We start from the raw sequence: 55482 nt of genomic DNA, 5'->3' as shown, positions 1-55482 counted from the left end.
CATCTTCGTTATCGGACAAAGGGGAAATCCGGTCAGTTTTACTCGGGAATCATATAGCCCATCGGGGGTCTGATAACCACCCCAGCGCGGTCCCGGCAAGCCGTTTTTCCCTTCGTTTTTTCATGCACTTACCAGCCGCATTGCAGACTTGCCGCGGGCCAGCTTCGCGCCGCGATCGCAGGCTGGCCAGGACCGGATGGAACCGGCCTCGCGACGCCCTCAATCGCCCAATCAGTGGCCGAAAATCACGGCGTGCATGATCCGCCCAGGCATCAAGGTGAACAGCCCGGCAATGACCAGCGCGCCGAAGAAAATGCCGATCATCGTGAACTTGTGGCTGCGGGCATTGTGGCTCCGCGCAGCCGTCACGCCGAGCACCAGCATGGCCAGCGAGAAGATTGACAGCAGGTGGATCGGGCTCCACGGCCCGACCAAGCGGATCTGATGGATCCAGAACGAGCTCCCGGCGACCACCAGCATCAGGATCACCCAGATCCAGCCCAGCGTCCGGTGCGGCAGCGTGCCCTTGGGTGCGGCGAGTTGGATGGAGCCGAGCACGAAGGCGGCCATCGCGGCGAAGGCGTGGAGCGGGATCGCAGGCGCGGCGTCGAGCAGTGGCGCGAGGCTCATGGTGGCGGCCCTCGGGTGAAGCGCGCGGCCAGTCATCACCCGCCGCAGGCCAATGTAAATATCATTTACATCAGCCTGTGTCAAAGTCAGGGGAACTTGCGTCAGCCGGCCCCAGAAATTGAATACTGGACAACCAACTCTGCAGTTATCCTCATAATCCACATCAGGATCATGCCACCGTGCATCACACCGCCGCCCCCGGAAATGAATCTTCACGGAGCGACAGCATGAGCTCGGTCAAGCGACCTTCGATCAGAACGGGATATCGTCGTCCATGTCGCTGTTACGGCTGCCGCCGCCGGCGGCCACCGCGCGCCGCGGCGCCGAGCTGACCGGACCGGACGAGCCGAAGTCGCTGCCGCCGTCATCGGAGAAGCTGCCGCCTCCACCGCCCCGCCCGTCGAGCATGGTCAGGTTGGAGTTGAAGCCCTGCAGCACGACCTCGGTCGAGTACTTCTCGACGCCGGACTGGTCGGTCCATTTGCGGGTCTGCAGCTGACCCTCGATGTACACCTTGGCGCCCTTCTTCAGATACTGCTCGGCGACCTTGCAGAGGCCCTCGTTGAAGATCACGACGCGGTGCCACTCGGTCTTTTCCTTGCGCTCGCCGGTGCCCTTGTCGCGCCAGGTCTCCGAGGTGGCGATGGACAGGTTTGCGATCGGACGGCCGTCCTGCGTCCGCCGGATTTCCGGATCCTTGCCGAGGTTTCCCACCAGGATCACCTTGTTCACGCTTCCTGCCATCGCATCATCTCCACTCAAAAACCGGGCGTCCGGACATCGGCCGCCACTCTCAACCTTCGCCACTTACATCGCAGGCGTCGTGGATGACCCTATACGCCGGTGCCGGCTCGCCGCCTTTGCCCTCGCGCGGTTATCCACGATATTCGAGATATAGCATCGCAGCCGATCATGTTCCAGTTTTGTTCGCCACAACCTGCCGTAGCAGCGGCGAATGGTGATGGAACGGCGGCCGATTTCGATCCCGGCCGCTCGCGGGTTCGATCGCTCGTTAAAAATACAAGATAAATCAATCGCTTGCCTCAACTCCACTTCTTCCGCGAGTGTGGCTTTTGGGAGACGGCGCTTCCGGTTGAATCAGCGTATAGCTACCACCCATGACGCGGGCGCTCGCGTCTGAGATCGGCTTCGGGACAAGTTGGAAGCCGATCGGGGAGCTGGGAGATTGATGATGAAGAAGTTTTTGCTCGGTACGGTTGCCCTGATTGCGTTCGCCGCGCCTGCCGCTGCCGCCGACCTCGCGGCGCGCCCCTACACCAAGGCGCCGCCGATGATCGCCGCCGTCTATGACTGGAGCGGCTTCTACATCGGCGCCAACGGCGGCTGGGGCTCGAGCCACAATTGCTGGGACCAGGTCCCGGGCGGCCTCTTCATCGGATCGGATGGTTGCCATGACGCGACCGGCGGCGTCGCCGGTGGCCAGATCGGCTATCGCTGGCAGGCCGGCGCCTGGGTATTCGGCCTCGAAGCGCAGGGCGACTGGGCTGACCTGAAGGGCAGCAACGGCAGCCTGGTGTTCCCTGGCCTCTTCACCAACCAGAGCAAGATCGACGCCTTCGGCCTGTTCACCGGCCAGGTCGGCTACGCCATCAACAACGTGCTGCTCTACGCCAAGGGCGGTGCGGCGCTGACCGACAACCGCTTCAACACCTACTTCACGCCGACCGGCGTGCTCGCCGGCAGCGCCAGCGACACCCGTTGGGGCGGCACCATCGGCGCCGGCATCGAAGTCGGCTTCGCGCCGAACTGGACCGCCGGTGTCGAGTACGACCACCTGTTCATGCAGGACAAGACCTACAACCTCACCACCCCCGCCGGCGCGCTGTTCAGCAGCATCCGCGACCGCCAGGACGTCGACCTCGTCACCGTCCGCGTGAACTACAAGTGGGGTGGCCCGGTGGTTGCGCGGTACTGATCGCGCGATCCGGTTTGATCCAGACCAAAGGCCGGCCTCGCGCCGGCCTTTTTGTTTGCCTCGCCTTGTTTGCCTCGCCTTGTTTGCCTCGTCGGGTTTGAATTGCCGGGCCGGCCTGCGTGCAGCCGGCGGATCAATTACCACTTCAACTCGCCAAGCCCGGTGGTGTCAGCGAGATACTGAACTACCTGCGGCCGCGCGCCGCACCTGTGCAGCGAACACAGGAGCCGGCCGTGTGTCGGCGCTTTCGTTGCGGGCAAGCGCACGGCTCGCATGGGCCGTTTTCCGTGCATTGTGGTTTCACGGATACACAACTTCCAAGATTTCTATGTAGAAACACGTGAGCGTCGCACGACACTGCTGTGACGTTCCCTTCAATGTTTGAAGGGACAACAAGAAAATGGGACTGGGACTTTGAAAATCAGGAATGTTTTGCTGGCCTCGGCCGGCATGTTTGCTCTGAGCGCTCTTGCACCGGCCATGGCCGCTGATATGGCGGCACGCGCGCCCTACGTGAAGGCTCCGCCGCCAGTCGCGATCTACAACTGGACCGGCTTCTACATCGGCGGCTTCGGCGGCTACGCCAGCGAAGATTCCGGCAATCCGAAGATGGAAGGCGGCTTCGCCGGCGGCACCATCGGCTACAACTGGCAGGCCGGCAACATCGTGTACGGCATCGAGGCCGACGGCGGCTGGGCTGACGTCAACGCCTCCGCCTCAGCGTTCGGCATCACTGCGACGAGCAAGATCGACGCGCTCGGCACCGCCCGCGGCCGCATCGGCTTCGCGGTCGACAAGGTGCTGTTCTACGGCACCGGCGGCTACGCCTGGGTCGACAACAAGCTCACCCTCAGCGCGGGCGGCGTGAGCGCCTCGCAGAGCAACTTCCACTCCGGCTGGACCGTCGGCGCCGGCATCGAGGCGTTCATCGCGCCGCAGTGGTCGATCAAGGGCGAGTACCTGTATCGCAGCCTCGGCGGCGAGACCTACTTCGGCGTTCCGTCGGCCGACATCAACCTGCACAGCGTCCAGTTCGGCGTGAACTATCACTTCGGCGGCCCGATCGTCGCGAAGTACTAAGAGAAAGACAGACCACAAAGTCTCGGAAAGGCCGGCCTCGCGCCGGCCTTTTTGCGTCAAAGCGTTTTCGAGCGAAGCCTGTCCCGGATTTGATGCCGGATGGATCCCGGTTCGCGTCAGGAAAACGCGTCAAAACAGAAATCCGGAACCTGCCCTGCTGACGGCTGCTGCCATCAGGCAAACTATCCGTTGATGGACGCCATTCAGCACTGGAAATTGTCGACCGTTCTTCCTACGTTCCAGTCTTCACACCCCATCGGCGCAAGCTCCCGGCATCACCGGCGATGCGCGCCCAAAAGGCGCCCAAGCATGCGCCCGGAACCGTCGCAATGGATGAAGTGCTCAAGGCGAAGCGCCAAAACAACGCCGGCTCCTCATCGCGCGCCATCACGATCCGCGGCGCGCGCGAACACAATCTGAAGAACATCGACGTCGAGATTCCGCGCGACAAGCTCGTGGTGTTCACCGGCCTGTCCGGCTCCGGCAAGTCCTCGCTCGCATTCGACACCATCTATGCCGAGGGCCAGCGCCGCTACGTCGAGTCGCTGTCGGCCTATGCGCGGCAATTTCTGGAGATGATGCAGAAGCCCGACGTCGACCAGATCGACGGGCTGTCGCCGGCGATCTCGATCGAGCAGAAGACGACGTCGAAGAATCCGCGCTCCACCGTCGGCACCGTCACCGAGATCTACGACTACATGCGCCTGTTGTGGGCGCGGGTCGGCGTGCCCTATTCGCCGGCGACCGGCCTGCCGATCGAGAGCCAGATCGTCTCGCAGATGGTCGACCGCGTGCTGGCGCTGCCCGAAGGCACCCGCCTCTATCTGCTGGCGCCGGTCGTGCGCGGCCGCAAGGGCGAGTACAAGAAGGAGCTCGCCGAATACCTCAAGAAGGGCTTTCAGCGCGTCAAGATCGACGGCACCTTCCATGAGCTGTCGGAGGCCCCCAGCCTCGACAAGAAATTCCCGCACGACATCGACGTCGTGGTCGACCGCATCGTGGTGCGCCCCGACCTCGCCCAGCGCCTCGCCGAAAGCTTCGAGACCGCGCTGAAGCTCGCCGAGGGCCTCGCGGTGATCGAGTATGCGGACGCGCCCGCCGCGGCCGCGACCGAGGACAAGAAGAAGACGGCAAAGATCCACGACAAGAGCGGCCCCGAGCGCATCCTGTTCTCGGAGAAGTTCGCCTGCCCCGTGTCCGGCTTCACGATCCCGGAGATCGAGCCGCGCCTGTTCTCGTTCAACAATCCCTATGGCGCGTGCCCGGCCTGCGGCGGCCTCGGCGTCGAGCAGCATATCGACGAGGACCTGGTCATCCCCGACAAGGAGCTGACCCTGCGCAAGGGCGCGATCGCTCCCTGGGCGAAGTCGTCCTCGCCCTATTACATCCAGACCCTGACCGCGCTCGGCAAGCACTACAAGTTCACGCTCGACACCAAGTGGAAGGACCTGACCAAGAAGGTCCAGAACGCGCTGCTGCACGGCTCCGGCGACGACGAGATCAAGTTCTCCTATGAGGACGGCGTCCGCTCCTACGACACCAAGAAGCCGTTCGAGGGCGTCATCACCAACATCAACCGCCGCTACCGCGAGACCGAGAGCGAGTGGGCGCGCGAGGAGCTCGGCAAGTATTTCTCCGACGTACCCTGCGAAGGCTGCCACGGCCACCGGCTGAAGCCGGAGGCGCTGTGCGTCAAGATCGGCGGCAAGCATATCGGCGAGATCTCGGAGCTCTCGGTGAAGCGCGCCGGCGAGTGGTTCGAGACGGTGCCGGAGGCGCTGAATGCGCAGCAGAACGAGATCGCGGCGCGCATCCTCAAGGAGATCCGCGAGCGCCTGACCTTCCTGCTCGACGTCGGCCTGAACTATCTGACGCTGTCGCGCTCCTCGGGCACGCTGTCCGGCGGCGAGAGCCAGCGCATCCGCCTCGCCTCGCAGATCGGCTCCGGACTGACCGGCGTGCTTTATGTGCTGGACGAGCCGTCGATCGGCCTGCATCAGCGCGACAATGCCCGCCTGCTCGACACGCTGAAGCGTCTCCGCGACCTCGGCAACACCGTAGTCGTGGTCGAGCATGACGAGGACGCCATCCGCCTTGCCGACTATGTGCTCGACATCGGGCCCGGCGCCGGCATGCATGGCGGCCACATCGTCGCCGAAGGCACGCCCGACCAGATCATGCGCAACCCGAAATCGCTGACCGGCAAATACCTCACCGGCGAGCTTTCGGTGCCCGTGCCCGACCGGCGGCCGCCGAACCATCGGCGCACCATCAAGGTCATCAACGCCCGCGGCAACAATCTGAAGAACGTCTCGGCCGAGATCCCGCTCGGCTTGTTCACCTGCGTCACCGGCGTCTCCGGCGGCGGCAAGTCGACCTTGCTGATCGACACACTCTACAAGTCGATCGCGCGCAAGCTGAACAACGCCAGCGAAGGCGCCGCGCCGCACGACCGCATCGAGGGCCTCGAGCACATCGACAAGATCATCGACATCGACCAGTCGCCGATCGGCCGCACCCCGCGCTCCAACCCGGCGACCTACACCGGCGCCTTCACGCCGATCCGCGAATGGTTCGCCGGCCTGCCGGAAGCCAAGGCACGCGGCTACGAGCCCGGGCGCTTCTCCTTCAACGTCAAGGGCGGCCGCTGCGAGGCCTGTCAGGGCGACGGCGTCATCAAGATCGAGATGCACTTCCTGCCCGACGTCTACGTCACCTGCGACACCTGCAAGGGCAAGCGCTACAACCGCGAGACGCTGGAGGTGCTGTTCAAGGGCAAGAGCATCGCCGACGTGCTCGACATGACCGTCGAGGAAGCCGCCGAGTTCTTCAAGGCGGTGCCGCGCGTGCGCGAGACCTTCCAGACCCTGCACCGGGTCGGCCTCGACTACATCCATGTCGGCCAGCAGGCCACCACGCTGTCCGGTGGCGAAGCCCAGCGCGTCAAACTGGCGAAGGAGCTATCCAAGCGCGCCACCGGCCGCACGCTGTACATCCTGGACGAGCCGACCACCGGCCTGCACTTCCACGACGTCGCCAAGCTGCTCGAGGTGCTGCATGAGCTGGTCGCCCAGGGCAACACGGTTGTGGTGATCGAGCACAATCTCGAAGTCATCAAGACCGCCGACTGGGTGATCGACCTCGGCCCCGAAGGCGGCGACGGCGGCGGCGAGATCGTCGCCTGGGGACCGCCGGAGGACATCGTCAAGGCGCCGAGGAGCTATACCGGCAAGTTTTTGGCACCGGTGCTGAAGAAGGCGAACAGCAAGCCGCGGAAGAGCTCAGCGAGCGAGGCGGCGGAGTAGTCGTGGCAATTGAAATAACTTCGATCTCAACTGCACAGTTCGCTGATCTGTTGGATCGTGGTGAAGGGCATTTCCTTGACTTTAAGGCGAAAGAGGTCTCTCCGGCAAAACTGACGAAATCTCTCTCAGCTTTTGCGAATGCGGACGGTGGCGAACTCTTCATTGGGGTGCTGAATAGCGGGGCATTCGCGGCAAAACGCTGGTCGGGATTTTCAGATGCGGAGGCCGCCAACGGGCACATCCAAGCCTTCGAACAGTTCTTCCCACTTGGGACTTACTTCAAGTACCAATTTCTGAAATGCGAAGGCCTACCCGGACTCGTACTCCACTGTGAAGTTCTGAAAACGCCCGACATTCGCGCCGCGAGTGACGGCGTCATGTATCTTCGGAGAGGCGCACAAAATCTGCCACAGACTACTGAGGGGCAGATACCGAGGCTCAAATTCAATAAGGGGATAAGCGAAGCGACATCCAGGACTGTCGGCGGGACACGTTGGCCGCTCCCGCATGGTGGGTGCTCAGCACGCCGCCGGTCTTGATGATGGGCGTACGCCACCGCTCCTTGTGTTTGGCAAATAGTATACGCCGGTCATTCCGAAGAGCCAACGAAGCAAGTAGCCCGGATGAGCGAAGCGACATCTGGGGAGCAAAATGCGATGGACCGCCAACGAGCGGCAATCCTTGATTACGCTCAATCTAAGGTTACTCTTCCTATAGTTTGGCGCCACCTAGGGCGTCGCTTTGAGACGAGATGCGAAGATGAGTGGACCACGTGTTCCACCTCTCGATCCGAGAGTGGTCCCGCCAGAAATCGACCGCTGGAATTGGGGCGCATTCTTGCTCTCTTGGATATGGGGTGTTGGAAATAACACCTTTATTGCATTCCTAACGTTCGTTCCTTTTGTGGGCGTGGTCATGAGCTTCATGCTCGGGTTCAAAGGGAGCCAATGGGCGTGGCGCAACAAACGATGGGATAGCGTCGAGCATTTCAAGCGCGTGCAACGTTCGTGGGCAAGGTGGGGCGCAGTTCTCTGGATTGGCTCAATAGTGCTAGTCGGCAGTGCCTTGGGCTGGAGCCTCTATTCCCTCGGGCATTCTAAACCTTACGAGCTGGGCGCATTCGAACTACGGTTAAGCGCTAGAGCAGTCGATATCCTCGGCCAACCGATATCCACCGGCTTCCCTGTCGGTTCAATCTCGATCCCTAGTGCAGAGGGTCGCGCTATTCTCAGCTTCTCAGCGACGGGACCAAAGGCCAATGGGCGTGTTTTTCTCGAGGCACTCCAAAAAAGCGGAGTGTGGTCCTTGAGTCGACTCACACTTAAGGTCAACGGACGTGACGGCGTATTAGATCTCCTGGTCGTGCCAATGAGCGGTAAAAATGCGTTGGACCGCGCTCGGCCGGGGGCAGGTGTAAAGTGCGGAGGGTCCTTCTTCCCCGGAGGGCTTGGGGCCGTTCCAGGGATCAATTGCGACAAATAGCAACTAGCCCGCATGAGCGAAGCGATATGCGGGGTTTATCAGCCGGACACGCCGACTGGTCCCGCATGTCGCGAAGCACGCCATCGGGCGCGCGTTCGCCCAACCCGTTGGCTTTTACGGGCGACAACGATCGCTCCTTCACGTGCCCCGGTAGGTGGCGATTTGCCAGATGTTTGCCCAGGCATCCCGGACCATCGCGCGTCTGTCGCCATAGGGCGTATCCGCAGGAGTTTCGATCGATTCAGCGCCTGCAGCGATCGCACGCCGATAGGTCTCGTCCGTGTTCTCAACATAGACGTAGAGGAAGGCCGGCATGGCGTCACGCACGCTTCCGCCGTCGCTGATCAGGATGATCGAGTCTCCGATGCGGACTTCTGTTGGCGCGCCGGACCGGACTTCGCCTTCGGCACCGAAAACATCTCGCAGGAATCCAGCGAGCCCGATGAGGTCACGCGTGACAATTCTCGGGATGACGGAAGGCCAGCCGACGGGTTTGTATTGGGTCATGTGCCTGACTTTGACTCAGTAGGTAGCCCGCATGAGCGAAGCGATATGCGGGTCTATCGGCCGGACAGCTTCACTGCTCCCGCATGTCGCTTCGCTCATGCGGGCTACAACACCGCCCTCGCCTCCGCGCTACACCGCCCAATAGTTCGGGTGCGTATACGACTGCGAGCGGTCGCCCCAGTCGAATTCGTCGCCGTCGAATTCGGACGGCCCTGCGCGCAGATCCTCCAGCGTCACCTCGGCCTCGAACGCCTGCCGCGCCGGATCGAAGTGCAGTGCGGTCCATCTGACGGGATAGTGGTGGTGGCTGCTCAGCACGCCGCCGGTCTTGATGATGGCGTAGGCCACCGTTCCGCTCACCTTGTCGAGCATCAGCCGCTCGATCGAACCGAGTTTTGAACCGTCGCGCCCGAAGACGCAGACATGCTCGACCCGGTCACTGGGCACCAAGGTATGATGCATGGCATCCTCCCTGTTTTCCTCGTATTTGCCGCGGATCATACGCCCCTCGGCCTGTTGAGCCAACCGGCAAACCCCACCGCGGTGACCGGCTCGGGCGCATTCAGGCAGTGCTTTGCGTGAACCATCGAGCAGATTCGGGCTGCGCCTTGATCCAGCGCAAAGTTCGCGACGGTCTTTTCGTCTATTGATTAATCTAGTCTCCTGCCTGGATCAGCGCCATGATCATCGACATTCTGTCCCGGGAACACCGCAACATCGAGCGACTGCTCAACGTTCTCGAGCATGAGCTGGATATTTTCGATCACGCCGGCCGGCCGGACTACGAAGTGATCGGCAGCATCATCGCCTATTTCGAGGTCTACACCGAGCTCTACCATCATCGCCAGGAAGATCTGATCTTCGCCAAGCTCAGGCTTCGCGATCCCGCGGCCGCGGCGAAAATGGGCGATCTCGCGCGCGAGCATCAGAAGGGCTCCGATCGCCTGCACCGCGTCGCCCATGCGGTGGCCAATGTGCGCGCGGGCGGCGAGATTCCGCGCGAGAACGTCGACGCGGTCATCCGCGATTTCCTGGCGCACGAGCGGCGGCACATCATGATGGAAGACCGCGATTTCTTCCCCGCCGCGGTCAAGGCATTGACGCCGCAGGATTGGGCCGACATCGGAGCCACCCTCTCACCGCACAAGGACCCGTTGTTCAGCGATGCGACCGAGGCGCGGTTCGATGTGCTGCGCGCCCATATCATGGAGCTCGAGAAGGAGGCTGAAGCCGAGCGGCATTAGAGAGAACCGGAAAAGTCGAAATCGGTTCTCCCGCGCGACAAACGCGGAACGCGTTCGCGCGAAGATCAATGCTCAAACCGGGAAGTTGGATCGACCCGACATCCCGCCACCCGACATCCCACCAATTGCAATCCAAACTGTTTCCGGAGAAATTCATCATGGGGACGAAATTCGCCGTGGCCTGCGCCGTCGGCAGCATGACCCTCGCCACCGCCCTGCTCGCGACATCGGCTGCACCCGCCTGGGCGCTCGATGGTGACCCGATCGCGGGCCAGGCCATCTTCCAGCGCATTTGCCAGAACTGCCATTCGATCGACGTCGGCGTGAACAAGGTCGGCCCGAGCCTGTGGCACGTCGTCGGCCGCCAGCCGGCGTCGGTCCAGGGGTTTGACTATTCAGACGCGATGCGCGGCAACAAGACGCCTTGGGACGTGACGGCGCTGGATTCCTATCTCGCCGACCCCCGCGGCGACGTCCACGGCGTGAAGATGTTCTTCAAGGGGCTCGGCGACGCCCGCGACCGCGCCGACGTCATCGCCTATCTGCAAACCAAGCAGTGAGTCTCGATATCGGGAGGCGGCTGGCAACTCGCCCGGATGCGCGAAGCGATATCCGGGCTGGTCGATCGGACGGATTGACCGCTCCCGCTTGTCGCGAAGCCCTTCCGGCGGGGCGCGCTCGCGTTATTTCGGAATAATAGAAACGTATCGCTGATTTGCCCGACGTGTCAAGCCGCTTGTTGTCCGACTGCCGGCGGCAACCTGCTCCTTTGCATGGGGTTGTTTTCGATATTTTCGGGATGCGTAGCTTTGCCCTACTCCGTCCTCCTCAGGAACGCCCCGAAAGCCCTTGGGCCATCGCCGACCTTGATTTCGCCCGTGACCTTCATCTCGGCGGCATCGATCACGCTGAGCGTGTTGCTCTCCCAGTTCGCGACCACGATGTGCTTGCCGTCGGCGGTCGCCTCGATGCCCTCGGGGTAGTCGCCGACAGTGATCCGCTTCACCGGCTGCAAGGTCGCGAGATCGAACACGCTGACCTTGCCGTCATACTGGTCGGTGACGAAGCCGCGGCCCTGCGCCAGCGCCACCGCATAGGGGCGCAGGCCGACATGGACACGGCCGATTTCGTGCGCGGTCGCGATGTCGATCACCGAGACGTCGTTGGAGCCGACATTGGCGGTGTAGGCGCGCTTGCCCTCGGCATCGACGGTGATGCCGAACGGACGGGTGCCGACCTTCACGATCCCCCGCCGCTCATGCGTTGATGTGTCTGTTATGGAGACGCTGTCGTCGTCGCGGTCGGCCGAGAGCAGCAGCCGCCCGTCCGGCGTCAACGCAAGCCCTGACGGCGATGCGCCGACTGCGAGGCTGGCGACGACCCGCTGCTCCTTCGCGTCGATCACCCGCACCGCCGCCGCGTACCAGTCGGCGACATAGACGGTCGCGCCGTCGGGTGCGACCGCGATGCCGAGCGGCCCGCCGCCGACATCGACCCGGCCGACCACCTTTCGCGCCGACGCGTCGACCACCGTGACCGCCTTGGCGTCCGGGCTCGTCACATAGGCGAAGCAGCCGTCATGGCTGACGGCCACGCCCGCGGGCTTGCCGCCGATCGCGATCGTCGCGAGCGGCTTTGCGGTCGCGAGATCGACCACCGTGAGATCGTCGCTGAGCTGGTTGGTGACGAAGGCCTCTTCGGCGCGCGCACCGCCGAGCCCGGCGAGCAGCGCCAGCAGCGCGACCGCGCGCATGCTCAGCTTCCGCTCTCGATCTTCTTCTTCAGCGCTTCCAGGCCACCCTTGTAGAGCCCGCTCACCGCCTTGACCGCGGCCTCGTCGTTCAGCTCCGGCGGCGGGTCGTTGTTCGGAAAGCCGCGGTAGAACGCGCCGGCCCATTCCAGCTTCGCCTTGCCGCCAGGCGCTGGCGACACCGACAGCGTCGAGGAATAATTGGTGACCGGCAGCACCTTCACGTCGACGGCCGTGATCCGGTACGAATAGCTCATCATCTCGGGCTCGTATTTGTAGAGCTCCTCGTCGATGGTGATGCCGGGCGCCAACGTCAGCCGCCGCGTCGCGCCGATCTCGTTGCCCTTCTCGCCCTCGGTCTTGCTGACGCCGGCGAGCCAGCTCATGTCCTGGAAATTGCCGATCACCGCCCATACCTTCGCCTGCGGCGCGTCGATCTCGATGGATTCCCGCACCTTCTGGCGGGTCGGCCCATGCGCCCACGCGGCCCCCAACACGGCCATCGCCGCCACCACGACGCCAGCCCTTGTGATCGTCCGCCTCATCCTTGTCTCCCCATTTTCCGGTCATCACGCCAGGCGCGTGCCGAAGCTTGTTTCGGTATTCTGGACCATATGGAAAGCGGCTTCTTGCACCAGAGCGAAGTCTGAACTTCGCCGTGGGACAAGCCTCTCCGCCTTACTCCTCGATCGCCGCCTCGACGAACCCCTTCGGGTCGTCGCAGAACTCCCGCATGACCTTGAAGTGATCCGTGTCCTTCAGGCTCACCGGTTCGAGGCCATACTTCGCCAGCCGCAGCAGTGTCGCGTCCGGATAGGCCATCAGGACCGGCGAATGCGTGGCCATGATCACCTGGCAGTGGCCGGTGCCGTTCATCCGGTGCAACAGCTTGAGGAATTCGATCTGCCGCGAGGGCGACAGCGCGGATTCCGGCTCGTCGAAGATGAAGATGCCCTGCCGCTGGCAGCGCTCCTCGAAGAAGCGCAGGAAGCCCTCCCCGTGCGAATGCGACAGGAAGTCCGGCGGCGGCCCGCCGGCGTCCCGCGCTGCTTCGTCCAGATACCTCGCGACCGAGAAGAAGCTCTCGGCGCGGAAGAACCAGCCGTTGGTGATCTTTGGCAGCCAGCTCGCGCGCAGCGCCGACGCAAGCGAGCCGCCCATTTTCTCCAGCGCACGGCCATGGTCGACCGCGCGATACCCCTTGCCGCCGCCGGCATCGTCATAGCCGGCCATCACGGCGATGCCCTCCAGCAGCGTCGACTTGCCGGTGCCGTTCTCGCCGACGATGATGGTGATCGCCTTGTCGAAGCCGAGCTCGAATTCGTCACGCAGCAGCGGCAGCACGAACGGATAGGCATCACGATCGGGAATGCGCTCGGGATCGAGCCAGACGCGCTTCAGATACGGCGCGGGCATGTTGATCGGGCGGTTTCGTCTGGCCATGTGCACGGATCCGGGGAAACAACGGCGGGGCGCCCAGTTTATGATAGGAGCCCTCGGCAATCCTAGATGGTTCGATGTCCCAGTGCCCAGCAAGGCCTACGTCCTCCTCCGCGAGGCAATCCTCACCGAGCAACAGGTCGCCTGCACCTATGACGGCCGGCCGCGCGAGCTGTGCCCGCACATCATCGGCCACAACAAGAGCGGTGAAGAGGTCGTGCTGGCCTGGCAGTTCGCCGGCGCGAGCTCCGGCAAACTGCCGCAATGGCGCTGCCTGCGGCTCGCTCATGTCAGCGACATCAGTCTGCGCGAGGGCCGCTGGCACGAGGGTGGCTCGCATCGCTCCGAACAGACCTGCGTGAGCACGATCGACCTCGACATCAACATCCATGTTCGCAAACGGCGGTGATATCCCCTGCCGCCACGTCGCGAGAATGCGGACCTGTGTCTCACAAGCGACGCCACACCCTCAGTGTCGTCCCGGCGAAGGCCGGGACCCATAACCACAGGGGCGAGATGTCGAAAACAGCTGGTGCCCCAGCGTCGCGCAACCACCACCATTTGGGGTATTGGGTCCCGGCCTTCGCCGGGACGACAGCGGAGGACGCGGCGCGATATCGGCTCCAGCAAATGCCGCAATCGAGGCGACACGCTACGGCCGCTCTGCCTCCTCCAGCACTTCGAGCACGAGCTCCATCGTCATCAGCACCGGATTGTCGCCGCGCACCAGCCGGCCCTCGGCGATGCCGCCGAGATAGTCGACCAGCGCGATGTCGAGCTCGGCGTGCAGCAGGCCGTCTTCGTCGGCCGCGATCTGCCCGGCAGTCACCGCGAGTTCGGTCGCGAACGGCACCACGTTGTGGCCGTCGCTGAAGACCGCGCCGATGGTCGAACCGACCCCGCCATGCAGCCGCGCGCGCAGGATACCGTGGTGGCGGCAGAAGCCTTCCAGGGCGCAGGCGAAATCCTGGTTCGGGCGCAGCCGCAACGCGAAGGCATGGCTGGTGGTCTTCGCACCAGCGGGCGCGCGGGCGACCGGACCGAACAGCTTGAAATTGGTCTCGCTGTCGGGCTCGGCCAGGAAGGTCGCACCGTCGATCCCGAACGCGCTGACCTCGAACGGCTCGGCGACGATGGTCTCGTCGGGGAGCATGTGTCCGCCGTTGAAGCGGCCGTCGGCCTCGGTCCACAATCCGTGGCAATGAAAGAACGGCGCGCCGTCGCGTTCACCGAAGGTCAGCGCCGCGAGCTTGAGCCGCGTCAAGCCGTCAGGGCGAAACGTGTCGCTGTAGAACGCCGCGTTGACGCCGTCCCTGGACAGCGCCGGCATCACATAGGCGAACGGCCCGAGCGCCCCACGCGTCGCGCTCAGCACGCCGCCGGAAAAGCCTTCCGCCGCAAAGCCGCGGCGCACCGCTTCGAGCAAGGGGATGCCGGCCTCGAGCACGAACGAAAAGGCGCGGCCGCGCGCGGCGACCCATTGGATGCGCTCGGGAATGGGAGCGCCGGGCTGGGCTATGCTGCGCATCGCTCTACGCGCCCGGCGATTTGGCGATCACCTCGAGCAGCCCGCGTGCCTCGAGCTCGTCGCGGATCAGCCGCTTCGGCACCTTGCCATAGCCGGATTTCGGCAGCGCCTCCCAGAAGAAGAAGCGCTTCGGCATCTTGTAGCGCGGCACCTTCGGCGCGAGATAGGCGGCAAGCTCCGCCTCGGCGACCGCCTCGGTGCCCTCGCGCGCGACGCAGACCGCGATGCCGACCTCGCCCCAGAACGGATCGGGCACGCCGAGCACCGCGACCTCGCCGACCGCGGGATGGGTCAACAGCTTCTCCTCGATCTCGCGCGGATAGATGTTGGAGCCGCCGGAGATGTACATGTCGGAGGCACGGCCGGTGATGTAGACAAAGCCCTCCTCGTCCATGTGGCCGAGGTCGCCGGTGCGGAACCAGCCGTCGCGGAACGCCTTCGCATTGGCATCCGGATTATCGTAATAGCCCGCGAACACGCCGGGCCCGATCACGCAGATCTCGCCGGTCTCATGCGGCTTCAGCTCACGGCCGTCGTCGCCCTGGATCGAGACCTGCATGCCGGTGCGCTCGAAGCCGCAGGTGCCGATCCGCGCATGCGGGCCGTCCTCGGGATCATGCAGGCCGGGCGGCAGCACGGTGATGTTGCCGGTGACCTCGCCGAGGCCGAAATACTGCACCAGCACGCCGCCGAGCTTGTTTAGCGCGGCCTTCTGGTCCTCGCGATACATCGGCGCGCCGGCATAGATGATGTAGCGCAGCGAGGAATGGTCGTGTTGGTCGGCCGCGGGATGCTCGACCATCATCTTCAGGATGGTCGGCACCGTGAACATGTTGCTGACGCGATGCTTGGCGATCAGCCGGAACGCCTCCGCGATGTCGAATTTCTCCGACGGCAGCAGGATGGTCGGCACGCCGCGCGCGCTCTGCACCAGTTGATGCACGCCGGCGCCATGCGACAGCGGCGCCACCACGAGCGAGGCGTCGTCCTCGGTGGTGCCGGGCATCAGGTCGGCGAGATGGTTGGTGATCACGAACGCCATCTGGCCATGGGTCAGCACCGCGGCCTTGGAGCGGCCCGTGGTGCCGGAGGTGAAGAAGAACCAGCAGGGATCGTCGTACTCGACGGCAACGTTCTCGATTGAGGCGCCGGCGTGCCTGGCGATGACGTCACCGACGGTCGCCTCGCCGAACGTGCGTTGCTCGCCCAAGCTGTTTTGCTCACCGATCCGCCAGACGAATTCGAGCGCCGGATTGGCGGCTGCCCTGGCGTGCTCGGGGAAATCGGCATGGCACAGAAACGCCTTGGCGCCGGAGGCGGTCGCCAGATAGGCGACCTCGTCCGGCATCAGGCGGAAATTTGTCGGTACCCAGACCGCGCCGAGCCGGAACGCTGCGAACATCGACCAGAACATCTCGTCGCAGTTCTTGGAATGCACCAGGATGCGGTCGCCCTTGCCGATACCACGCGCAGCCAGCGCCGCCGCCAGTGCCGAGACGTTCTGGTCGATATGGCGCCAGGACCAGGCCTTCTCGTTCCAGATGAAACCGGGACGATCGCCGTGACGCCGGGCGTTCTGGGTCAGGATGTAGGCGAGGTTCATCACCCGGCGCGACACCCGCGCGATCCCGCCGCGCGGCGCGGCAGCAGCCGTCCCGCTCATTGCAGCCCCGCCGATACGCACAACAGACAGGGCATGGTCAGGACGGTCATCGGGTGTTTCCTTGGTCAGAACCGGGCGTCTTCAAGCGCCGCAAGGGGTTGGTACCACCCGGTTTATCGCCAAGCAGCGCGCCTCGGCAAGGCCCGCCAGGCGCGGCGCGATGATACCGCGCCGGCGGCGGCTAACCCGATCTGTCCAGCTCCAACCGCTACTGCGGATACTTGGCCAGGTCCTGCTCGGTCAGGTTCCAGTCCTGCCAGAGCTGTAGTGCGCCGATCAGCGCGACCAGCGCGCCGAGCAGGATGTGCCAGAGCTGCAGCGTCTGGTCTTCCGAATAGCCGAAGATACTCGGCGACGCCATCAGCCAGAGGCCGAGCAGGATGCTCGCCACCTCCTCCCAGCGATGCAGCGCGACATATTCGAGCTGGGCAAGGCCCAGCACCAGCATCCCGACCACGAAGCTGTTGAGGACGAGGTGGCTGCGCTCGACATCGACGACGTCGCTGACCTGCAGCGGAAACCAGGGCGAGACCATGATCAGCACGCCAAGCAGCATGCCGAGCCAGTCCTCCCAGGGGCGGTGTGTGCCGAAGAAACGATTGTCCGACATGACGAACCTCCTTGCGACAAGGGGCATACGTCAGCGGCCGGCCTCACCACTCCGTACCAGACGACCATCGGGCCGCATCACGGGCGTATGTCTCGCTCAAGCCTAATCGAATTGCATCGGCCCGCAAGGCCCGATCGGCGTGTGTGCGATGCGGCAGGATTGTTGGCCGCCGGAGCCGTGCATCACCGTGCCCCGTCGAGCCGCGCCAGCGCTTCCCTGGCGGTCTTCAGATCGGGCTGCAACTCCAGCGCCTTGCGGAGATCGGCCGCCGCGCCTTTCTTGTCGCCGAGCCGCAGCTTGGCCTGGCCGCGGTTGTTCCAGGAATAGACGTCGGCGGGATCGTATTGCAGCGCTTTGTCGTAGTCGGCGATCCCGCCCTTGTTGTCGCCCTGAAACAGCCGCATCAGGCCACGGTTGCGCCAGCCGCGCGCATCGGTCGGTGCAAGCTTCGTGGCCTCGCCGTAGTCGGCGGCGGCACGATCGAGCTGCTCGGCATCGCGGTAGACATTGCCGCGATTGATGTAAGCAAGCACGTTGGGATCGAGCTTGATCTCGGCGCTGTAGTCGGCGATCGCATGCGCCGCGTCGTGCTTGCGGTAGTAGACGAAGCCGCGATTGCCATAGGCCGTGGAGAGCTGCGGGTTGTATTTGATCGCGAGATCGAGATCGGCCAGCGCGCGGTCGAGATCACCCTTGTTGAGCCAGGCATCGCCGCGATTGTTGTAGGCCATGGCAAAACCCGGATCGATCCGGATCGCCTCGCCGTAGTCGGCGATGGCATGATCGAGATCATTCTTGAAGGCGTAGACACGGCCACGGTTGGTGTAGGCGCAGGCAAATGCCGGATCGAGCTTGATCGCCTCGTTGAGGTCGGCGAGCGCGGCGTCGAACTCGCGCTTCTCGGTCAGTCCATGGCCGCGGTTGCAATAGGCACCGGCCAGATGCCTGCCGGTCTGGGTCTTGCCGTCGATGACAGCCGTGCAGGCGGTCACGCGGTCGCCCGGCGCGGTCGTGGGGCCGATGCAGGTCTGCCAGCTCGGATCATCGGCTGCCGCGGCTTGCGGGGGATTTGGCAGCGTCAGGGCGGCGCCGAGCAATACGGCGGTCAGGCAGGCCAGAATGCGCATATCGTCAATCCACAAATGCCAATATGCGGGTTGGTCGCGGCTTTGCACCGGCCGGTTCACGCGCTTAGATCAAGGCGGGTGAATCAAGTCAGGATTTTGCGATGGCCGCCGTGCGCGACAACAGGGATCAAAACCGCTTCGAGCTCGACACCGAGGGCGGTCTCGCCTTTGCGAACTACCGGCGGACGCCGGCGACCGTGATCATCACCCATACCGAGACACCGCGCGCCCTGCGCGGCCGCGGCATTGCATCGGAGCTGGTCAAGGGCGCACTCGAGCTGATCCGCGCCGACGGCCGCAAGGTGATCGCCGGCTGCGGCTTCGTGGTGGACTACCTCAACAAGCACCCGGAATATGCGGATCTCGCCGGCTAGCGCCGCTTTGGTCAGACGATCTTGATCGACATGTCGGGCAGGCCCTCGAGCTTGCAGAGCAGCACGTCACCCTTGACGACCGGGCCGACATTCTCCGGCGTTCCGGAATAGATGATGTCGCCGGCCTTCAGCTCGAACGCTTCTGAGAGCTTGGCGATCTGCTCGGCGACGCTCCAGATCATGTTCTTCAGATCCGAGCTCTGCCGCACCTTGCCGTTGACCGCGAGCGAGATCGCGCCCTGCGTGAAGTGGCCGGTCTTGTCAGCCGGATGGATCGGCCCGAGCACCGCCGCATGGTCGAAGCTCTTGCCGATCTCCCACGGCTTCTTCTCCGCAGCCATGCCGTTCTGCAAATCGCGCCGCGTCATGTCGAGGCCGAGCGCGTAGCCGTAGACATGCTCGAGCGCCTTGTCGGCGGGAATGTTGCTGCCGCCGGACTTCAGCGCGGCGACCAGTTCGACCTCGTGGTGATAGTTCTTGGTCAGCGACGGATAGGGATGGTCGGCGACCGTGCCGATCGCGACATTCTGGATCGCATCGGTCGGTTTCTGGAAGAAGAACGGCGGCTCGCGGGTCGGGTCGGAGCCGCGCTCGATCGCATGGGCTGCGTAGTTGCGCCCGATGCAGTAGATGCGGCGGACCTGGAACACCTCGGTGGCACCGACGATCGGGATCGTCACCGCCGGTACCGGAAACATCGCCTTCGGCGCGGTCTCGGCCTGGGCCGGGGCGGATTGCGCGGCGGCGCCGGCCAGCGCGAGGGCGCCGGTCGCAAGCACCGTCCGGCGATCGAGATCAGTCATGGATGTTCTCCTTCTTGTTGGCTGATCTATAGAGGCTTGCCGCTCCATAAAAAAGGGCCCGCGGTGGCGCGGGCCCTTTCCGTGTACGGGATGATGATCCCGTCAGTGCTTGATATCAGGGGGCAGCTTGCCGCCATTGGCCGCGAGCTTGGTCATCACCTGCTTGTGCAGCCAGATGTTCATGCTGGCGGAATCGTTGGTGTCGCCGCTGTAGCCAAGCTCCTTGGCGAGCTCCTTGCGGGCCGACAGGCTGGAGTCGATGTCGAGCGCCTTCATCAGGTCGACGATCGAGGTCCGCCACTCGAGTTTCTCGCCCTTCGCGGCAACCGCCTTGTCGAGGATGGGGGCGACGTCAACGGACTGCGCGGGCGCGGCACCGGCGGGCACTGCGGCGGGAGACGGCGACGCGCTGCCGGAGCCACCGGCGGGAGCTGCGCTTGTGGCCGTTCCGCCCGCGGGCGCGGCGCTGGCGCTGCTGCCGAAGATCGCGCCCATGATTTTTCCGAAAATGCTCATCGTTCGCTCCCAAGAGAGTTGAGATGTGAAGGCCACACGGCAATGCGCCGGCTGACCGCGGTCGCAGTTCAAGTGTATCGCCCCCTCAATACCTTGCCAATGCGACATTCACTTAAGCGTGAGTGCTTTTGGCGCGGTTTGGGAGTACCCTCACACAACAGTTCGCGACACGGCCAGTTCCCTGCTCTGTCTTTCGCGTCTGGCTTGCTCGTGATCGCTTCGAGAGGCGGTACGTTTGTGCCCGCGCGCCGGGCGCAGAATGCGCCCGCCCAGAGGGAGACAACGACCATGGCCACACCATACCAAGGCAATGTCACGTCGATGACGCAGGGCGGAGAAGATGCCGCATCTGCGCCCGTCATCCGCACCATCGGCCTGTCCGATTTGCACCAAGCACTGCGTCTCGGCTGGGAAGACTTCAAGGCGGTGCCAAGCCACGCCATCATCCTGTGCCTGATCTATCCGGTGCTCGGCATCGTTCTCGCGCGCACCGTGCACGGCTATTCCGTGCTGCCCTTGCTGTTTCCGCTGACCGCGGGCTTTGCCCTGCTCGGCCCGTTTGCCGCGATCGGCCTCTACGAGATGAGCCGCCGCCGCGAGGACGGCGGTGAAGCCTCCGCGTGGGACGCCATTCAAGTATTCCGCTCGCCGTCATTTGGCGCAATGCTCGGCGTCGGAACGATCCTGTTCGCACTGTTCGTGACCTGGATTGCGACCGCGCAGGCGATCTACACGGCGGTGTTCGGTTATGCGGTTGCGGCTGACATTCCCGATTTCGCCGGCCGCGTGCTCACCACCCCGCAAGGCTGGTGGCTGATCGTGGTCGGCTGCAGCGTCGGCTTCCTGTTCGCGCTCGTTGCGCTTTGCATCAGCGTGGTCGCCTTCCCCATGATGCTCGACCGCCAGGCAACCGCCGGCGAAGCCATGGTTACGTCGATGCGCGCCGTCGCGCAGAACCCGGTGCCGATGGCGGCCTGGGGCCTGATCGTCGCGGTGCTGCTGGTGCTCGGCACGATCCCGTTCTTCCTCGGACTTGCCGTCGTGATCCCCCTGCTCGGCCACGCCACCTGGCATCTCTATCGCGAGGTCATCGTCAAGGATCCGAACGCTCGGCCGGTATTCCCCGAGCCACGCGAGCGCAAGCCCGCCGCCGACTTCCCCGCCAACCTGTTCCCCTGGCGGCGCAGCGATCGCGGATAGGCGCCGGTCACCCCTTACTCGTAAACGTCACGGCAACCGCCGGCCGATATGTTTCGGTCGGCGGTTTGTCGTCACGGACCGTCAAATGGATGTGAAATTGGCGTGGCATTTGCAGCGCGACCTGAGAAAAACGGCCCGATCACGAGCCTTGTTTTGGCCGCTGTTGCCGCGAACATACCCGCCGCCTTTCGCGACCAATCGCTGGTATCGCAGATTCCGGAGTGAAATTGCCTATGACCTCTCGCTTGTCCTTTCAAACGCTCGCCGTTGGGGCGTGGCTCCTGACCTCGACCGCGTCCGCGCTCGCCGCCCAATGCGGCACAGGCACGTTCGAGTCCTGGCTCGACGATTTCAAGAAAGAGGCCGCGACAAAGGGCATTTCACAGAACGCGATCCAGGCCGGGTTGAATGGCGTCACGCAGGACAAGGCGATCCTGGCGCGTGACCACTCGCAGCAGGTGTTCAGCCAGACCTTTGAGCAGTTCTCGGGCCGCATGGTGCCGCCGCGACTCAATCGCGGCTCCGACATGATGAAGCGCTACGGTTCGGTGCTGTCGCGTATCGAGGAAGCCTACGGCGTGCCCGGCGAAATCCTGGTCGCGATCTGGGGCCTGGAAACCGATTTCGGCGTCAACACCGGCAAGTTTCCGACCCTGCGCTCGCTGGCGACGCTGGCCTATGATTGCCGCCGCTCCGACATGTTCAAGGCCGAGTTGATGGATGCCCTGCGCATCGTCGAGCGCGGCGATCTCGCTCCGCAGGAGATGCGCGGCGCCTGGGCCGGCGAGATCGGCCAGACCCAGTTCATGCCGTCGTCCTACATCAAGTTCGCGGTCGACTTTGACGGCAACGGCAAGCGCGACCTGCTGCACAACGTGCCGGACGTGCTGGCCTCCACGGCGAACTTCCTCAAGAGCTACGGCTGGAAGAAGGGCAAGGGCTGGGAGCCCGGCAGCGAGAATTTCGCGGTCATCCAGCAGTGGAATAAGAGCGAGGTGTACGCCAAGACGATCGGCTACTTCGCCACCCAACTCGCCAAGGCGCCGTAAGGTATCTCGCCATAATTGCGGTTGCAGCGAGTGGTCAGAACGATGCGCAAGTGGTCGAGAGCGTGAGGCCAACCGACTGTTGGTGAAAGCGCTGCTTGTACGCGGAGCCGATCTCTTTCAAGCGTGCCAAGGTCTCCGGGGTCTCGGCAGCGATGATGCGCACGACAAAGGACTGCTCGTGTGCAATCCGGCCCGTGTCCTGATCCCGCCACTGGCCGGAAGCCCTGAGCAAGGTCAATCCATCTGGAAACCGCGGTGTCACCTCCCTCTTGAGGAAGTCCGACCATTGGGCCTCCGACACGCGGCCATGTCCGGCGATCTGACGTCCAAACATCAGTTCGGCCTGCATCATCGACTTACCATTGATCAGCTGGCAGGAAGTTGCTGCGCCTTCGGCAGCGGATGGGTTGCTTCCCGCGACGAGGACAAGCCACGCCGCGGCGTGGATCAGTGCGCGCATGAGTTTCGAACTGTGAGCTTTGCCACTCCGGCCGGCGACGACTTGGGTATTGCGGTCCGGTACAGGATCCGGGCAAGCGGCAGCATTTCGAGGAACGCGGCCTGCACGCCGACGATGCCCATGGCAACCCTGACGTCGCCGGGCACGACAACACGCAATAGTAGTGCCAAAGCCACCTTTTATCCTTTTGCGAGCAGGTCAATCCTGCGAGATGGGTTCTAGTGATTTGTCAGCCCGCCGGCTAGGACAGGCACGACAGCGCATCGGCTGAAAACGACCTGACGGGTCGGCAATTCAATTTGTATGCGTTTCGGCCAATGGGAGGTGCTTTCCACCTCGGACTGCACCTGCCGCAGGGGCGAGCCGCGAATGGAACATATGTAGGGCGCTTTGACAGAGCCGAGTCATTGGTTAGAAGCCCTGCGTCGCGTGCGTTTGTTGCCGCCGAACCGGGTCATCCCGGTGAACGGGATGCGGCAATTCGCCGACACATGTTGCGACACCCTGAGTTTCCCGATGACCTCGACGGCTGACGACGTTGCACTTTCCCGGTTCTCCCTGGCGGATTTTGCCGAGCAGGACCGCATGGCCGCATGGCGCGACCTGTACGGCCGGCTGGTGCTGAAGGCCGATCTCGCGCCACTGCCGGATCATTCCTTGCATGCGGACGTGACCGTGCGGATGCTGCCCGGGCTGTCCATCACGTCAGCCAGCATGTCGGCGTTTCGCTACGAGCGGGGCGCCGAACAGTTGGCGGATGGCAACGACGGGCTTGTCCTGGTGATCGGTTCGCACGATGCCATGATGGTGCAGCGCGGACACGAGGTCACGTGGACCGCCGGCGACGGGCTGCTGCTCAGCTCGGCGGATCCGGTCGCGATGGTCTGCCCCTCCCCGGCGAATATTCTGTGCCTTCACGTTCCGCGGCCGGCGCTGGCGCCGCTGGTGAGCAGCATCGATTCCTCCGTGATGCAGCCCATTGCGCGCTCCACCGAAGCGCTGAAATTGCTGGTGAGCTATGTTGGAGCGCTGCAGGAGGATTATGCGCTTGCCACGCCCCAGCTACGGCACCACGTGGCCTCGCATGTGCACGATCTGATCGCTGTGGCGCTCGGCGCAACGAGAGATGCCGCGGCTCTTGCCGATGGGCGGGGCGTCCGCGCAGCGCGGCTGCGTGCCATCAAGGCCGACATCATCGACCATCTCAATCATGGTAATCTCACGGTAGCGGCTGTCGCGCGGCGGCACGGCGTCACCCCCCGCCAAGTGCAGCGGATGTTTGAAGGCGACGGGACCTCATTTTCACAATTCGTGCTTGAGCGGCGTCTCGCGCGAGCGCATCGATTGCTCGTCAATCCGCGCTACGCCGATCGGCCTGTAAGCGCGGTCGCCTTTGAAGTTGGTTTCGGCGACGTATCCTATTTCAACCGTACCTTTCGCCGGCAATATGGGGCGCCTCCCTCGGACGTGCGTGAATCGGCGCGAAGAGGGCTGATCATCGGCCACTCCATCCAGAACACGTGAAGGGCATTCGACCGGCGCTTCAAAGCTTGATCGCGAACGCTGGGTCCTGATTCAATCCCGCCGATCACGCTTGAGCCCAAATAAAAAGGGCCGATTGCCCCAGGCAATCGGCCCTTATCGTCATGATCAAAGCTTACTTCGCCATGCTGGCTTCGGCAGCCTTGCTGAGGTGCGCGCCGCATGCGCCCCACTTGTTGTTCAGCATCGCGTCCTGGGCGAGCGAGACTTCCTTCTCCGCCGCGAATTTGACCTCATTGTCAGCCATGGCTTCGACGGCCGCTTCAGTCTTGCCGAAATTGGCACCGCTGCAGCCGACGCCCATGTGGCGATGAGCGGCCTGAGCGGGAGCGACAGCGTAGACGACGGCAGCCATGGTGGTCGCTGCGATCAATGTCTTGATCATGGGATGTTCCATCTTTTGTTCTTGAACAGAAACCTGCGTGATTGCGGAATCTGCGGAACGATTATTCGCTGTTCCCGGCAGCGTTCAGAATGAACTTCACGCGATACGAATGTGATGAGCGCTGCGCGCGCATCGCGCATGCGTTGCATAGTGTTTTGATTACAAGCCGGTAAGGAAGCAACGCCGCATTAGCGTTGCTCGACGCGTTCACTTCAATCGAAGGATTTCTGATAATCAGCACTCAATGCCGCCGACGGCCGGCACCCGGCCGAAATCCGCGCCGCGCGCCCGTGCCCGATTACCCACCTGTCAATGCGGCTTATTGACACACTGCCTGCCGAGCGCTCGGCGCCGCCATATAATGAATAAAAAATCATTTCTAATGGCAAGACGGTGCATGCGAATCACGCATGGAACACATCGATGTGATCATTCACTCACAACGGCATTTCAGCTTGATCCCACGGTCTTTAATTACCACATTAGTGGCGCGGCAGAGGTCAGGGCAATTGCTTCAACTCACTGATCTGTAGATAATTTTATCGAGGGCACGAGGCCGACGGAACTTCCGTCTCCGGCCCTGCTCTCGATGCTCCAAACGGTTAACCGGAACTTACCTCCGCCATGCGTTTTGAGCCTAGCTGCATCGCAACATTGGAACTACCGCACTGCACTATATCATCTATATTCACTTCAACGATGAGGCTTTGGAAAAGCTGAATCTGAACTACTAGGAGACTACCATGTTGCTCTCGCTCATCCGCATGATCCAGGCTTTCCGGGATTATCAGCGCAATGTCAGCGAACTGTCCCAGCTCAGCGATCGCGAACTGGCCGATATCGGCCTCGACCGCTCGGACATTCCGCGCGTTGCCGCCGGTACCTACAACGGCTAACCGGCCGCAAGCCATCTAGTGAACGGATAACGCCCGCTCCTGCAGCGGGCGTTATCGTTTGTGGTGTGGTTTCAGATGCATATGATCTCGAAACGCGCTAACGCTGCGCGATGACACCGCATCACTCCTCTTCCCAACCCGTGCACATCGTGGGCGCGGGGCTCGCCGGCTCGGAAGCCGCCTGGCAGGTCGCCAATTCCGGCATCCGCGCCGTCCTGCACGAAATGCGCCCGCAGCGGATGACCGAGGCGCATCGGACCGAAGGCTGCGCCGAACTGGTCTGCTCGAACTCGTTCCGCTCCGACGATGCCGCCAACAATGCCGTGGGGCTGCTGCACGCCGAGATGCGGCGGCTGGGCTCGCTCATCATGCGCTCGGCCGATGCCAATCAGGTGCCCGCCGGCGGCGCGCTGGCGGTCGATCGCGACGGCTTTTCCGCCGCCGTCACCGAGGCGCTGAACGACCATCCGCTGATCGAGATCAGCCGCGAGGAAGTCGCAGGGCTGCCGCCGGCCGACTGGAGCAACGTCATCGTCGCGACCGGCCCCCTCACCTCGGCACCGCTCGCCGACGCCATCAGGCAGCTGACCGACGAGAACGCGCTGGCGTTCTTTGATGCGATCGCGCCGATCGTGCACAAGGATTCCATCGACATGTCGGTGGCCTGGTTTCAGTCGCGCTACGACAAGGTCGGTCCCGGCGGCACCGGCGCCGACTACATCAACTGCCCGATGACGAAAGAGCAGTACGATGCCTTCGTCGCGGCGCTGCTCGACGGCGAGAAGGTCGACTTCAAGGACTGGGAGACCAACACGCCGTATTTCGACGGCTGCCTGCCGGTCGAGGTGATGGCCGAGCGCGGCCATGAGACGCTGCGCCACGGGCCGATGAAGCCGGTCGGACTGACCAATCCGCATAATCCGACCGTGAAGCCCTATGCGATCGTCCAGTTGCGGCAGGACAACAAGCTCGGGACGCTCTACAACATCGTCGGCTTCCAGACCAAGCTGAAGCATGGCGCGCAGCAGCGCGTGTTCCGCACCATCCCGGGCCTCGAGAACGCGGAGTTCGCGCGCCTCGGCGGCCTGCATCGCAACACCTTCCTGAATTCGCCGAAACTGCTCGACGGGCAGCTGCGCCTGCGCGCGCAGCCGCGGCTGCGCTTCGCCGGCCAGATGACCGGCTGCGAGGGCTACGTCGAGTCGGCCAGCGTCGGCCTGATTGCAGGCCTCTGCGCCGCCGCCGACATGCGCGGCGCCGCGCTGACGACACCGCCGGCCACCACCGCGCTCGGCGCGTTGCTCGGCCACATCACCGGCGGCCACATCGAAACCATCGACGCCGGAACGCGCTCGTTCCAGCCGATGAACATCAATTTCGGTCTGTTCCCGCCGCTCGCCAGCGCTCCGACCAAGAAGCCGGACGGCTCGCGGCTGCGCGGCAACGAGAAGACCGTCGCCAAGAAGCAGGCGATCACCGCGCGGGCACTTACCGACCTCGATCACTGGATCGCGGAGCACCTGCGCGTTGCGGCAGCGGCCTGACCATCATGAGCTTGCCGAAAGACGACGACGCCACCCTGTCGGCGCGATGGAGCCAGGGCGTGCTGCTCAAGCGCGATGTGTTCTCCACCGTCGAGCGCGGCCGTTTCCGCACCGATGACGGCGAGGTCGAGGGCGTGCTGCGCCGGCTCGATCAGGTGCCGTTCTGGTCGTTCGCGGTGGCGCTGCATCTGTTCTCGCGTGAACGCCGCGCGCTGACGCTGGCGCGCGACCTCGACGTCGGGCCCAAGCTGTTGTGGGCCGGCCGGCGCGCGCTGGTGCGCGGCTTCATCGACGGCGCGGCGCTGCATCTGGCGAAGCCGCATGGCGACGTCGCCTATTTCCGTTCCGCCAAGGCCGCATTGCGCAAGCTGCATCGCGCCGGCATCTGCCACAACGACCTCGCCAAGGAGCAGAACTGGCTGGTCGGCCGCGATGGCCGCGCCTATCTCACCGACTTCCAGCTCGCCGCCTGCTTCAAGACCCGAAGCCGGCTGTTCCGCATCGCGGCCTATGAGGATCTGCGGCATCTGTTGAAGCACAAGCGCAGCTACGCGCCGGAAGCGTTGACGCCTATGGAGCGCAAGGTGCTGGCGAAGAAGTCGGCGGTCGCCAGCGTCTGGCTCAAGACCGGCAAGAAGGTCTATCAGGCGATCACGCGCGGCATCTTCAATTTCACCGACCGCGAGGGCGGTGGCCGGCGGCTGGTCAACGACGCCCCGGTGCTGGTCGATTTGATTCGCCGGAATCCCGACGTGCGCGACACCGCGATCGTTGCGTTCGCTGACCGGCGCGTCGGCGTCGGGCTGTACGCCTTCGTCGAGGCGGACCAGTCCGCGCTGGAAAAGACGCTGCGCAACGAGCTCGCCGCGGCCAGGGGCGTCAAGCCGCCCGAACACATCCAGATCGTGCACGCGCTGCCGCGCGATGCGGCCGGCAAGCCGCGCACCGAAATCCTGCAGCTCGTCGCCATGAATCAGATCGACCTGATCGAGCCGATGATGCGCAGCGACGCCGATCGCGAGTTCCTCAAGGACATCCTCGAGCAACGCAAGAATCTACGTGACCGCTTCAATTTTGAAGTGGCAGAGATGGATCGGCCCGCCGGCTGATTTGCGCGCATCTCGCTATGTGCGTGGCCCTCGACAAACGCGGTGCGAAGCCCCACTCTTTGCGTGGGCTGGCGCGCTCAAGGGACAAGCTTAATGCCACTCACCCGTGGCCGTATCGGGGGATATGATTCTGAACGCCTGGCGTTCGGCTTCACCATGATGAACGGCGACCAGGAAGTTGAATGCCAAATCAGCGACGCTGCAATGGACGAGCTCGCCGGCACGCGTGGAACAGCGAGCATGGCGCGGCAGGCGCAATTCGTCGCGTTGCGCGATGCAGTTGAGCAAATCGCATCCGACATCTATGACAGCGGCCCCATGGTCAGGGGCGTAACGGTCCGGATCTTCACCAAGCACATCTCGAGAGAGAGGAGCTAGCGACCGAACTCCTCGGTGCGCGCGGCTCGCCACAACGTCCAGAGCGTGCGCAGGCGCGAGACCGGCTTCGGCAGGAACGGATCGGAATCGCCCTTCCTCACCCGGTTGAGCTCGCGCCTGACGTGAGCGAGGGGCAGGAAGATCGGCCGAACGCCCGACGGCACATCCGCGAGCAGCCCGAATGCGGTCTTGAGATGGCCTTGTGCCTCGTCAGCAAGCTGGTCGATCGCAGCTCGGATGTTCGGCGTCGGCTTGCCGGCAAACACCTCTTCCTTGCTGCTGCCGTGCTGCTGCAGCAGCTGCAGCGGCAGGAACAGCTGCTGCCGCGATCCGTCGCGGCCGAGCGCCGCGATGACCTGCGCCATGCCCTGGGCAAGGCCGGCATGGCGGGCCAGGTGATCGATCGCCTCCGATGGCCGCGCCGTCACGCGCGTCGCCTGCGAGAACAGCACTGAGGCCGTGGCGTCGAGATAGCCCTCGAGTGCCGTCAGCGTCGGCATCGGGTCGTTGTAGAGATCGAACTGGTGCTCCTCGACCAGCTGTGAGAACGGCGAGACCGGCAAGCGGTGGTTGCGGATCGCATACAGCAACTCTGCCGCGACCGGATTGCCTTCGACGCCGCCGTGCCCGGCGCCTGCCAGCATGTCGGTCCACCATTGCAGCCGCATCTCGCCGGGCAGCGGCTGGCTGACCTGCTCGTGCACGCGCGAAACCTCGATGTTGAAGGCGTAGATCGCGAGCAGCGCCCGGCGCTCCGGACCCGGCAGGAACAAGGTCGACGCGTAGCGCACGAAGTCATGGGTCCGCACCAGATCGGCGCAGAAGGCCGCGCCGTCCTTCGGCGCCTCCACCGCGCTCATGGTACCGCGATCAGCGCCGCCGCGACCCGGCGCCGCTCGCCCAGCATGATGTTGTAGGTGCGGATCGCAGGACCCGTCTGCATCGGGTCGAGCACCACGCGGACCGCACGCAAGGCCTCACGCAGGCCCTTGGGCGGCACCCAGACCTCGGTGCCGGTGCCGACGATCAGCGTGTCGATCGCGTTGGCGGCCGCGAACACCTTTTGCAGCGAATATTCGTCGATGTCCTGCGGCCTCGTGACCGGCCAGGCCCAGATCGAATCCGGCAGGCACAACAGCGAGCCGCGATGCGACATATCGGCGAACGCGAAGCCGCCCTTGCCGTAAGCCTCGATCGGCGCCGACCTCGGAAGATGGGGAGCGTCCGAGGGGTTGCTCATGCCGGCTACTTCTTGGCTGCCGCCGCGTCCGGCTTCTTGGCCGGCGCATCCTGCGCCTCGCCCCGCGTGGTGTGGACGCCGAGATAGATCAGGATCGGCGCGGCGATGAAGATCGAGGTGTAGGTGCCGACCAGCACGACGCCGAACATCATCACGGCCGTGAAGCTGTGGATCGCCTGGCCGCCGAACAGCAGCAGCGCGAGCAGCGCCAGCGTCACGGTGACGTGGGTGATGATCGAACGCGACAGCGTCGAGTTGATCGATTCGTTGAGCAGCTGCGGCATCGGCATTTTCTTGTAGCGCCGCAGCATCTCGCGGATACGGTCGTAGATGACGACGGTGTCGTTGAGCGAGTAGCCGAGAATCGTCAGCAGCGCCGCGATGCTGGTGAGGTCGAAGTCGACCTGGGTGATCGACATGAAGCCGATCGTGAGCACGATGTCGTGGACGTTGGCGATCATGGCGCCGAGCGCGAACTGCCATTCGAACCGGAACCAGAGGTAGATCAGGATGCCGACGATCGCGAGCATCAGGCCGAGCATGCCGTAGGCAAGCAGCTCGCCGGAGACGCGCGGCCCCACCACCTCGACGCGCCGGTAGTCCACGGTCTCGCCGAGCGCGCCGCGCACTTTCGTCACCGCGTCCTGCTGTGCCTTGTCGCCGCCCGGCTGTTCGGCGACGCGGATCAGGACTTCAGCCGGACCGCCGAACTGCTGCAACTGCACCTCGCCGAGGCCAAGGCCGTTCAAGGTCGTGCGCATTGCGGCAATGTCGGCCGTGCCGGACTTCGACCGCACCTCAAGCAGCGTGCCGCCCTTGAAGTCGATGCCGAAATTCAGGCCGTGGGTGAAGAACAGCGTGATGGCGAGGATCGAGAGCAGCGCCGAGATCGGGAAACTGATGCGGCGAAAGCGCGTGAAGTCGAAATGCGTATCGTCGGGGACGATGCGCAGCGACGGCAGCAGGCCGAGCGCCGCGACCACGGTCAGCACGGCAATCAGGATGCCAAGGCCAATGAGAACGGTATGGGTCACGAGAGGCCTCTCAGATCGGCACGGTTTGCGGCCGCTTCCACCGCACCCATGCCGCGACGATCAGGCGCGTCATTGTGAAGGCGGTGAACACCGTGGTGATGATGCCGATGCCGAGCGTCACGGCAAAGCCGCGCACCGGCCCGGTGCCGATATAGAACAGCACGGCGGCAGCGATGAAGGTGGTGATGTTGGAGTCGAGGATGGTCGCCAGCGCCCGCTTGAAGCCGGCATCGATCGCCGAGATCGCATTGCGGCCGCCGCGCAATTCCTCGCGGATGCGCTCGTAGATCAGCACGTTGGAGTCGACCGCGATGCCGACCGTCAGCACGATGCCGGCGATGCCGGGCAAGGTCAGCGTGGCGTTGAGCAGCGACAGCAGCCCGAAGATCATGGCGACGTTGATGGTCACGGCGATGTTGGCAAACACGCCGAACAGCCGGTAGGTCAGCAGCATGAACACGATGACCAGGATCGAGCCGACATAGGCGGCAAGCTCGCCCTTCTCGATCGAGTCCTGACCGAGGCCCGGACCGACGGTGCGCTCCTCGACCACGGTCAGCGGCGCCGGCAGCGCGCCGGCGCGCATCAGGATCGCCAGATCGTTGGCCGACTGCACGGTGAAACTGCCGGAGATCTGGCCTTGTCCACCGGTGATCGGCTCGCGAATCACGGGCGCCGAGATCACCTTGTTGTCGAGCACGATCGCAAACGGCTGGCCGACATTGTCGGCGGTCGCCTGCGCGAATTTGCGTGCCCCCGACGTGTTGAACTTGAAGCTGACGATCGCCTCGCCGGTGCGCTGGTCGAAGCCGGGCTGGGCGTCGGAGAGTTCGCCTCCGGACACCAGGACCTGCTTCTTGACGACATACGGAACCGGCGGCGGCGACGCGCTCGTCAGGAGTTCGGAGTCAGGCGGTACCCGGCCCTGCTGGGCCTGGTCCGGCGACACCGAGGTGTCGACCATCCGGAAATCCATCTTCGCAGTCTCACCGAGCAGCTTCTTCAGCCGCGTGGGGTCCTGCAGACCCGGCACCTGCACCAGGATTCGGTCGGTGCCCTGACGCTGGATCACCGGCTCGACAGTGCCGAGCTCGTTGACGCGGCGCTCGACGATCTGAATCGACTGTTCGATGGTCTTGCGCATCCGCTCGATCATCGCTGGCTGCGACACGGTCATGCGGATCAGGCCGCCCCCGGCATCGGTCACATCGAGATCGCGCTGGCCGCTGGACCCAAGCAACCCGCCAATCGGCTGCGCAATCTCGCGTAGCTTGGTCAGCGCCGCCGGAACGTCGGCCTCCTTCGCGATCCGGGCCTCGACGGCGTCGTTGCGGATCGTGATGCCGCCAGTGAAGCCGATCCTGGCATCACGCAGCGCCTTTCGGGCGTCGTCGCGAACCTGCTCGAGCTTCTCCTTCTTCACGTAGTTGCCGTCGACCTCGAGCAGCAGGTACGAGCCGCCCTGCAAATCGAGACCGAGCACGAGGCGCCGCTGCGCCCAGGCCGGCCAGGTCTTCACCTGCGCTTCGGGGAAGAAATTGGGCACGGCGCACAGGCAGACCACCAGCGCTATCAGGATGATCCCCAGCGCTCGCCACCGCGTGAAATACAACATCGAATTGACCTGTCAGATTCGGCAAAAGGCTTCCGCGGCGATCAGCTCGCGGATGCCTCGTCCTTGGCGTCGCCCTTCGCCGGCTCACCCTTGGTCCGCACGCCCGAAATCATCTGCCGCATCTGCCGCACACGGACGCCGTCCGAAATCTCGAACTCGATCTGGTCGTCGTCGACCACCTTGGTCACCTTGCCGACAAGGCCGCCCGAGGTCACCACGGTGTCGCCGCGGCGGATGTTCTTCACGAGGTCCGCATGATCGCGCACCTTCTTCTGCTGCGGGCGCAGAATCAGGAAGTACATGATGACGAAGATCAGTGCGAATGGCAGCAGCGACATCAACATGCTGCTGGTGTCACCACTTGCTCCAGCCTGAGCAAACGCAGGAGTAATCAGCATTCGGACGATCCTCGGATAAGACGGGAAAGAACCGGCAGCACCCTCGACCTTCGGGGCGGTATGGCGGTCCGGACAAATTCGCGCGGACTATAGCGGCCGCGGTCCCAATTGCAACGTTAACGGACCTTCATTTAGGGCGCTTGCGGGACCGCCGCCAGCCCGATAAGGCTGCGCCGACAGGAACTGGACAAATGCCGAAAAAAGCCAAAAAAACCACCAGTAAAACAACCAGCAAAACCGCCCCCAAAGCTGCCGCCAAGCGTGCCGCAAACGCCGCGACAAAACGCCCGGTCATGCCGCTCGACGGCGCGGCCGCCGAGCGGATCGCGAACGCCCTGGAGGCCATCGCGAGCCGCCTTGCGGCCGCCTCCCCGGCCTCCGATCCGGCCCGCGCGTTCGGCGCCGCGGACGCCTTTGTCTGGCATCCGGACGGGCGCCTTGCCCCGGTGCCGCGCGTCAGCCGCGTCGAGATCGGCCTGCTCAAGGGCGTCGACCGGATGCGCGATATCCTGATGGAGAATACCGAGCGCTTCGCCAACGGATTGCCCGCCAACAATGCGCTGCTCTGGGGCGCCCGCGGCATGGGCAAGTCGTCGCTGGTCAAGGCCACCCATGCCAGCATCAATGTCGATCGCAAGCCGGCCGACCGGCTGAAGCTGATCGAGATCCATCGCGAGGACATCGAGAGCCTGCCCGGCCTGATGGAGTTGCTGCGCGGCTCCTCGTTCCGTTTCATCGTGTTCTGCGACGACCTTTCCTTCGACGGCAACGACGCCTCGTACAAGTCGCTGAAGGCGGTGCTGGAAGGCGGCATCGAGGGACGCCCCGACAACGTCATCCTCTACGCGACCTCGAATCGGCGCCATCTGCTGGCGCGCGAGATGATCGAGAACGAACGCTCGACCGCAATCAATCCGGGCGAAGCGGTCGAGGAGAAGGTGTCGCTGTCGGATCGCTTCGGCCTCTGGCTCGGCTTCCACCGCTGCAGCCAAGACGAGTACCTCGCGATGGTGAAGGGCTATTGCGACCATTTCGGCATCAAGATCGCCGAGGACGAGCTCGAGCGCGAGGCGCTCGAATGGTCGACCACCCGCGGCTCCCGCTCGGGCCGCGTGGCCTGGCAGTACACGCAGGAGCTCGCCGGCCGACTCGGCGTGCGGCTCGGCGGCGCATAGCGCGAGCGGCGCCTCGGGCCGTGCAGGCCTTCTGGATTCGGTGCGGCATGGCTACACTCGGCCCATGCCGGCCGACCCAAGCACGACTGCGAGACGATGTGGCGAGTGCACCGCTTGCTGTGACGGCTGGCTGAAAATCCGGATTCGCGACCACGACGTGCATCCGGGACAGCCGTGTCCGTTCAGCAGCGCGGGCAAATGCACGATCTACGCCGAGCGCCCGGTCGACCCCTGCCGGAAATTCGTCTGCGGCTGGCTGGCGCCGACGAGTCCGCTGCCCGAATGGATGCGTCCGGACAGATCCGATCTCATCTTTCTTCCCGCAAGCTTCGTCTGGCGGGCGATCCCGGTCGACGTCGCGGTTGCCGCCGGTCCGCGGCCGAAGGCAAAGGCGCGCGCCTGGCTCGAAGCCTTCAGCCGCGACATGCGACGGCCCCTCCTGCTGCAATCCGACGGCGAATGGCACGCCTACGGGCCACCGCAATTCTTGCGCGAGATGGTCGAGCAGATATCAGCCGGCCTAGACCCGACGCGGTAATATCAAACCATCAATCGCATGCATACCTGCTCGAGATTGGCATGCATTATCCCAAGATCGCTGTGTGATGTTGCGTTGCGGTCATAACTTGTCAGCAACACTGACACAATTCGCAAACTGTAATTACATCAATGACTTCAACCGCAAGCAGGTAAGTCAAATCTTATTCCCAAAAGGACCCTGCGACAAATTGATGCACTGCAACAGTATCATAGTACCTATTTTGTCACATGGCGTGTTTATCGTCCTCGGTGTATCCCACACCCGTGTATCTGGCATTTGGTATATCTTAGCATTTCCGCCCGTTTGCAGCCTCAGCACCCCGCCGAGGCGATTGGCAAATGGGGAAATGAATGAAGAAGAGACTTCTCGCAGGAACTGCTTCCGCAGCGATCTGTCTGGCGCTCACGCAAGGCCCGATCCACGCGGCAACACTCGACGACGTCATGGCGCGTCTGGATGCACTCGAACGCAACAACGCGAAACTCGCCAAGGAGAACGCCCAGCTCAGGGATCGCGTGAACCACATCGCGAGCCATCCGGCCCCGCCGGCGGCGGCCGCGGCGACGCCGAAGGGCAATCCGGTCCAGCACGCGGCCGTGGCGCCCTCCCCGACCCCACCTCCCGAACATGCCGTCGTCAGCATCGGTGGCGCACCGCTCTACACCAAGGCGACAGGCACCAATGCCTTCGTCGACAACACCACCGTGACCCTTTATGGCCACGTGGACCTCTCGGGCGACTTCTTCAACGCCGGCGTGTTCGATCAGGGCAACAAGTTCGGCGTTTCGAGCAACCTCACCTATTTCGGCGTTCGCGCCCGGCACAATCTCGAGCCGTATGGCTTCGCCGGATGGGCCGCGGTGGCGCAGTTCGAATCGCTGGTCGAGGTCGCGGCAACGCCAACCGAACGCGCTGCGCTCGGCACGCGCGACAGCTTCATCGGAATGGAAACGCCGTGGGGTGCGATCAAGGCCGGCAAGGCCGATACGCCGTACAAGAAATCCACCGCCAAGTTCGATCCGTTCTCGGCCACGCTTGGCGACTACAATTCGATCATGGGCAACACCGGCGGCGACCTCCGCGCCGAGTTCGATTGGCGCGCCGCGCACGCGGTCTGGTACGAGTCGCCGATCTGGAACGGCTTCCAGGCGACCTTGATGGCTTCGCCGGGACAGAATACGGCGCGCGACAACAGCGACTTCGCGCTCGGCGACTTCAACTGTCCGGGCACCTCGGCCCGCGGCAGCGGCAGCGGCTTCCCGTTGACCGCGGCGCCGGAGGGCTGCACCGACGGCTCATACGGCAACCTCTACAGCGCATCGCTGACCTACAATCAGGGACCGTTCACCGCGGTCGCGGCCTACGAGATGCACGAGGGCACCAACCGCACCGGCGACGAGGCGGTGACGCCGCTCAGCAATGGCGGCGTATTAATCGTGCCGCCGGGCGCCGTCGGCATCGCCAACGAATGGGCCGCGAAGTTCGGCGCCGGCTACGGCTTCAACGACGGCATCGGCAAACTGCAACTCTACGGCATCTACGAGATCATGCGCCGCGAGAACACCGTTGCCGACTTCAACGAGCGGTCACGTGACGGCTACTTCATCAGCGCCACGCAATCGGTCGGCGCCTGGGACGTCAGCGCATCATGGGCTCACGCCAACGCCTCGCCAGGCTCGCCCGGGACCGGCGTGTTCAACAACTACACCGTCACTCCGGCGGCTGGCTCGGCTGACTTCGCGCTCAACAGCGTGGACAGCAGCGCCGATCAGTACGCGGCGGGCGTCAAGTATCACTTCAGCCCGTTCGCGACCTGGTATCTCGTCGGCAGCTATCTGCGCAACGGCCCCGGCGCGCATTACTGCCTCGGCGTCAGCGGTCACGGCTATGGCGTGTGCGGACGCGACGCCAACAACAACGTGGTCGCCGGCAACAAGGCGAGCGCGGTCACGACCGGCATGACGTTCGACTTCTAGAGCACGAGCCGGAACAGCGCGATGACGATCCAACCTGATCGCATCGCCTCTTAGATCAAACAAAACGGGGGAGGCTCGCGCCTCCCCCGTTGTCTTTGTTGTGAGACTTGGAAGTCCCGGCGCGTAACTTATGCGCCGTTGAGGAACTGGAGCGGATCGACCGGAGACGATCCCTTGCGAATTTCGAAGTGAAGCTGCGGCGAGCCTGCTTCGCCGGTCTGGCCCGACTTGGCGATCACCTGGCCGCGCTTGATGGTATCGCCGCGCTTCACCAGGATCTCGCTCGCATGGGCATAGGCCGTGACGTAGCCATTGGAATGGCGGACCAGCACGAGATTGCCGTACCCCTTCAGCTCGTTGCCTGAATAGGCGACCACACCGTCTTCGGCAGCCTTCACCGGCGTGCCTTCGGGCACCGCAACGTTGATGCCGTCATTGACCTTGCCGTTGGTCTTCGAGCCGTATGCGGTGATGACCTTGCCGCGCACCGGCCAGCGGAAGGTCGGCAGCGCGCTGGTGGTCTCGGCCGGCTTGGCCGCCGGCGTCTCCGCGACGGCTGCGGGCTGCTCGACAGTGGCGGTCGGCTGAACCAGCCGGGCGCTCTGCTGCGGCAGCGCGCTGGCGACCACCCTCGGGGCCGCCACGGCCGGTGCCGGAGCCAAGGTTGCGACCGGTGCAGCAGCAACAGGTTGCGCAACCGGCGCAGGAGCCGCCATCGCGGTCTTGGCGCCGGGCACCACGAGCTTCATGCCGAGGCTGAGCCGGGCCGACTGATCGAGATTGTTGGCGCGGGCGAGCTCGGCAACCGGGATGTGGTGCTGGCGCGCGATGCTGTGCAGCGTGTCGCCGCGATTGACGTAGTGGACACCGGCAGGCGCGGCCGCCACGGCGACGGGCCGCGCGGCCGGCGCGGCCGTCGCAGGTGCTGCGGCAACTGCCCCTGGACGCGGGATGATCAGCTGCTGGCCGGGCGACAGCGCGCGCGGTCCCTTGTAGCCATTGGCGCGCAGGATCTCGGCGGTCGAGACGTTGTAGCGGCGCGCCAGCACTTCGAGCGTATCGCTGGTGCCGACGATGATGGTGGTGCCGTTATGCGAAGCATGCGCGGCGGCGACCGAATGCGGCACACTGCCGGTGGCCTCGATCTGCGGGCGCGCCGGCGGCGGCGTGTAGGACGACATCCCGCGCCCGCCTCCGGAGACGCCGGCATTGGCGACCGGGTAGGACTGCGGCGCCGCGACCGGCGGCGGCAAGGGCTGCGACTGATACTGCGAATATTGCGGCTGGGTCCGCGGCCGCGCGTATTGCGGCAGCTCGCGCGGCGGCGCCTGCTGCACGGTGCCGGTCGGCTGCGGATCGAACGCAAACGGATTTTGCGAGTAGGAATTTTGCGAGAAGCGCGACGACATGTCGGCGCTGCAACCGGCAAAAGCCATGGACATCAGCGTCAGCACCGCAACCTGCGGTACGCGACGCGAGCGAAGCAACTCAACAACCCCAGACATGGTTACTCACTCGTACGCAACAAAAGACTGTTTTGAGTAAACACGTCGCGAGTAAATAACCGCTTAACCCTGCGAATAAGGCGTTGGCGCCAAGCAGCAAATCGCCACTTACAATTCGCGCGCGATTCCCGGCAGGGCCGGCACAAAGCGGACGTCGACCAGTTCCTTGCGGTCGAAGCCGTTCTCGGTCCGCACCACGCGGACCAGGGTCTGGGTGCCCTGGTGCGGCCCGACCGGGGCGATCAGGATGCCGCCGGGATCGAGCCGGTCGAGCAGCTTCTCCGGGATCTGCTCCATCGCCGCGGTGACGATGATGCGGTCGAAATCGCCCGCCCCCGCCGGGACGTCAAAGCCGTCGCCGAGCAGCACCTCGATGTTGTAATAGCCGAGCTTTTCAAGGCGCTTGCGCGCACCGTCGGCCAGTGTCCGGTAGCGCTCGATGGTCAGGACCTGCTTGCACAGCCGGGACAGGACCGCCGCCTGATAGCCCGATCCGGTGCCGATCTCGAGCACGCGGTGATCCCTCTGCAGCTGCAACTGCTCGGTCATGTAGGCCACGACGAAGGGCTGGCTGATGGTCTGCCCGCAATCAATCGCAAGCGCGCTGTCGCGATAGGCCTCGTTGCGATCGCGCGGGTCGACGAAGACCTCGCGCGGCACCTCCTCCATGGTACGCAACACCGCCTGATCGCTGACCCCCCGCCGCCGCAGGGTGAGCTGAAACATCATCTTCTCGGTCGGATCGGGCTTCAGGGCCATGTTCATCAGCGTCTCTGGGCAGCAGCGCAGAATCTTGCTCCTGCTAGATGCCATTGAAATCCGAAATACCGCGTTAAGGAAAAATTTCCCGTCACCTTTTGTTCCCGGCCAGGAACCGGCGCTCCGATTTCCTGTTGGCGCCGGTCCGCAAGCTTCCCATATAATCGATTGCGATGCGCGGTTAGCGCCGGGGTGCGCGAACGACGGGTAGAGCCGTCGTCCCCGGTCAGAGGCTGGACGAATCTCGCGCAACGAGTCAGCCAAGACGATCCGGCGATGCAGCGGCGCGCGCCGGAAACCTACTAATTCCCAAACGTTTGCATTGCGCCTCGTAGTGTTATTTGCGAGCCTAATTGAGGGACGGGCAAGGATTCCATCATGACAGCGATACGGCCGGCGGGCTGTTCAGTTTTCCTCGTGGAGGACGAGGTCATGATCCGGATGATGGTCGCCGACATGCTGGAGGAGCTCGGCCATAGTGTCGCGGCCGAGGCCGGCGAAATCGGCGAAGCCGTCAAGCTCGCTCAATCGACCGAATTCGACCTCGCGATCCTCGACGTCAACGTCAACGGCAAGGTGATCACCCCGGTCGCCGAGCTGATCAACGCCCGCAACCGTCCCTTCATCTTCGCGACCGGTTACGGCTCGTCCGGCCTGCCTCCGGAATATCGCGACCGTCCGGCGCTGCAAAAGCCCTTCCAGCTGGAAACGCTGGCGCAGGTGATCTCCAGCGCGATGCGGAGCGCGCCGGTTTAGATATCACCTGATCTGCAGGGAAGCCGTCCACGCATTGCGAGCGGCCCGGATTTCGCTTCACTCCATCCGGGCTACTAGAGATCACTTCAACGTATCAGTCAGCGTCTCCGAAAACGCCTCATCGGTGCGATCGAGCCGCAGCGGCGTCACCGAGACGTAGCGTGCGGCAAGCGCGGCAAGATCGGTGCCTTCGGCCGGCGTATCCATCATCGCGGCGCGCTCGAAGCCGATCCAGAAATACGGATTGCCGCGTCCGTCGTGACGGCGATCGATCTTCAGAAAACCCTGATTGCGCTTGCCCTGCCGCGTGATCCGGATGCCCTTGACGTCATCGGGCATGCACGACGGGAAGTTGACGTTGATCACGGTGTTCCTCGGCACGCCGGCGCCGATCACCTTGCGGATGATGTCGGGTCCGAACTTCAGCGCGGTGTCCCACAGCGGCGCGTTACGCGTCTCGATCGAGAATTCCTGCGACAACGCAAATGACGGAAAGCCCAGGATGGTGCCTTCCAGCGCACCGGCGATGGTGCCGGAATAGACCACGTCCTCGGCAACGTTGCGGCCCTTGTTGACGCCGCTCAGCACGAGATCGGGCAACTTGTCGCCGAGGATGTGGCGCGCGCCCATGATGACGCAATCGGTCGGCGTGCCGCGCACCGCGAAGTGGCGCGGGCTGACTTCGCGCAGCCGCAGCGGATCGTTGAGCGACAGCGAATGCGAGACGCCGGACTGGTCGAGCTCGGGGGCAACGATCCAGACGTCGTCGGAGAGAGCACGTGCGATCTGCTCAACGACTTTCAAGCCCGGAGCGTTGATGCCGTCATCATTGGTGCAGAGAATTCGCATCCTTCAAAGTGCCTTTTGTTCTGATTCGACGCGGGTTTCTTGAGTTGCAGCTTCTTGAGTCGATTGCCGTCTTAACCGGCTAGGGCCGTGGTGGCAAACCCGACGAAGGCCCGCGCCAACGCGCCGACGTCACGCGCCACGGCTGCAGGAATCTGCCGCTGCCGGCGATCTTGCGGACGAATACCGGCCAGGCCGGTCTCGCTCGCCCCGGCGGCGGCGGATTGCGAACAACCGCGACAACGGAGGGTGAAGGCGGCGGCACCGGCATCCCAGGCTTCTCGGCCGGAGCGGCCTCGCGCCGTTCGGACTTGGGAGGTTCAGGCCTGAGGCTGTCTGTTTTCTGAGCTTCGGACTCGATAGCCTCAGGCGTGGCAAGTTCAGATTTGGCAGGCTCCGCCTTGGGAGTTTCGACCTTGGGCGGTTCGACCATCCGAACATCAGACCTGGTCGGCTCGGGACCGAGCGGTGCGGGTTGGTGAAGCACCGGCTTGGTCGGCTCCGATCTGGTCAGCTCGGGCCTGATGGGATCGGCCATGCTAGGTGCCCGCGTGCGAGGCTCGGGCGCGATCGAATCCGCTTGGAGTGGTGCAGGCTTCGGTGCCTCTGGAAGCTCTGCATTCTCCGACCTGGGGAGCTCCGACCTGGGGATCTCCGACTTGCGAATCTCGGACTCGGGAAGCTCGGCCGCAATGGTTTCGACCTTGCGCGGCTCAGGCCTTGTCGGCTCGGGCTTGAGCGGCGCCGGTGCGGGCGCCTCGGCCGGTTTTGCGACCGGCGCCGGTGCGGCCGATTTCGATTTCAGCCGGGCCAGCAGCTCCTCGATCGAGGGCACCGATGTCGGCTCAAGCGGCGCAGCCCGGACTGGAGGCGGCGGCTCGACAGCCGCGGGCGGCGGCAGATCGTCCGGCGCAAGTTGCGCGAACTTGCCGCGCGCGATCTCCAGCGCCTTGTCGAAGTCGGGCCGGTCGATCCACGCCTTCGACTGCACCTCGACCACGCGGGCTTCCCAGAGCCGCGCGGCCTCGATGTCGTAATAGCCCATCTGCTTCTGGTTGATCAGCTGCAGACCATGGCCGGTAACGGCCCATTGCTTGCCAAGCCAGTGGATGTCACGGTGCAGCGGCATCACACTGGCCCTCGCCTCACATGCCGTGCTCGATGACCTTGAGCCCGCCCATATAGGGCTGCAGCACATCGGGCACCGCGATCGATCCATCCTGCTGCTGATAGGTCTCCATTACCGCGATCAAGGCGCGGCCGACCGCCGTGCCGGAGCCGTTCAGCGTATGCACGAAGCGCGGTTTGCCGTCGGGGCCGCGGTAGCGCGCATCCATGCGGCGGGCCTGGAAGTCGCCGCACACCGAGCAGCTCGAGATCTCGCGATAGGCGCCGCCATCGCCCTGCCCCGGCATCCACACCTCGATGTCGTAGGTCTTCTGCGCGGAGAAGCCCATGTCGCCGGCGCACAGCGTCATCACCCGATAATGCAGATCGAGCTTCTGCAGAACCTGCTCGGCACAGGACAGCATGCGCTCGAGCTCATCCTTGCTGGCTTCGGGCGTCGTGATCGACACCAGCTCCACTTTCGTGAACTGGTGCTGCCGGATCATGCCGCGCGTATCGCGTCCCGCAGCTCCTGCCTCCGCGCGAAAACACGGCGTCAGCGCCGTGAGCCGCATCGGCAGCTCTTTCTCGTCGAGGATGGATTCGCGCGCGAGATTGGTCAGCGAAACTTCCGCGGTCGGAATCAGGCCGAGACGCTCGCCGCGCAGATCGGCATTCGGGGTGGAGAGCAATTCACCCTTGATCGCCCAGAACTGGTCATCCTCGAATTTCGGCAACTGGCCGGTGCCGAACATCACGGCGTCGCGCACCAGCAGCGGCGGGTTGATCTCGGTGTAGCCGTGCTCGCCGGTGTGCAGGTCGAGCATGAATTGCCCGATCGCGCGCTCGAGCCGCGCCAGCCCCTTTTTCAGCACGACGAACCGCGCGCCGGACAATTTGGCCGCGGCCTCGAAATCCATATAGCCGAGCGTGGTGCCGAGATCGTCGTGCAGCTTCGGCGCGAAGCCGTAGTCACGCGCCTTGCCGAACACATGGTGCTGCACGTTGCCGTGCTCGTCGGTGCCGTCGGGCACCTCGTCGAGCGGCAGGTTGGGAATCGACGACAGCTCTTTCGTCAGCTCGTCATCGGCCGTTTTCGCCGCAGCCTCGAGCTCGGGCATCGTGGTCTTCAGCTCGGCGACTTCGGCCATCAGCTTGGCCGCGCGCGCCTCGTCCTTGGCCTTCTTGGCCTCGCCGATCTCCTTCGAGGCCGCGTTGCGTCGCGCCTGGGCCTGCTCGGACGCCAGGATTGCCGCGCGCCGCTTCTCGTCGATCGCCAGCAGCGACGGCGACAGCGCCCCCAGTCCGCGGCGCTTCAGGCCGGCGTCGAAGGCTGTCGGGTTGTCGCGGATCGCTTTGATGTCGTGCATGGCAGTCCTGATGGCGGGCTTGCAGATAACGTCTTACGTCAACGCTCGCGTTGCATCTTTCCACTACCACGACCGTCATCGTCAGCGAAAGCGGGTGATCCAGCATTCCAGAGGCGTCAGTGTGTGACCCAAAGGCCGCAGCGTGCTGGAGACCCCGCCTTCGCGGGGTGACACCGGATGTGTGACGTAGACGGCCCTACTCGGCCGGATTGGTCGCCGACGGCGCCCCGGCGTTCGCGGTCGCGGCCTTCTTCTCCACCATGCGCACCGCGATGATGGCACCCTCATAGAGCGCGAGCAGCGGGATCGCGAGCGAGGCCTGGCTCAGCACGTCCGGCGGCGTCAGCACCGCGGCGATGATGAAGGCGATCACGATGAAATAGCGCCGCTTCTCCTTCAGCATCTTCGAGGTGACGATGCCGATGCGGCCGAGCAAGGTCAGGATCACCGGTAGCTGGAAGGCGATGCCGAAGGCGAAGATCAGCGACATCATCAGCGAGAGATACTCGCCGACCTTGGGCAGCAGCTGGATCTGCGCGGTCTCCGCGCCGGCGGTCTGCTGCATGCCGAGCGAAAAACGGGTCAACATCGGGAAAACCACGAAGTAGACCAGCATCGCGCCCATCACGAAGAAGATCGGCGTGGCGATCAGATACGGCAGGAAGGCATTGCGCTCGTGCTTGTAGAGCCCAGGCGCCACAAACATGTAGACCTGTCCGGCGACGATCGGGAACGAAATGAAGGCGGCCCCGAACATCGCGAGCTTGAGCTGGGTGAGAAAATACTCCAGCAGCGCCGTGTAGATGAATTTCGAATTCTCCGGTCCCGCCACCCAGATGAACGGCCAGACCAGGACATTGAAAATCTGCTTGGCGAAGAAGAAGCAGATGATGAAGGCCACGGCGAAGCCGAGCAGCGCCTTGATCAGCCGCGAGCGCAGCTCGATCAGGTGATCCATCAAGGGGGCCTTGGAGGCCTCGATGTCTTCGGCGCTCATGACGCTCTCGCGTCCTTGAGCACGTCGGGCTCTGCCGGCGTGACGTCTTGAGGTGCCGGCTCGGGCTTCACCTCATTGGTGATCGCGAGCGGCTCGCCGGCGGCTATATGCGTCTCGGCTTCGACGAAGGTTTCCGGCGTCGGCTCGGCCGGTGTTGTCGGCGTCACCGGTGCGTCGCTTGACGTCACCGGCGCATCGATCGCCGAGGCGACCTGCGCATCGACCGGCTTGTCGATCTGCAGGGCGTCGGTGACGTCCTTCTGCAGCGAGGTCATGATGTTGCCGCTGGTGATGCCGGTTGCGGCTTCCCTGACCTCGTCAAAACTCTTCTTGAGGTCGGCCATCTCGGCCTCGCGCATGGCTTCCTGGAACTGGCCCTGGAATTCGGCGGCCATCTTGCGGGCCTTGCCCATCCATTGCCCGACCATGCGCAGCACGCCCGGAAGTTCTTTCGGGCCGATGGCGATCAGCGCGACGACCGCGATGACGACCAGTTCACTCCACCCGATATCGAACATGAATTGTTCCGCCTAAGCGCGCCGCCATCGGCCCCATCGCTCCCAACAGGATGTGGGGCTGCCGGCGCCTTTTCTCAATCGGCGTCCATAGCGCGTCTGTGCGACGGCGTCACCGTTTCGCGTGAAGAAAAACGTCGAAAATACACGTCAGTACAAGCGCGTTAGACGGCCTTGCTGCCGACGTCCTGGCGCGTGGCCGACGGCGTCGAATTGTGATCGATCGACTTGGTTGGCTCGGCCTTGTCCGCGACCTTGTCGTCGTCCTGCATGCCCTTCTTGAAGGCCTTGATGCCCTGGGCGACGTCACCCATCAGGTCCGAAATCTTGCCGCGACCGAACAGCAGCAGGACCACTGCGATCACGACGATCCAGTGCCAAATGCTAAGCGAACCCATCCTGCAACCCTCCAGAAATGGCCGGCGGACCGGCCTGAACATGGCCGGAAGTTAGGCCCGCGGGGTGTCAAAAACAAGGACCTCTGCCGCGGCAAATCGCTGTCGCGGCTACGTAATATTGCTAGGCTTAACCGGGAATATTCCGCCCTATTCGCCCTTCTCGGCGTCGTCGTGATCGCCCGCGTCGTCGGCCCGTTCGTCCGGCTCGTCGGCGTCGGGCTCGGCCGCGTCAGGTTCGCCTGCCTCCACCTCAATGATCACCTCGGCTTCGACCACGGCGATGGCTTCAACCTCGGCAGCGGCCTCGGTTTCGGTCTCGACCTCAGCCTTCGGTTCCTCGGCCTCCGGCTCGACGGCAGGCGCGAGCAGCAGTTCCAGCGTATCGCCGGGCTCGAGCGGCTCCTCGTCCTCGCGCAGCGTCGCATCGTCAGATGGCGACGGAACGGAGAAGCCGGTCGGCAGACGCGAGTCGAGCAGACCGGTGCCCTTCAGTTCCTCGAGCCCCGGCAGATCGCCGAGCGCTTCCAGGCTGAACTGCGACAGGAAGCCGTCGGTGGTTCCGAAGGTCAACGGACGGCCCGGCGTCTTGCGGCGGCCGCGCGGGCGGATCCAGCCGGTCTCCAGCAGCACGTCGATCGTGCCTTTCGACGTCACCACGCCGCGAATCTCTTCGATCTCGGCGCGGGTCACCGGCTGGTGGTAGGCGATGATCGCCAGCACCTCGATCGCCGCGCGCGACAGCTTGCGGGTCTCGGTGCTCTCGCGCGTCATCAGCCACGACAGATCGCCCGCGGTACGGAACGTCCACTTGTTCGCGACCTTCACCAGGTTGACGCCGCGCGGCGCATATTCGGCCTGCAACTGCGCGAGCGCCTGCTTGATGTCGACGCCGTCGGGCATCCGCTTGGCCAGCGTCGCCTGATCGATCGGGTCGGCCGATGCGAACAACAGGGCTTCCAGGAGCCGCAATTCCTCAGGACGCGCTACCGGATGATCCATAGGAGAAACCTCCTCCTCGGGCTCGTCTCTGCGCACTTCCGCCAAGCTTGCCATGGGCTTGCTCTCCTTCTTCCACTTACTCAACCGACAGGTCCGGCGCCGCCATGGCGGCCTGCGCTGGACGCTTTCGGAAATAGATCGGCGCGAACGCCTGCTTCTGGTTGATCTCCATCTCGCCCTCGCGGACCAGTTCGAGGGCCGCGGCGAAGCTCGATGCGAACACCGTCGCCTTCTGGGTCGGATCGGCGACGTAGTTCATCAGGTACTGGTCGAGGCAGCTCCAGTCCTCGGCAATGCCGACCAGCCGCTCCAGCGAGGCGCGCGCCTCGGCCAGCGACCAGACGGTACGCTTCTGCAGATGAACCGTGGTCAGCACGCGCGACTGGCGCTGCGTGGCATAGGCCGACAGCAGGTCGTACAAGGTTGCGGTGAACTTCGGATGCTTGATCTCGGCAATCGATTCCGGATTGCCGCGCGGAAAGATATCGCGCTGGAACTGCGGCCGGTTCATCAGCCTGTTCGCCGCCTCGCGGATCGCCTCCAGACGGCGCAGCTGGTTGGCCAGCGCGGTCGCCATTTCCTCGGCGCTCGGCCCCTCCGCGGTCGGCGGCTCGGGCAGCAGGAGCCGCGACTTCAGGAACGCAAGCCAGGCCGCCATCACCAGATAGTCGGCGGCAAGCTCGAGGCGAATCTTGCGCGCCGCCTCGATGAACGAGAGATACTGGTCGGCGAGCGCGAGGATCGAGATCTTCGACAGGTCGACCTTCTGCTGCCGCGCCAGCGTGAGCAAAAGATCGAGCGGGCCCTCATAGCCCTCGACGTCGACCACCAGCGCCGGTTCGCCATCAGCGAGGTCGGCCGGCCGCCCGGTATCAAACGATAGAATTTCAGCGGTCATGCCGTCCCTACCCGATCCAACAACGCATCCAGTTCAGCCCGTGCCGCCTGCCGGTCGAGCAGCTGGGGCCGCTTCCGCGCGGCAAGCGCAGCCTTGGCGCGCTCAAGCGCCTTGCCGGTGAGTTCCGGCGTCTCCCGCGCGACCTCGCGCATCTCGTCGATATTGCCGTTGCAGTGCAGAATCATGTCGCAACCGGCGGCGGCGATGGCGCGGGTCCGTTCGGCAATTGATCCGGCCAGCGCATTCATCGACACGTCATCACTCATCAACAAACCCTGAAACCCGATCAGGCCGCGAATCACCTGCTCGATGATTGTCGCAGAAGTCGTCGCCGGATGGACGGGGTCGAGCGCGCTAAACACAACATGTGCAGTCATCGCCATCGGCAGGTCCGCCAGCGGCTGAAACGCGGCGAAATCGGTCCGTTCCAGCTCGGCCCTGGCGGTATCGACCGTCGGCAGGCGGAAATGGCTGTCCGCCGTGGCCCGGCCATGGCCGGGTATATGCTTGAGAACCGGCAGCACGCCGCCCTGTTCCAGCCCCTCCGTGACCGCACGCGCAACCGCGGCGACCTTGTCCGGTTCGGTTCCATAGGCCCGGTTGCCGATGACAGCGTCCGCTCCGGCCACCGGAACGTCGGCCAAAGGCAGGCAATCGACTGTTATTCCGAGGTCGATCAGGTCGGCCGCAATCAGCCGGGAGCTGAGCCGGGCCGCTGTCAGGCCGAGCTCCGGGTCGATGTCGTAAAGCGCGCCAAAACTCGCGCCGGGCGGATAGACCGGCCAATGCGGCGGGCCGAGCCGCTGCACCCGGCCGCCCTCCTGGTCGATCAGGACCGGGGCGTCGTTCGCATCGGCCGCCAACCTGAGTTCCCCAACAAGAGCTGCCACTTGGGCCGGACTCTCGATGTTGCGCTTGAACAGGATGAAGCCCCACGGCCGCTCGGCGCGAATGAATTCGCGTTCGGCGTCGCTGAGGGTCAGCCCGGATATGCCCGTGATGAATGCGCGGATCGTCATTCGGCCGATTAGGCCGTATGCAGCTCACGGGTCAAGGAAACAGCCTTTAATTTCTTTGGATGAGGCACTGCGGCCCACCGGCCGACATCAGGCTCCGGCACAGTTGGTTGGCCTCTTCCGATGATGCGAACGGACCGGCAAAGGCGCGGTAATAGACGCCCTTCTCGCCGAGATCGACGCGTTTCACCACCAACGGCTGCGAACCGAGCACATTGCGATACTTGCCCTGCAGCGTCCGATACGACGCCTGCGCGTCCGCCTCGTTCTTCTGCGACGACACCTGGACCAGGTATCCACCGCCTCCGACCGAAGCGGTCGAGGTCGACGCCACCCGGGTCGGCGGCGCAGCCGGAGCTGCCGCCGCGTCAGCCTGCCCGGGAACCAGCGACATCGGCGCGTTCACGCTGGCGTTGGCTGCCGAAGGATTGCCGCGCGACACTTGCTGCTTTGCGGCGGTCGGCGGCTTGGCCGGCACAGTCGCCGTGGCCTGCGTGCCATCGGGCGTGTCGCCCTTGACCGCGAGGGTGCGGATCTTGCGCGGCTCGTTGTTCGGCAGGGTCCCGTTGGCGGTGATCGGCGCCGGCGCGGGCTGCGCCGTCTGCACGCTGGCGGCCGGCGGCGGATTCGTATTGGCGTTCAGCGGCGGAAACACGACGCGCGGTCCGGCGGTCTTCGAATTGACGTCGACCGGGGTCTCTTCACGCGACACGATTTTTTCGGTGCCGTCACCCGTCGCCATGCGATCCGGCGTCTTGGCCGGCGCATCGGCCTGGGCCGGAATCACCTTGGTCGGCGTGTTGTCAGCCTTGATGATCGGCGGCTCACCGGTTCGCGGCGAGCCGACATAGTTGCGGTAGGCGAGCGCGCCGCCGGTGCCGACCACCGCGAGCGCCACCACCGCGACGACCGTCATCAGGCCGCTGCTCCGCTTGCGCGGTTCGGGTTCTTCCTCGTAGGCCTCGTAGGCGTAGGGATCGTCCGGATAGGACGGATCGCGCTGCAGGTCCTGCTCGCCGGCTTCCAACTGGCCGTAGAGCGCGTCGTCATAGCGCGACGAATCCTGCCCCTGATCGCCGTCCTGATAGTGCGGCTCCTCGTCGAAGGCCTCAGGCTGCCGGGGGGGCTCGACCGGCCGATAGGTGGTGACCGGCGCGGGCGCAGGCGGCTGTGCCTGCTGGGCCGCATAACGGTGCAACGGGTGCACCGACTTCGGCTGATAGTCCTGCTCCGGCTCTTCGTATTCGTTGTGCTGCACGGGCGGCGGCGGGGCAGCTTCCTGCCGCGCGCGCTGCATCCAGGGCGGCGGGCCCGCGGGCGGGGTCTCGTCCTCTTCCGCCTGCGGCTCATACTGTTGCGGCCGCGCGTTCGCGCGCGACTGCAGCGGACGCGGCGGCGGCTTGTTGGTGGTGCCGAACGGATCCGTCTGCCCGATCAGCCGGGCCAGTTCGGCGAGCGGATCGCTCTCGGCCCTGGAGGCCGTGTCGGCGGAAAAATTTCGGTCCTGATATCGATCAGCCATTGTGATGATGCATCCCCTTCGGGACAGCGCCAAGATCGCCGGCACAGCCGGTCCGAACGAGTTGGCCCCTGCCAGATGCCCTCACAAATCCCCACTCGTGAGGGCCTAATGCCCCTGCCTACCGCATCTCGGTTGGAGCGTGGACGCCTAGAACAGCTAAGCCCGATGCCAGAACCGAGACGACGCCCTGAACCATTGCCAGTCGCGCCCTCGTGATCTCTGCATCATTATTGATAATGAAGCGTAAATAGGGCAAATCCCGCCCCTTGGTCCAGAGCGCATGAAATTCACTGGCCAAATCATATAGATAAAATGCGATTCGGTGCGGCTCATGTGCCACCGCCGCAGCCTCGATCATCCGGGGATAAAGCGCAAGCCGCTTGAGCAGGTCGAGTTCGGCCGGATCGGTCAACCGTTCGACCGCGGCGCTCCGCAGATAGGCCAGCCGGGCTTCGTCGGTCTCCGGCAGGTCCGGAACCGCCTCCTCCCGCGCATTGCGGAAGATCGAATGGCCGCGGGCGTGGCCGTACTGGACGTAGAAGACCGCGTTGTCCTTTGACTGCTCGATCACCTTGGCGAGGTCGAAATCGAGCACCGCGTCGTTCTTGCGGAACAGCATCATGAAGCGCACGGCGTCGGAGCCGACCTCGTCGACGACTTCGCGCAACGTGACGAACTCGCCCGAGCGCTTCGACATCTTCACGGGCTCGCCGTCGCGCAGCAGCTTCACCAGCTGCACGATCTTGACGTCGAGTGTCGCTTTGCCCGCGGTCACCGCTTTCACGGCCGCCTGCATGCGCTTGATGTAACCGCCGTGATCGGCGCCGAACACGTCGATCAGATTGGTGAAACCGCGCTCGAACTTGTTGCGGTGGTTGGCGATGTCGGATGCAAAGTAGGTGTATGAGCCGTCCGACTTGATCAGCGGCCGATCGACGTCGTCGCCATAGGCGGTGGCGCGGAACAGCGACTGCTCGCGGTCTTCGTAATCCTCGACCGGCTTGCCCTTCGGCGGCGGCAGGCGGCCTTCGTAGATGTCACCCTTGGCGCGCAGGAAATCGATGGTCTCGGCGACCTTGTTGTTGCCCGAGGTGATCAGCGAGCGCTCGGAGAAGAACACGTCGTGATGGATGTTGAGCGCGGCGAGATCGCCCTTGATCATCTCCATCATCATGGCGATCGCCTTGTCGCGCACGATCGGCAGCCACGCGGCTTCCGTCATATCGAGCAGCTTCTCGCCGTATTCCTTGGCGAGCGCGTCGCCGACGGGCACGAGGTAATCGCCGGGATAGAGCCCTTCCGGGATCGCGCCGATGTCCTGCCCCAACGCCTCGCGGTAACGGAGGAATGCCGAGCGCGCGAGCACGTCGACCTGGGCGCCTGCGTCATTGATGTAGTACTCGCGGCAGACGTCGAAGCCCGCGAATTGCAGCAGGCTGCACAGCGCGTCGCCGAACACGGCGCCGCGGCAATGGCCGACATGCATCGGCCCGGTCGGGTTGGCCGAGACGTATTCGACATTGACCTTCTCGGCCTTGCCGATGTCGCTGCGTCCATAGGCTGAGCCAGCGGCCAGCACGGAGCGCAGCGCGTCCGCCCAGACCTGCGGCTTCAAGGTCAGGTTGATGAACCCGGGACCCGCGACGTCGACGGAGGCCACCAGCGCATCGGCGCGCAGCCGCTCTGCGATCTTGTCGGCGAGCTCGCGCGGCTTGGCCTTGGCGTCCTTGGCGAGCACCATCGCGGCATTGGTCGCCATGTCGCCGTGGCTGGCATCGCGCGGCGGCTCCACCACGACGCGGGACAGGTCGATGCCCACGGGCCAGTTGTCCTCGGCTCCGACCGCGGCACAGATCGCATGCACGCGCGTCAGCATGTCGGCAAAAAGGTGTGGTGAAGCAGTGGTGTCGGCCATGGCAGGGCGCTAACGCAAATCCGGGGTCGAGTCAAAAAGCCTTTGGTGCTCGATCAGGGCGAAACGGTCGGTCATCCCGGCAATGAAATTGCCGATCCGCCTGTTCCGCGCGCTCGTGGTCTCCTGCACGCTGCCCTCGATCCATTCCGCCGGCAGGTCGCCGGGCGATTGCCGGTAGCGCTCGAACAGGTTGCGGACCACCTGCTCGGCCTCCCGCATCACAATCATCACCCGCCGGTGGCGGTACATCCGCCGGAACAGGAAGGCCTTGATCGCCGCCTCCTGCTCGGCCACCTCAGGCGGAAATGCGATCAGCGGCGCATTGTGGCGGCGCACGTCCTGGGCCGATTGCGGCTGGGCGACCGCGAGGCGCCGGCTCGCCTCGTTGAAGACCGCGCTGATGAAATGCGAGATCAGCTCACGCACCAGCTCGGCGCCGCGCCGGACCTCGTCGAGCCCGGGATAATGGCGGTCGATCTCGGAGATGATCTCGGATGTCAGCGGCATCTCCTTGAGATCGTCGACCGCGAACAGGCCGGCGCGCAGGCCGTCGTCGATGTCGTGCGCGTCATAGGCGATGTCGTCGGCGAAGGCAGCGATCTGCGCTTCGAGGGAGGCATAGCTCCAGAGCTCGAGGTCGTAGGTCCTGCTGTAGTCGGCGATCCCGACCGGAATGCCGCTGTCCAGGTAGCGGCCGGCCGGCGCGCCGTTGCGTTCGGTCAGCGGCCCGTTGTGCTTGACGATCCCCTCGAGCGATTCCCAGGTCAGGTTCAGGCCGCCGAACTCGGGGTAGCGATGCTCCAGCGAGGTGACGACCCGCAGCGCCTGCGCATTGTGGTCGAAGCCGCCATCTTCCTTGAGGCAGTCGTCGAGCGCCCGCTCCCCAGCATGGCCGAACGGCGGGTGGCCGAGATCATGCGCGAGCGCCAGCGTCTCGGTCAGGTCCTCGTCGACCCCGAGCTGGCGCGCCAGCGCGCGGGCGATCTGCGCCACCTCCAGCGAATGGGTCAGACGGGTGCGGTAATGATCGCCCTCGTGGAAGACGAAGACCTGGGTTTTGTGCTTGAGGCGCCGGAACGCCGTGGAATGGATCACCCGGTCGCAGTCGCGCCGGAACGGGCTGCGGGTCCGGCTCGGCGGCTCCGCGACCAGCCGGCCACGGCTGCGGTCGGGGTCGCAGGCATAAGGCGCGCGGGGGGCAGCCATTCCGACCGACACAGTATTTTAGTCCTTATCCATTTGATTCCATGGTCCGACGCACTTAACTATGACTGAGGCGGCCGACCAAATGAATTGGGTATGACGCCGGGCATGATCCGGATCAGATCATGTCCAGATAGGGTTTTGGAGACCGACCATGACTGCTGCCATCACCGTCAGCGAACGGGCTGCCCGCCGGATCGGGCAGATCCTCAGCAAGGAAGGCGACGGCGCCAAGCTGCGCATTTCCGTCGAGGGCGGCGGCTGCTCCGGTTTCCAGTACAAGTTCGATGTCGAGCGCACCCAGGCCGATGACGACCTCGTGATCGAACGCGACAGCGCGGTGGTGCTGATCGATCCCGCCTCGGTGCCGTTCTTGGCGGGCTCGGAAGTCGACTTCGTCGACGATTTGATCGGCGCCTCGTTCCGCGTCGTCAATCCCAACGCCACCGCCTCCTGCGGCTGCGGCACCAGCTTCTCGATCTAACTCTTCCGTGTCCTGATCGGTTTCCCGGTGAGCCAGTCTTCGGCTCGCGCGGGACGATTGGCTATTCCGCCGCCACCACCTGCGGCCGTTCGACGTCGCCGTCCGCCTGCGGATCGAGCTTGCGGCGCAGCCTGCGGTCAATGCGGTCGAGATAGATATAAATGACCGGCGTGATGAACAGCGTCAGCAATTGCGACACGCAGAGGCCGCCGACCACGGCGACGCCGAGCGGCTGACGCAGCTCGGCGCCGGCGCCCGCGCCGAGCGCGATCGGCAGCGTGCCGAAGATCGCCGCGAACGTCGTCATCATGATCGGGCGGAAGCGCAGCAGCGCGGCTTCACGGATCGCGTGCTCGGCGCTCAGCCCGACGCGGCGGCGCTCCAGCGCGAAGTCGACCATCATGATCGCGTTCTTCTTGACGATGCCGACCAGCATTACGATGCCGATCATCGCGATGACCGACAGCTCCATCCCGAACAGCATCAGCGTCAGGATCGCGCCGATGCCGGCCGACGGCAGGCCGGAGATGATGGTGATCGGGTGAATGAAGCTTTCGTAGAGAATGCCGAGGATCACGAAGGCCGCGAACACCGCGGCGAGGATCAGGACGCCCTGCCCGCGCAGCGAATCCTGGAACACCTGTGCGGTACCGGAGAAGCCGGTCGCGATCGTCGGCGGCAGGTTGGCGGTCTGCTCGAGTTCGGTGATCTTGTCGACCGCGTAGCCCAGCGAATTGCCCGGCGCGAGGTTGAACGAGATCGTCACCGCCGGCTGTTGGCCCTGGTGGTTGATCTGCAGCGGCCCGACCGTCGGCACCAGCTTCGCCACCGCATCCAGCGGGATGGTCTGCCCGTTCGCGGTCTTCATGTAGAGCTTCGAGAGATCGGACGGATCGACGCGGAACTGCGGCTGCACCTCGAGGATGATCTGGTAGTCGTTCGACGGCATGTAGATGGTGCCGACCTGCCGCGAACCGTAGGCGTTGTAGAGCTGGTTGCGGACCTGGTCGACGGTAACGCCGTAGACCGCCGCCTTCTCGCGGTCGATGTCGACCGTCATCTGCGGGTTCTTGATGTAGAGGTCGGTGGTGACGTCGAGCAGGCCCGGGATCTTCTCGATCTTGTCGCGCATTTCAGGCGCCAGCCGATACAGCGCCTCGGTGTCGCCGCTCTGCATCACGTATTGATACTGGCTCTTGGAGATGCGGCCGCCGATGTTGAGATTCTGGACGCTCTGGAAGAACGCCTGCATGCCCGGGATCTCGCGCGCCTTCTGGCGCAGCCGGCCGATCACCACGGCAGCGTTGTCGCGGGTCTTCTGCGGCTTCAGCGCGATGAACAGCCGGCCGTAATTGGTGGTCGGGTTGGGACCGCCCGAGCCGACCGTCGAATTGATGTAGTCGATCGCCGGATCGGTCCGCATCACCTCGACCAGCGCCTGCTGGCGCACCTTCATCGCCTCGAACGAGGTGTCGGTCGCCGCCTCCGTCACGCCGATCAGGAAGCCGGTGTCCTCCTGCGGGAAGAAGCCCTTCGGCACGATCATGTAGAGGTAGACCGTGCCGCCGAGCGTCGCGAGCGTGATCACCAGCATCAGCGCCTTCTTGGCCAGCACCCAGTCGAGCGCCCATTCATAGGCGCGCAGCCAGGCTTCGAACATCGCCTCGAACGCCCGCAGCACGATGTTGGGCCGCTTGGTCGCATCATGCGCGCGCAGCACGCGGGCGCACAGCATCGGCGTCAAGCTCAGCGACACGAAGCCGGAGACGATGATCGCGACCGAGATCGTGACCGCGAATTCGCGGAACACGCGGCCGACGATGCCGCCCATCAGCAGCACCGGGATGAACACGGCAATCAGCGAGAAGGTGATCGAGATGATGGTGAAGCCGATCTCGCGGGCGCCCTTCAGCGCCGCCTCGAACGGCTTCATGCCGTGCTCGATGTGGCGAACGATGTTCTCCAGCATGACGATGGCGTCGTCGACCACGAAGCCGACCGAGAGCGTCAACGCCAGCAGCGTCATGTTGTTGATCGAGTAGTCCAGCGCGTACATCGCGGCGCAGGTGCCGAACAGCGAGATCGGCACCGCGAGCGCCGGGATGAAGGTCGCCGACGCCGAGCGCAGGAACAGGAAAATCACGAGGATCACCAGCGCGATCGCGATCAGCAGGGTCTCCTCGACGTCGCTGACCGCCTGCCGGATCGAGACCGAGCGATCCATCATGACCTGCATGGTGACCGACGGCGGGATCGCGGCGCGCAGCGACGGCAGTTTTGCGAGAACGGCGTCGACGACGGCGACGGTATTGGCGTCGGGCTGCTTCTGGATCGCCAGCACGATCGCGCGCTCGTCGTTCATCCAGGTCGCGATCTTGTCGTTCTCGACGCTGTCATAGACCTTGGCGATCTCGTCGAGCCGGACCGGCGAGCCGTTGCGCCAGGCGACGTAGATCTGGCGGTAGTCGGCCGCCTTGTCCATCTGGCCGGAGGCCTGCAGCGCGACGTCCTGCTTGGGGCCGTTCAGCGTGCCGACCGGGGTCGAGGAATTGGCGCGCGACACTGCGGCGCGGATGTCCTCCATCGAGACGCTGCGGGCGGCCGCCGCTTCCGGATCGGCCTGGACGCGGATCGCGAATTTCTGCGCGCCGTAGA

Annotated in this window: 57 protein-coding genes and 1 pseudogene (2 of these 58 only partly in view); 21 read left to right on the top strand and 37 right to left on the bottom strand. The window is 64.4% G+C overall.

What is annotated here, in order from left to right; translation table 11 throughout:
• The 3 genes from gyrA to CK489_RS27475 form a co-directional block, all read right to left on the bottom strand.
• Positions 1 to 19, bottom strand: partial view of a DNA gyrase subunit A gene (gyrA, locus tag CK489_RS27485; protein WP_050630577.1) — the beginning only. 2711 nt of this gene lie to the left of the window's left edge; the window shows 19 of its 2730 coding nt (coding positions 1-19); its start codon is at positions 17 to 19; its stop codon lies beyond the left edge, outside the window.
• A 212-nt stretch (positions 20 to 231) separates the two neighbouring features.
• A complete protein-coding gene (locus CK489_RS27480; protein WP_095734678.1) occupies positions 232 to 630 on the bottom strand; it encodes a DUF2306 domain-containing protein in 399 nt (132 codons plus the stop codon).
• A gap of 252 nt (positions 631 to 882) precedes the next feature.
• Positions 883 to 1374, bottom strand: coding sequence for a single-stranded DNA-binding protein (locus CK489_RS27475; protein ID WP_021081257.1), 492 nt, complete (start codon positions 1372 to 1374; stop codon positions 883 to 885).
• A gap of 448 nt (positions 1375 to 1822) precedes the next feature.
• On the opposite strand from CK489_RS27475, the gene CK489_RS27470 reads away from it, so the two are divergent.
• The 5 genes from CK489_RS27470 (at position 1823) to CK489_RS42945 (ending at position 8433) form a co-directional block, all read left to right on the top strand.
• The gene (locus CK489_RS27470) at positions 1823 to 2566 is read left to right on the top strand and encodes an outer membrane protein (RefSeq protein ID WP_095734677.1); all 744 of its coding nucleotides are present in this window, start codon (positions 1823 to 1825) and stop codon (positions 2564 to 2566) included.
• Positions 2567 to 2986: 420 nt separating this feature from the next.
• Positions 2987 to 3646 (top strand): outer membrane protein, encoded by a 660-nt coding sequence (locus CK489_RS27465; RefSeq protein ID WP_095734676.1) that lies wholly within the window; start codon positions 2987 to 2989, stop codon positions 3644 to 3646.
• A gap of 329 nt (positions 3647 to 3975) precedes the next feature.
• The gene (uvrA, locus tag CK489_RS27460) at positions 3976 to 6951 is read left to right on the top strand and encodes an excinuclease ABC subunit UvrA (protein ID WP_095734675.1); all 2976 of its coding nucleotides are present in this window, start codon (positions 3976 to 3978) and stop codon (positions 6949 to 6951) included.
• Positions 6952 to 6953: 2 nt separating this feature from the next.
• On the top strand, positions 6954 to 7490 hold the full coding sequence (locus tag CK489_RS27455; protein WP_095734467.1) for an AlbA family DNA-binding domain-containing protein: 537 nt from the start codon (positions 6954 to 6956) through the stop codon (positions 7488 to 7490).
• Between the two features lie 220 nt (positions 7491 to 7710).
• A complete protein-coding gene (locus tag CK489_RS42945; RefSeq protein ID WP_095734466.1) occupies positions 7711 to 8433 on the top strand; it encodes a cytochrome c oxidase assembly factor Coa1 family protein in 723 nt (240 codons plus the stop codon).
• Positions 8434 to 8571: 138 nt separating this feature from the next.
• Here the strand turns inward: CK489_RS42945 and CK489_RS27445 are convergent, their stop codons facing one another.
• Positions 8572 to 8940: a VOC family protein gene (locus CK489_RS27445; RefSeq protein ID WP_050630574.1), complete on the bottom strand. Its 369-nt coding sequence runs from the start codon at positions 8938 to 8940 to the stop codon at positions 8572 to 8574.
• Positions 8941 to 9069: 129 nt separating this feature from the next.
• Positions 9070 to 9402, bottom strand: coding sequence for a PRC-barrel domain-containing protein (locus tag CK489_RS27440; RefSeq protein WP_050630586.1), 333 nt, complete (start codon positions 9400 to 9402; stop codon positions 9070 to 9072).
• 218 nt (positions 9403 to 9620) lie between these two features.
• Between CK489_RS27440 and CK489_RS27435 the strand changes: the two genes are divergently transcribed.
• Complete coding sequence (locus CK489_RS27435) at positions 9621 to 10184, top strand: hemerythrin domain-containing protein (protein WP_095734465.1); 564 nt, start codon at positions 9621 to 9623, stop codon at positions 10182 to 10184.
• Positions 10185 to 10342: 158 nt separating this feature from the next.
• Positions 10343 to 10744, top strand: coding sequence for a c-type cytochrome (locus tag CK489_RS27430; RefSeq protein ID WP_245350512.1), 402 nt, complete (start codon positions 10343 to 10345; stop codon positions 10742 to 10744).
• A gap of 254 nt (positions 10745 to 10998) precedes the next feature.
• Here the strand turns inward: CK489_RS27430 and CK489_RS27425 are convergent, their stop codons facing one another.
• From CK489_RS27425 to CK489_RS27415, 3 genes are all read right to left on the bottom strand, one after another.
• Positions 10999 to 11937, bottom strand: a complete 939-nt coding sequence (locus tag CK489_RS27425) for a YVTN family beta-propeller repeat protein (protein ID WP_095734464.1) — start codon at positions 11935 to 11937, stop codon at positions 10999 to 11001.
• A gap of 2 nt (positions 11938 to 11939) precedes the next feature.
• On the bottom strand, positions 11940 to 12479 hold the full coding sequence (locus CK489_RS27420) for an SRPBCC family protein (protein ID WP_095734463.1): 540 nt from the start codon (positions 12477 to 12479) through the stop codon (positions 11940 to 11942).
• A 133-nt stretch (positions 12480 to 12612) separates the two neighbouring features.
• Complete coding sequence (locus CK489_RS27415; protein WP_095734462.1) at positions 12613 to 13377, bottom strand: AAA family ATPase; 765 nt, start codon at positions 13375 to 13377, stop codon at positions 12613 to 12615.
• 82 nt (positions 13378 to 13459) lie between these two features.
• Here CK489_RS27415 and CK489_RS27410 point away from each other — a divergent pair, with 82 nt between their 5' ends.
• Entirely contained in the window at positions 13460 to 13783 is a 324-nt protein-coding gene (locus CK489_RS27410) for a hypothetical protein (protein ID WP_095734461.1), read from the top strand.
• Positions 13784 to 14026: 243 nt separating this feature from the next.
• Here CK489_RS27410 and CK489_RS27405 read toward each other — a convergent pair whose 3' ends face one another.
• The 4 genes from CK489_RS27405 to CK489_RS27390 all read right to left on the bottom strand — a co-directional run bounded on the left by CK489_RS27405 (position 14027) and on the right by CK489_RS27390 (position 18302).
• Positions 14027 to 14902, bottom strand: a complete 876-nt coding sequence (locus tag CK489_RS27405) for a PCC domain-containing protein (protein WP_095734460.1) — start codon at positions 14900 to 14902, stop codon at positions 14027 to 14029.
• 4 nt (positions 14903 to 14906) lie between these two features.
• A complete protein-coding gene (locus CK489_RS27400; protein WP_095734459.1) occupies positions 14907 to 16565 on the bottom strand; it encodes an acyl-CoA synthetase in 1659 nt (552 codons plus the stop codon).
• Positions 16566 to 16773: 208 nt separating this feature from the next.
• The gene (locus tag CK489_RS27395) at positions 16774 to 17175 is read right to left on the bottom strand and encodes an SPW repeat protein (RefSeq protein ID WP_050630566.1); all 402 of its coding nucleotides are present in this window, start codon (positions 17173 to 17175) and stop codon (positions 16774 to 16776) included.
• Between the two features lie 182 nt (positions 17176 to 17357).
• Positions 17358 to 18302: a tetratricopeptide repeat protein gene (locus tag CK489_RS27390; RefSeq protein WP_050630565.1), complete on the bottom strand. Its 945-nt coding sequence runs from the start codon at positions 18300 to 18302 to the stop codon at positions 17358 to 17360.
• 101 nt (positions 18303 to 18403) lie between these two features.
• Here CK489_RS27390 and CK489_RS27385 point away from each other — a divergent pair, with 101 nt between their 5' ends.
• On the top strand, positions 18404 to 18676 hold the full coding sequence (locus tag CK489_RS27385; protein WP_050630564.1) for a GNAT family N-acetyltransferase: 273 nt from the start codon (positions 18404 to 18406) through the stop codon (positions 18674 to 18676).
• 11 nt (positions 18677 to 18687) lie between these two features.
• Here the strand turns inward: CK489_RS27385 and CK489_RS27380 are convergent, their stop codons facing one another.
• Together CK489_RS27380 and CK489_RS27375 are read right to left on the bottom strand one after the other, a co-directional pair.
• The gene (locus CK489_RS27380; RefSeq protein ID WP_095734458.1) at positions 18688 to 19479 is read right to left on the bottom strand and encodes a fumarylacetoacetate hydrolase family protein; all 792 of its coding nucleotides are present in this window, start codon (positions 19477 to 19479) and stop codon (positions 18688 to 18690) included.
• 102 nt (positions 19480 to 19581) lie between these two features.
• Entirely contained in the window at positions 19582 to 19995 is a 414-nt protein-coding gene (locus CK489_RS27375; protein WP_050630562.1) for a DUF3597 domain-containing protein, read from the bottom strand.
• A 288-nt stretch (positions 19996 to 20283) separates the two neighbouring features.
• Between CK489_RS27375 and CK489_RS27370 the strand changes: the two genes are divergently transcribed.
• Positions 20284 to 21195, top strand: coding sequence for a DUF2189 domain-containing protein (locus tag CK489_RS27370; protein WP_095734457.1), 912 nt, complete (start codon positions 20284 to 20286; stop codon positions 21193 to 21195).
• Positions 21196 to 21428: 233 nt separating this feature from the next.
• Positions 21429 to 22244 carry a lytic murein transglycosylase gene (locus CK489_RS27365; RefSeq protein ID WP_050630561.1) on the top strand — a complete coding sequence of 272 codons (816 nt, stop codon included), beginning with the start codon at positions 21429 to 21431 and terminating at the stop codon, positions 22242 to 22244.
• Between the two features lie 34 nt (positions 22245 to 22278).
• Here the strand turns inward: CK489_RS27365 and CK489_RS27360 are convergent, their stop codons facing one another.
• Complete coding sequence (locus tag CK489_RS27360; protein ID WP_095734456.1) at positions 22279 to 22704, bottom strand: DUF3574 domain-containing protein; 426 nt, start codon at positions 22702 to 22704, stop codon at positions 22279 to 22281.
• On the bottom strand, positions 22692 to 22880 hold the full coding sequence (locus CK489_RS27355; protein WP_143278230.1) for a hypothetical protein: 189 nt from the start codon (positions 22878 to 22880) through the stop codon (positions 22692 to 22694). Before CK489_RS27355 ends, CK489_RS27360 begins: the two co-directional genes overlap by 13 nt.
• A 253-nt stretch (positions 22881 to 23133) precedes the next feature.
• On the opposite strand from CK489_RS27355, the gene CK489_RS27350 reads away from it, so the two are divergent.
• Positions 23134 to 24228 carry an AraC family transcriptional regulator gene (locus CK489_RS27350; RefSeq protein WP_143278229.1) on the top strand — a complete coding sequence of 365 codons (1095 nt, stop codon included), beginning with the start codon at positions 23134 to 23136 and terminating at the stop codon, positions 24226 to 24228.
• A gap of 133 nt (positions 24229 to 24361) precedes the next feature.
• Here the strand turns inward: CK489_RS27350 and CK489_RS27345 are convergent, their stop codons facing one another.
• The gene (locus CK489_RS27345; protein ID WP_050630559.1) at positions 24362 to 24643 is read right to left on the bottom strand and encodes a hypothetical protein; all 282 of its coding nucleotides are present in this window, start codon (positions 24641 to 24643) and stop codon (positions 24362 to 24364) included.
• Positions 24644 to 25374: 731 nt separating this feature from the next.
• Here CK489_RS27345 and CK489_RS27340 point away from each other — a divergent pair.
• From CK489_RS27340 to CK489_RS27325, 4 genes are all read left to right on the top strand, one after another.
• Positions 25375 to 25527 carry a DUF1127 domain-containing protein gene (locus CK489_RS27340; protein WP_016846063.1) on the top strand — a complete coding sequence of 51 codons (153 nt, stop codon included), beginning with the start codon at positions 25375 to 25377 and terminating at the stop codon, positions 25525 to 25527.
• A gap of 110 nt (positions 25528 to 25637) precedes the next feature.
• Positions 25638 to 27071, top strand: a complete 1434-nt coding sequence (gene trmFO / locus CK489_RS27335; protein WP_095734453.1) for a methylenetetrahydrofolate--tRNA-(uracil(54)-C(5))-methyltransferase (FADH(2)-oxidizing) TrmFO — start codon at positions 25638 to 25640, stop codon at positions 27069 to 27071.
• A 5-nt stretch (positions 27072 to 27076) separates the two neighbouring features.
• On the top strand, positions 27077 to 28180 hold the full coding sequence (locus CK489_RS27330) for a serine/threonine protein kinase (RefSeq protein ID WP_050630557.1): 1104 nt from the start codon (positions 27077 to 27079) through the stop codon (positions 28178 to 28180).
• A 93-nt stretch (positions 28181 to 28273) separates the two neighbouring features.
• Positions 28274 to 28558 (top strand): DUF1488 family protein, encoded by a 285-nt coding sequence (locus tag CK489_RS27325; protein ID WP_095734452.1) that lies wholly within the window; start codon positions 28274 to 28276, stop codon positions 28556 to 28558.
• Here the strand turns inward: CK489_RS27325 and CK489_RS27320 are convergent.
• The 5 genes from CK489_RS27320 to yajC are packed head-to-tail and all read right to left on the bottom strand — an operon-like array spanning position 28555 to position 32845.
• Positions 28555 to 29418: a phytoene/squalene synthase family protein gene (locus CK489_RS27320; protein WP_095734451.1), complete on the bottom strand. Its 864-nt coding sequence runs from the start codon at positions 29416 to 29418 to the stop codon at positions 28555 to 28557. The two genes, CK489_RS27325 and CK489_RS27320, sit on opposite strands and share 4 nt — an antisense overlap.
• Positions 29415 to 29798 (bottom strand): Mth938-like domain-containing protein, encoded by a 384-nt coding sequence (locus CK489_RS27315; protein ID WP_021081228.1) that lies wholly within the window; start codon positions 29796 to 29798, stop codon positions 29415 to 29417. Before CK489_RS27315 ends, CK489_RS27320 begins: the two co-directional genes overlap by 4 nt.
• Before the next feature lie 5 nt (positions 29799 to 29803).
• Positions 29804 to 30832: a protein translocase subunit SecF gene (gene secF, locus CK489_RS27310; RefSeq protein ID WP_050630553.1), complete on the bottom strand. Its 1029-nt coding sequence runs from the start codon at positions 30830 to 30832 to the stop codon at positions 29804 to 29806.
• A gap of 10 nt (positions 30833 to 30842) precedes the next feature.
• Complete coding sequence (gene secD, locus CK489_RS27305) at positions 30843 to 32447, bottom strand: protein translocase subunit SecD (RefSeq protein ID WP_050630552.1); 1605 nt, start codon at positions 32445 to 32447, stop codon at positions 30843 to 30845.
• Between the two features lie 41 nt (positions 32448 to 32488).
• The gene (gene yajC / locus CK489_RS27300; protein WP_050630551.1) at positions 32489 to 32845 is read right to left on the bottom strand and encodes a preprotein translocase subunit YajC; all 357 of its coding nucleotides are present in this window, start codon (positions 32843 to 32845) and stop codon (positions 32489 to 32491) included.
• 191 nt (positions 32846 to 33036) lie between these two features.
• On the opposite strand from yajC, the gene CK489_RS27295 reads away from it, so the two are divergent.
• From CK489_RS27295 to CK489_RS27285, 3 genes are all read left to right on the top strand, one after another.
• Positions 33037 to 34020 (top strand): ATP-binding protein, encoded by a 984-nt coding sequence (locus CK489_RS27295; protein ID WP_050630550.1) that lies wholly within the window; start codon positions 33037 to 33039, stop codon positions 34018 to 34020.
• Between the two features lie 157 nt (positions 34021 to 34177).
• Complete coding sequence (locus CK489_RS27290; RefSeq protein WP_095734450.1) at positions 34178 to 34558, top strand: hypothetical protein; 381 nt, start codon at positions 34178 to 34180, stop codon at positions 34556 to 34558.
• Positions 34559 to 34911: 353 nt separating this feature from the next.
• Positions 34912 to 36537, top strand: a complete 1626-nt coding sequence (locus tag CK489_RS27285; RefSeq protein ID WP_095734449.1) for a porin — start codon at positions 34912 to 34914, stop codon at positions 36535 to 36537.
• 128 nt (positions 36538 to 36665) lie between these two features.
• On the opposite strand, the gene CK489_RS27280 is transcribed toward CK489_RS27285, so the two are convergent.
• Positions 36666 to 38042 (bottom strand): LysM peptidoglycan-binding domain-containing M23 family metallopeptidase, encoded by a 1377-nt coding sequence (locus tag CK489_RS27280; RefSeq protein ID WP_095734448.1) that lies wholly within the window; start codon positions 38040 to 38042, stop codon positions 36666 to 36668.
• A gap of 108 nt (positions 38043 to 38150) precedes the next feature.
• A complete protein-coding gene (locus tag CK489_RS27275) occupies positions 38151 to 38807 on the bottom strand; it encodes a protein-L-isoaspartate(D-aspartate) O-methyltransferase (protein ID WP_050630546.1) in 657 nt (218 codons plus the stop codon).
• A 372-nt stretch (positions 38808 to 39179) separates the two neighbouring features.
• Here CK489_RS27275 and CK489_RS27270 point away from each other — a divergent pair, with 372 nt between their 5' ends.
• On the top strand, positions 39180 to 39557 hold the full coding sequence (locus tag CK489_RS27270) for a response regulator (protein ID WP_095734447.1): 378 nt from the start codon (positions 39180 to 39182) through the stop codon (positions 39555 to 39557).
• Positions 39558 to 39638: 81 nt separating this feature from the next.
• Here the strand turns inward: CK489_RS27270 and surE are convergent, their stop codons facing one another.
• The 12 genes and pseudogenes from surE to CK489_RS27210 all read right to left on the bottom strand — a co-directional run bounded on the left by surE (position 39639) and on the right by CK489_RS27210 (position 52358).
• Positions 39639 to 40406 (bottom strand): 5'/3'-nucleotidase SurE, encoded by a 768-nt coding sequence (gene surE, locus CK489_RS27265; RefSeq protein WP_095734446.1) that lies wholly within the window; start codon positions 40404 to 40406, stop codon positions 39639 to 39641.
• Positions 40407 to 40485: 79 nt separating this feature from the next.
• On the bottom strand, positions 40486 to 41532 hold the full coding sequence (locus CK489_RS27260; RefSeq protein WP_095734445.1) for a hypothetical protein: 1047 nt from the start codon (positions 41530 to 41532) through the stop codon (positions 40486 to 40488).
• Positions 41533 to 41548: 16 nt separating this feature from the next.
• Complete coding sequence (gene serS / locus CK489_RS27255; RefSeq protein ID WP_095734444.1) at positions 41549 to 42880, bottom strand: serine--tRNA ligase; 1332 nt, start codon at positions 42878 to 42880, stop codon at positions 41549 to 41551.
• Between the two features lie 196 nt (positions 42881 to 43076).
• Positions 43077 to 43877, bottom strand: a complete 801-nt coding sequence (gene tatC / locus CK489_RS27250; protein WP_095734443.1) for a twin-arginine translocase subunit TatC — start codon at positions 43875 to 43877, stop codon at positions 43077 to 43079.
• Positions 43874 to 44395 carry a Sec-independent protein translocase protein TatB gene (gene tatB, locus CK489_RS27245; protein ID WP_095734442.1) on the bottom strand — a complete coding sequence of 174 codons (522 nt, stop codon included), beginning with the start codon at positions 44393 to 44395 and terminating at the stop codon, positions 43874 to 43876. The genes tatC and tatB overlap by 4 nt, the downstream gene beginning before the upstream one ends.
• 161 nt (positions 44396 to 44556) lie before the next feature.
• Positions 44557 to 44790: a twin-arginine translocase TatA/TatE family subunit gene (locus CK489_RS27240; RefSeq protein ID WP_050630540.1), complete on the bottom strand. Its 234-nt coding sequence runs from the start codon at positions 44788 to 44790 to the stop codon at positions 44557 to 44559.
• A 329-nt stretch (positions 44791 to 45119) separates the two neighbouring features.
• Positions 45120 to 45843, bottom strand: a pseudogene (gene scpB, locus CK489_RS27235) (SMC-Scp complex subunit ScpB); the annotation flags it as partial.
• A gap of 22 nt (positions 45844 to 45865) precedes the next feature.
• Positions 45866 to 46687: a segregation and condensation protein A gene (locus CK489_RS27230; protein WP_050630538.1), complete on the bottom strand. Its 822-nt coding sequence runs from the start codon at positions 46685 to 46687 to the stop codon at positions 45866 to 45868.
• Complete coding sequence (gene nagZ / locus CK489_RS27225) at positions 46684 to 47706, bottom strand: beta-N-acetylhexosaminidase (protein WP_095734440.1); 1023 nt, start codon at positions 47704 to 47706, stop codon at positions 46684 to 46686. Before nagZ ends, CK489_RS27230 begins: the two co-directional genes overlap by 4 nt.
• A 46-nt stretch (positions 47707 to 47752) precedes the next feature.
• Entirely contained in the window at positions 47753 to 49225 is a 1473-nt protein-coding gene (locus tag CK489_RS27220) for an SPOR domain-containing protein (RefSeq protein WP_095734439.1), read from the bottom strand.
• A gap of 118 nt (positions 49226 to 49343) precedes the next feature.
• Positions 49344 to 51140 (bottom strand): arginine--tRNA ligase, encoded by a 1797-nt coding sequence (gene argS / locus CK489_RS27215; RefSeq protein WP_095734438.1) that lies wholly within the window; start codon positions 51138 to 51140, stop codon positions 49344 to 49346.
• Between the two features lie 9 nt (positions 51141 to 51149).
• Entirely contained in the window at positions 51150 to 52358 is a 1209-nt protein-coding gene (locus tag CK489_RS27210) for a deoxyguanosinetriphosphate triphosphohydrolase (protein WP_094194210.1), read from the bottom strand.
• A gap of 139 nt (positions 52359 to 52497) precedes the next feature.
• Between CK489_RS27210 and erpA the strand changes: the two genes are divergently transcribed.
• The gene (gene erpA / locus CK489_RS27205) at positions 52498 to 52827 is read left to right on the top strand and encodes an iron-sulfur cluster insertion protein ErpA (RefSeq protein ID WP_021081206.1); all 330 of its coding nucleotides are present in this window, start codon (positions 52498 to 52500) and stop codon (positions 52825 to 52827) included.
• 61 nt (positions 52828 to 52888) lie between these two features.
• On the opposite strand, the gene CK489_RS27200 is transcribed toward erpA, so the two are convergent.
• Positions 52889 to 55482, bottom strand: the 3' portion of a protein-coding gene (locus tag CK489_RS27200) for an efflux RND transporter permease subunit (protein ID WP_095734437.1). Its footprint extends 529 nt past the window's final position; 2594 of the gene's 3123 nt are visible here — the last part of the coding sequence; the start codon falls outside the window, past its right edge; the stop codon is at positions 52889 to 52891.

Origin of the sequence: Bradyrhizobium sp. UFLA03-84, from assembly GCF_002289535.1 — a bacterium.
Classification (GTDB): domain Bacteria; phylum Pseudomonadota; class Alphaproteobacteria; order Rhizobiales; family Xanthobacteraceae; genus Bradyrhizobium; species Bradyrhizobium viridifuturi.
The sequence above is the reverse complement of the archived record's forward strand: the minus strand, read 5'-3'. Positions and strand labels throughout refer to the sequence as shown.

What these genes read in the sequence shown, in the direction of transcription:
- CK489_RS27480 (WP_095734678.1), bottom strand. Translation starts at nt 630, where the DNA reads ATGAGCCTCGCGCCACTGCTCGACGCCGCGCCTGCGATCCCGCTCCAC.
- CK489_RS27475 (WP_021081257.1), bottom strand. Translation starts at nt 1,374, where the DNA reads ATGGCAGGAAGCGTGAACAAGGTGATCCTGGTGGGAAACCTCGGCAAG.
- CK489_RS27470 (WP_095734677.1), top strand. Translation starts at nt 1,823, where the DNA reads ATGAAGAAGTTTTTGCTCGGTACGGTTGCCCTGATTGCGTTCGCCGCG.
- uvrA (WP_095734675.1), top strand. Translation starts at nt 3,976, where the DNA reads ATGGATGAAGTGCTCAAGGCGAAGCGCCAAAACAACGCCGGCTCCTCA.
- CK489_RS42945 (WP_095734466.1), top strand. Translation starts at nt 7,711, where the DNA reads ATGAGTGGACCACGTGTTCCACCTCTCGATCCGAGAGTGGTCCCGCCA.
- CK489_RS27445 (WP_050630574.1), bottom strand. Translation starts at nt 8,940, where the DNA reads ATGACCCAATACAAACCCGTCGGCTGGCCTTCCGTCATCCCGAGAATT.
- CK489_RS27440 (WP_050630586.1), bottom strand. Translation starts at nt 9,402, where the DNA reads ATGCATCATACCTTGGTGCCCAGTGACCGGGTCGAGCATGTCTGCGTC.
- CK489_RS27435 (WP_095734465.1), top strand. Translation starts at nt 9,621, where the DNA reads ATGATCATCGACATTCTGTCCCGGGAACACCGCAACATCGAGCGACTG.
- CK489_RS27430 (WP_245350512.1), top strand. Translation starts at nt 10,343, where the DNA reads ATGGGGACGAAATTCGCCGTGGCCTGCGCCGTCGGCAGCATGACCCTC.
- CK489_RS27425 (WP_095734464.1), bottom strand. Translation starts at nt 11,937, where the DNA reads ATGCGCGCGGTCGCGCTGCTGGCGCTGCTCGCCGGGCTCGGCGGTGCG.
- CK489_RS27420 (WP_095734463.1), bottom strand. Translation starts at nt 12,479, where the DNA reads ATGAGGCGGACGATCACAAGGGCTGGCGTCGTGGTGGCGGCGATGGCC.
- CK489_RS27415 (WP_095734462.1), bottom strand. Translation starts at nt 13,377, where the DNA reads ATGGCCAGACGAAACCGCCCGATCAACATGCCCGCGCCGTATCTGAAG.
- CK489_RS27405 (WP_095734460.1), bottom strand. Translation starts at nt 14,902, where the DNA reads ATGCGCAGCATAGCCCAGCCCGGCGCTCCCATTCCCGAGCGCATCCAA.
- CK489_RS27400 (WP_095734459.1), bottom strand. Translation starts at nt 16,565, where the DNA reads ATGAGCGGGACGGCTGCTGCCGCGCCGCGCGGCGGGATCGCGCGGGTG.
- CK489_RS27395 (WP_050630566.1), bottom strand. Translation starts at nt 17,175, where the DNA reads ATGTCGGACAATCGTTTCTTCGGCACACACCGCCCCTGGGAGGACTGG.
- CK489_RS27390 (WP_050630565.1), bottom strand. Translation starts at nt 18,302, where the DNA reads ATGCGCATTCTGGCCTGCCTGACCGCCGTATTGCTCGGCGCCGCCCTG.
- CK489_RS27385 (WP_050630564.1), top strand. Translation starts at nt 18,404, where the DNA reads ATGGCCGCCGTGCGCGACAACAGGGATCAAAACCGCTTCGAGCTCGAC.
- CK489_RS27380 (WP_095734458.1), bottom strand. Translation starts at nt 19,479, where the DNA reads ATGACTGATCTCGATCGCCGGACGGTGCTTGCGACCGGCGCCCTCGCG.
- CK489_RS27375 (WP_050630562.1), bottom strand. Translation starts at nt 19,995, where the DNA reads ATGAGCATTTTCGGAAAAATCATGGGCGCGATCTTCGGCAGCAGCGCC.
- CK489_RS27370 (WP_095734457.1), top strand. Translation starts at nt 20,284, where the DNA reads ATGGCCACACCATACCAAGGCAATGTCACGTCGATGACGCAGGGCGGA.
- CK489_RS27365 (WP_050630561.1), top strand. Translation starts at nt 21,429, where the DNA reads ATGACCTCTCGCTTGTCCTTTCAAACGCTCGCCGTTGGGGCGTGGCTC.
- CK489_RS27360 (WP_095734456.1), bottom strand. Translation starts at nt 22,704, where the DNA reads ATGCGCGCACTGATCCACGCCGCGGCGTGGCTTGTCCTCGTCGCGGGA.
- CK489_RS27345 (WP_050630559.1), bottom strand. Translation starts at nt 24,643, where the DNA reads ATGGAACATCCCATGATCAAGACATTGATCGCAGCGACCACCATGGCT.
- CK489_RS27340 (WP_016846063.1), top strand. Translation starts at nt 25,375, where the DNA reads ATGTTGCTCTCGCTCATCCGCATGATCCAGGCTTTCCGGGATTATCAG.
- trmFO (WP_095734453.1), top strand. Translation starts at nt 25,638, where the DNA reads ATGACACCGCATCACTCCTCTTCCCAACCCGTGCACATCGTGGGCGCG.
- CK489_RS27330 (WP_050630557.1), top strand. Translation starts at nt 27,077, where the DNA reads ATGAGCTTGCCGAAAGACGACGACGCCACCCTGTCGGCGCGATGGAGC.
- CK489_RS27325 (WP_095734452.1), top strand. Translation starts at nt 28,274, where the DNA reads ATGCCACTCACCCGTGGCCGTATCGGGGGATATGATTCTGAACGCCTG.
- CK489_RS27320 (WP_095734451.1), bottom strand. Translation starts at nt 29,418, where the DNA reads ATGAGCGCGGTGGAGGCGCCGAAGGACGGCGCGGCCTTCTGCGCCGAT.
- CK489_RS27315 (WP_021081228.1), bottom strand. Translation starts at nt 29,798, where the DNA reads ATGAGCAACCCCTCGGACGCTCCCCATCTTCCGAGGTCGGCGCCGATC.
- secD (WP_050630552.1), bottom strand. Translation starts at nt 32,447, where the DNA reads ATGTTGTATTTCACGCGGTGGCGAGCGCTGGGGATCATCCTGATAGCG.
- yajC (WP_050630551.1), bottom strand. Translation starts at nt 32,845, where the DNA reads ATGCTGATTACTCCTGCGTTTGCTCAGGCTGGAGCAAGTGGTGACACC.
- CK489_RS27295 (WP_050630550.1), top strand. Translation starts at nt 33,037, where the DNA reads ATGCCGAAAAAAGCCAAAAAAACCACCAGTAAAACAACCAGCAAAACC.
- CK489_RS27285 (WP_095734449.1), top strand. Translation starts at nt 34,912, where the DNA reads ATGAAGAAGAGACTTCTCGCAGGAACTGCTTCCGCAGCGATCTGTCTG.
- CK489_RS27280 (WP_095734448.1), bottom strand. Translation starts at nt 38,042, where the DNA reads ATGTCTGGGGTTGTTGAGTTGCTTCGCTCGCGTCGCGTACCGCAGGTT.
- CK489_RS27275 (WP_050630546.1), bottom strand. Translation starts at nt 38,807, where the DNA reads ATGAACATGGCCCTGAAGCCCGATCCGACCGAGAAGATGATGTTTCAG.
- CK489_RS27270 (WP_095734447.1), top strand. Translation starts at nt 39,180, where the DNA reads ATGACAGCGATACGGCCGGCGGGCTGTTCAGTTTTCCTCGTGGAGGAC.
- surE (WP_095734446.1), bottom strand. Translation starts at nt 40,406, where the DNA reads ATGCGAATTCTCTGCACCAATGATGACGGCATCAACGCTCCGGGCTTG.
- CK489_RS27260 (WP_095734445.1), bottom strand. Translation starts at nt 41,532, where the DNA reads ATGCCGCTGCACCGTGACATCCACTGGCTTGGCAAGCAATGGGCCGTT.
- serS (WP_095734444.1), bottom strand. Translation starts at nt 42,880, where the DNA reads ATGCACGACATCAAAGCGATCCGCGACAACCCGACAGCCTTCGACGCC.
- tatC (WP_095734443.1), bottom strand. Translation starts at nt 43,877, where the DNA reads ATGAGCGCCGAAGACATCGAGGCCTCCAAGGCCCCCTTGATGGATCAC.
- tatB (WP_095734442.1), bottom strand. Translation starts at nt 44,395, where the DNA reads ATGTTCGATATCGGGTGGAGTGAACTGGTCGTCATCGCGGTCGTCGCG.
- CK489_RS27240 (WP_050630540.1), bottom strand. Translation starts at nt 44,790, where the DNA reads ATGGGTTCGCTTAGCATTTGGCACTGGATCGTCGTGATCGCAGTGGTC.
- CK489_RS27230 (WP_050630538.1), bottom strand. Translation starts at nt 46,687, where the DNA reads ATGACCGCTGAAATTCTATCGTTTGATACCGGGCGGCCGGCCGACCTC.
- nagZ (WP_095734440.1), bottom strand. Translation starts at nt 47,706, where the DNA reads ATGACGATCCGCGCATTCATCACGGGCATATCCGGGCTGACCCTCAGC.
- CK489_RS27220 (WP_095734439.1), bottom strand. Translation starts at nt 49,225, where the DNA reads ATGGCTGATCGATATCAGGACCGAAATTTTTCCGCCGACACGGCCTCC.
- argS (WP_095734438.1), bottom strand. Translation starts at nt 51,140, where the DNA reads ATGGCCGACACCACTGCTTCACCACACCTTTTTGCCGACATGCTGACG.
- erpA (WP_021081206.1), top strand. Translation starts at nt 52,498, where the DNA reads ATGACTGCTGCCATCACCGTCAGCGAACGGGCTGCCCGCCGGATCGGG.